The sequence below is a fragment of the Kitasatospora sp. NPDC032757 genome (genome assembly GCF_055579305.1).
Map to the genome: position 1 here is coordinate 1 of NZ_JBVINN010000055.1, position 50,867 is coordinate 50,867.

Genomic DNA, 50,867 nt, shown 5'->3' on the forward strand with positions numbered 1-50,867 from the left:
GGGGGCGGAAGCCTGCGGCTTAAGCTCCCGCTGGCGCGGGAGCAGCGGTGCTGACGCACCGCCAGGTGCGGGGGTGCCGCCTACGGCGTCACCGTGCGTGGCGTGGCCTCGGCTGCGCCTCGGCGGGCGGTGGGTGGTTGGGGGAATTCGCCGATGGCGAATTCGTGGGCGCGGCACGCGCCGTTGGGGTGGGCGTCGGGCGTCGCTGCGCTCCGCCTTTCCGGTGCTTTTTGTCCTGGCCTACGGCCCGTCCAGTCGGTCGGCTTTCCCGCCTTGTTGGGCAGGTGTTTTCACGGCCCTACGGGCCGATTGACTGGCAGGGTTTCCCGGGCTGCGCCCGGGGGTGGGCGTTGACGATGTGACGCAGAATTCGGGTAGAGGCCCATCCCTCCGGGCGGGCGGGGTGCCGGCCGGGGCCTGCGGCCCTCGGCGTTGACGATGTGTCGCGGACTTCCGGTATCAGTCGCAACCCCACCCCCGGGGGCCCTCCCTCGGCCCCGGCCGGTGGCCGGTCAGCCGCCTGGTTGCTGGGCTGGCGGCCCATCCGGCGCCCCCGGAGCGGGGCCTGCGGCCCTCGGAAGCAACCTCCGGGCACCGGCTCCGGCCCGGCCTTCCCGGCCCGGGTGGCGGGCCCTCACGGGCGCCCCGGACGGCGGCCCCTGACGGGCCCTCAACCGCAGACTCCCGGCCGGAATCCGAAGCGAATCCGGCGGCGTTTCCCCGACTTCCGTACAGCCCTATCCTACTGGTTCCCGGACGGGCGCGGGACGCGAACAGGCAACCTCGCGGCAACCGTCCATTCCGGCTCTATCCGGCCGCACTTCTGGCAGGAATGCGAATTACCTTCCACTCACTTTCAAGCGGAAATCAGAACACCTTTCGGGGCGCAGCGGCGAGGAATCGCATTCAGGTATCTCTGAAAGGGGCCTACGGCCCTCCATGCCGACACGGCGACCGCCCTTCCAGACCGCCCAGGAAATCCCGCCCAGCGTCAACCGAGCAATTCCCGGTGCGGCGACACCGAACCGAACACCGGACCCGGACGGCGGCCAGGAGGGCGCAGCGGGGCGCGGCACCGGGCGGCCAGGGCGGGCACGGGCACAGCGGCCGGACGGCCGCTGCGGGCGCAGCGGGACGGCCTGGCGGCCGACCAGAACGGCAGCCAAAGCCCAGCTGCGGAGGCGGAGTACGGCTGCCAAAAGGATCAGGCAGGCGCCGGGTTCGGCAAGCCGGCGAGAGCGGCAGCCTGATCGCCGGTCAGCTCGCCTGCTTCGTCTAGTGCTTCGCCCAGAACGAGTACCTCTGCCCAATGCAGGTCGAGGACGTCCTCGACCTGGTTGCCGAAGTAGAGGTACGTCCAGAGCAGTCTCGCCGGGTCATCGCTCTCAGCTAGCGCCCGGAGACTCGGGACTGCCGCATCGCGGTCGTGCAGGGCACCCATCTCTGCCGCCCACCCTCGGTCTTGGGTCCAGAGGCCGTTGTCCCGGAGCCAGCGCTGCTCGGCTCGCTCCCCGGCGGCCAGCTGCTTGACCAGCGCCGAGTACGCCAGCTCATTGGGGCCCGGGCTCATAGTGCCTTCCAGCTCCAGCCGCGGCCCACAGCCCACGTCCCGGGTGTGCTCGACGATCTCGACGCCCTGGACGTGCATCCCGACGTGAAGAGCGACCACCGTGTGGCCGGCCTCGTGTACGGAGACGGCCCTCCGGTAAGTCGCGTGGTCGAGCCCCGGCACGTGGCCGTGGCAGCACCAGTCCGCGGGCTCAGGGTGCCGCGAGTACGTCTCACGGCCTCCCTTGAGCGTGGTCGGGTAGAAGACCAACCCGCTCTGCCCGTCGGCAGGGGGCGTGCTCACCACGAAGCTCCTCTCTCCCGGCCGCTGAGACCGGGTCATCGTGCGCGGATACGCACAGACCAGCGTCCGGGGCCACACGAGAGTTCCTGTGGGCAGGCCCCGGCGAGGCACGGTGGAAGGGCATGGCCGGCGCCCCAGCCCAGCGGGCAGCAGCACAACACCGGTCCGGACGGCGGCCGCCCGGCGGCGCCCAGCCCGACCCCACCAAACCGAACACCGGCCCCGCCGCCACCCCCGGCCACCGAAATTCCGACCCGAATTCAAACCACCACCGGCAACCAATCCGCCAAAACAACCGGGCGGAATACCCGGCGGAATTCACCCCCGAAAACAGCCCACAACACCCGGCCCACCCCCGAACAGGCCGACCCGACCCCCCGACCCCACCCGCCACCACACATAGTCACCAAACCAGCCGACCACCCACCCCCGCCCATCACCCCCAACAGGTCCAACCAAAGGTCCAGACAACGCGGCATGCGAGGCCAAAACACACCCACCACAACCAACAGGTCACACCCGACGGCCCCCTCGCCGGGTAGAGCTTCGCGTGCAGCACCCGCTCCTCCCACCACGGATCGTCTGGAGTGGAGACCAGCGCGGCCACCAGCTCGCGCTTGGTCGGGACCGGCAGCATCAGCGGGCCCAAGTCCTTTGCGGCGCGGGCCTGTACGCACTCCGGGCACTCCAGCCGGTCCGACCGGGCATTCTCCCGCAGCTCCAGCTTCGAGCCCTCCTTCCCCCCGATCGAGCCCCGGCACGTCCAGCACGGACGCAGCTGCGCGTTGGCCGCGCGGGCGATCTGGGGTGCGTTCTTGATCGACATGCCGAGAGTAGGCGGGCGGGGCGGGAAGAAGAGAACTGCCTTCGGGTTCTGCGGTTCTCCGCGAGGCTGGGGGTCATGGTTCCCGGGATCTTCCGTGTGTCTCCTTTCGCCGGCGAGACGGTCTCCTCGTTCCTTGGGCGGGTCGCCGCCCGCTACGGCCTGGCCGACGCTGCCCTTCTGACGTCCTGGCAGTGGCATGGCCACCGGCCGCGGCACGAGGGCGGTGTGCTGCGGGCGGATGCCGAGGTGCTGCTGGATGGGGCCGGACGGCGGGTGCTGGCCGGGTTGTGCGGGGTCGGCGAGGAGGTGTTGGGGCGTGCGTTGCCGGCGTGGGGGCTGGACGACGAGAAGCTGGCCTCGCGGGCGGGTGGGAGCGGCCCTGGGGCGGTGTGGCGGGTGGGCGGTTCGGTGGTGGGGCCGGTGGCGTTCGGGTGCCGGTCGTGTGCGGCCCGGCGGTCCGGGGAGCCGGTGCGGGTGGTGCGGTACGCGCAGCGGTGGGAGCGGGTGTGTACGCGGCACTGGCGGTGGCTGCTAGACGCGGACGCGGACCAGGCGCTGGAGTCCCTGGACCTGCGTGGCCTGCCAGAGATCTGCGAGGCGCAGCGGCGGTGGGCGGGGGTGGTCCGTCGGGCGGTGCGGGCGGGGGTGGAGCCTGGGGAGGTGTTCTCGGTGGCGTGGGCGGTGGTGTGCCGGTGGTGGGATCTGGCGTTGGAGTGGCCGGACGAGCGGGTGTGGCCGGCTCGGCTGCACGCCCTGGCGGGCGGGGAGGCGGGCGGGGACTTCTGGCGGTGGCGGGCGGTGGCGCGGGACGCGGCCGTCTTCCCGGAGGCGGTGGAGGTCGCAGCCGCGCTGCTGAATCCGGTGATGGCCGATCTGATCTGGCAAGACAGCGGGGCCGGGCGGCCTCGGGCACTGCCGGCGGACGGGGCGTTCTGCCGGCGGCTGGGCGAGCGGGTGGGACGCCCGTGGCTGGGGCCGCTGGCTGCGGTCGACTACGGCGGGCCGCTGATCGCCTGGATGGGCGCGGTGATCCGCCGACGCCGCGGCGTGGCCGTGCCGCCCGGTCACCGGGACGGTCTGTGGTGGGTGCGCCAGGAGCTCCAGCCGCCGGGCATGGCCGCGCAGCTGCGGGCGCTGACGAAAGAAGCCAGGCTGCCGGGGTCAGGGACGGCGTGGCGCTCGGCGGTGGCGCCCGAGCGTCGCATGCTGATCGACAACTTGCTGGACGACGCACAGGAGCAGCTGATCCAGCTGCGCGGGGCGCAGCGGGGCAGCAGTACGGAGGCCGCCGAGCGGCTGCTGATGGGCCTGGGCTACAGCATCACTCGGCTGCAGGAGGCGGTACGGGAGGTCGCGGAGGCGGCGGTGGAGGCCGGAGTGCGGCACGGGGACGTGGCCGCGTGGGCGGGGCTGTCCCCGGGCGCGCTCGCCAAGGTGCTCGGGACTGGAGGAGGGGCTGGGCGGTAGAGGTTTCGGCAGGTTGATGGGGGCGCCTCGCCGCGTCCGGGGCGCAGGTCGGGCCGTGGGGCAGTCGCTGTGTGAGGTGTACCGGGCTTGGGCTCGGTCGGTGGGGTGTGGGCCTGGGTGAGAACGCGGGAGCCCTCTACCGCACCAGGTCACGAGGTGGGGTAGGAACGGCGAAAGCGGTTCGCGTGAGCGTGTGTGGTGGGTTGGCTGAGAACCGTGAGCGATGTGGACGGTGTGGCCGGGGCGAGTGGATCCGCGGGCCCGGTGGATGTGGATGGGCGGGCGGGGTTCGAGGCGGTGTTCCTCGACCCGGTCGGCCGGGAGGTGCGGCAGCGGTGGGAGGACGCCTGTGTGGCGGTGGCGTTCGAGGACCTGGCGCCGGTGTCCGCGTTCCCGGTCGTGCCGGGGCGCAGATGGGGGCCGGGGCTGTGGTGGTCGGCGACCACCGGGCGGCACGTGGTCGCCGGGTCGAACGCGATGCGCGCCCAGCTGATGGTCCTGGACCGCGACCCGTTCGTGGTGGGGCTGGCAGGGCGGCCGGCGCGGCTGGTGTGGCGCGACGGGCGGGGCCGGGTGCGCTCGTGGGTGCCGCAGCTGTTCGCCCGGTACGCGGACGGCACCGCTGTGCTGGCCGACTGCCCCGGTCATCCGGAGGCGGGCGGTGAGCGGGCGCTGAGCGCCGCGCAGGCGGCCCGGGCGGCGTGCGACCTGGTCGGCTGGCGCTATCGGCGGCTGGAGACGCTGGATGCGGTGTTCGCGGCGAACCTGAGGTGGCTGGCCGGCTACCGCCACCCGCGCTTCCGGGGCCGCCCCGAGGTAGCGGACGCGCTGCTGGAGGCATTCGCGCGGCCCAGGCCGCTCCTGGAGGGCGTTCAGGCGGTCGGCACCCCGATGACGGTCCTGCCCGCTGTCTTCCACGCCCTGTGGCACGGCCAGTTGGCGGTCTCTCTCGAACGCCCGTTGCACCAGGGCGTCCTCGTCGGCCCGGGACGCGTACGGACCGAGGCGGGGAGCAGCGGGACAAGGATGGCTGGGGTGGCGGGCGGTTTCGGCGGGGGTGGGCTGTGAGTGCGGGGGCGCAGCGGCGTGGTGGGCGGCCGGTGGTGTCGGTCGGCGGGCAGGTCTGCTTCCGGGGATTGCGCTGGCAGGTCGTCGGCCTGGCCGGCCAGCGGATCCACCTGGTTGCCGAGGGCCGGGACGAAGTCGTGCTCGCCGGGCACCTGTTCGCCGACCCCACGTTCGCCCTCGTCGGCCCCGAGGCCGGCGGGAAGGCGCAGGCGCCGCCGCTGTGGGGCCTGTTCGAGACCGCTCCGGCGGCGGCCAGGGAGCGGGCGCTGGCGTGGCGGCGGCACATCCGCGAGGTGGAGACCGGCCACCCCGACGGGGCGGGCGCGGGCTATGTGGCCAACGAGCGCTACGACCCCGAGCGGTACACGCTGGCGCAGCGGGAGCAGGCCAAGGCCGAGGAGCTCACCGCGCTCGGCTTCGGGCGGATCTCGCGTTCCACGGTGCAGAAGATGCGGCTGGACTACCGCAAGCAGGGCCTGTGGGGGCTGGTCGACCACCGTTCGACCCGCGGGCCCAGCCTCGCGGGGCGCACCGACGAGCGGGTCGTGGCCGCGGTGAAGGAGGCGATCCGGCGCCGGCGTGGCCGCTCCAAGGGAACGGTGAAGGCGCTGTTCCCCGTGGCGGCGCGGATCCTCGTGGAGCGGCACGGAGACGCGGTGGCGATGTGCTCGCAGGCCACCTTCTACCGGCTCGTGGCCCAGATCACCGACCCGCGCGACGGCCTGCACGGGCGCGGCGACGGTGTCCCCGGGCCGCGGGAAGGACGGGCGTTCACCCCGACCGTTGCGCTGCGCCCGGGCGAGCAGGTCCAGGTCGACACCACCCGCCTGGACGTGCTGGCCGTCTTCGAGGACGGGACCCTGGGCCGGCCCGAGCTGACGATCGCTGTCGATGTCGCCACGCGCTCCATCCTGGCCGCCGTCCTGCGCCCTCACAGCACCAAGGCCGTCGACGCCGCCTTGCTGCTGGCCGAAATGGCCGTCCCGCACCCCGCCCGGCCCACCTGGCCCGCGGTGCTGCGCTTCGCCCGCTCCTCCATCCCTCACCGGGAGGAGTTGATGGCAGTCGACGACCGTCTTGAGGGCGCTGCGGCGCGGCCGGTGGTGGTACCGGAGACGATCGTCGTCGACCGCGGGAAGATCTACCTCTCCGAGACGTTCACCGCCGCCTGCCAGAGTCTCGGGGTCAGCGTGCAGCCTGCCCCGCCGCATGCGCCGACAGCGAAGGGATCGTGGAGCGGACGTTCGGGTCGATCAACACGCTGTTCTGCCAGTACCTGCCCGGCTACACCGGCTCCAACGTCACCGAGCGTGGCCGCGATGTCGAACAGCACGCCTGCTACAGCGTCACGCAGCTGCAGGACCTCCTCGACGAATGGCTCGTCCACTGGCACCACCGTCCCCACAACGGCCTGCGCCACCCCGTGCTGCCCAAGGCCAAGCTGACGCCGAACGAGATGTGGGGCGCGCTGACCGCCGTCGCCGGGCACGTCCCGCTCCCGCTATCGGGGCGGGACTACCTCGAACTGCTGCCCGTGCGCTGGCTCACCATCAACGACCACGGCATCCGCCTGGGCCAGCGCACCTACGACCACGACCTCCTCGGCCCCTACCGCGGCCAGCCCTCTCCCGTCGCCGCCCGGGCCGGCCGGTGGGAGGTCCACCACAACCCCCACGACCTGCGCCAGATCTGGGTCCGCCTGCCCGACCGAGACGACCTGGTGGAGATCCCCTGGATCCACCGCGACCACGTCCACCATCCCTTCGACGACCGCACCTGGGCCCACATCCGCACCACCGCCCTTCGCCGCGGCAACCACGACCAGCACGAGGCCGACCTCGCCCAGGCCCTCGACGACCTCCAACGCCGCAGCAGCGCCGGCCACGCCACCCGCACCGAACAAGCCCTCCTCACCCGCGCCATGCCCGCCCGCATCCCCCACCCCACCAGAACCGGCGACGACGCGGCACACCCGGCACAGCCGGGGCGGGAAAACCGCGCGGGCACACCAAGACGGCCAGACGCGGCCGGACGAACCGCGCACCGCCCCCGCGCCGGGGGCGGTGCGGGCACGCGCGGCGCGGACACGGACGGCTGGGAGGACACCGAGAGCCTGGACGCCCTGGACACCGAACCCGACACCGGCGAGTCGAGCGACGACCACGACGAGGACGACGACGGTTGGACCGACGAGTGGAGCGGCGGGCAGCCCAGCAGCCGCTCCCCCGCCCCGCCCTACACCGGCCTCGGCCTGTGGAACGCCCACCAGGAAGCCGAACGATGGTGAACACCGCCCGCAACCACGCCCCCGGGCCCGACAACGGCCGACGTCACCACCACTACCGCCCCGGACCGGCAGCGGCCTCGACAGGCCAGAGGCGGGCGCAGCCGGGCCGTGCCGGAGCGTTGCGCGGCCGTGCCGGGGCCTTGCAGCGCTGCCGACCGCGCCACCGAGCGCTCCCCGCAACCGCCGAGGCCGCCAGAGCTGGGAGCACGGCGCCCGGTCAGAGCCCCCACACCGAGTGCCGGCACGCTCCAGCACCCGCGGGCACCGGAGAAACAGGGCACCAGCGATGAACAACACCCGCACGAACACCGCCGACACCACGACGGAGCCGGCGCAGGAGACGCCGTACGCGGTGGACACCTGGCATGGCTTCCAGACCTTCGCCACCACCCCCGCCCCCGCGCCACCCGCGCCCGGAGAGCCGCAGCGCAGTATCGAGGAGCGCCTGGCCTACCACTCCGCGTTCGTCACCGTCCGCACCCCCGCCATCGACACCCTCGCGCTCACGGTGCGGCGTCTGATGCTGCTCGGACGCCACCAGCGCACCACCGCCCGCCCCAGCCTGATCCTCACCGGCCCCGCCGCCACCGGGAAGACCACCGCGCTCCTCGAGGTCGGCCGCACCTGCCACCTCGCCCACACGCGCCAGCACCCACCCACGCCCGGACAGCAGCCGGTGGTGCCCGTCGCCTACGTCCTCGTCCCCCCAGGGGCGAGCGCCAAGACCCTGACCGCGGGTTTCGCCCGCTACCTCGGCATCCCCGTCACCGCCCGCATGACCCAGGCGCAGCTGATGCAGGCCGTCTGCCACACCTACAACACCGCCGGTGTGCGTCTGGTACTGATCGACGAGATCCACCGCCTCAACCCCCGCACCACCACCGGCGCCGAAGCCGCCGACCTGTTGAAAGACCTCACCGAACGCATCGGCGCGACCTTCGTCTACGCCGGCATCGACGTCACCGGCACAGCGTTGTTCAGCGGGGTCCGCGGTGCTCAACTCGCCGCCCGCGCTTCCCTTGTGGAGACCGGTGCCCTACCCGCCCGCCTCGGCGCCCGCCGCCCGTTCACCGACCTCGTCACCGACCTGGAAGCAGCCCTCGACCTCCAGCGCCACCAGGCAGGCACCCTGCCCCGCCACGCCCCCTACCTCCACCAGCGCACCGCCGGACGCATCGGCAGCCTCGCCCGCCTCATCCGCGAAGCCGCCCTCACCGCGATCCTCGACGGCACCGAACGCATCACCAAAACAACCCTCGACGCGGTGCGCCTGGACCACCAAGCAGAAACCCACCCCCGCCCCCACTCCCGCGGACGGGTCCGATAACAATCCCGGCCGGCTGAGAACCCCTCAAGACCAGTGAGAACACCACCCCGGACAGCCAAGACCCGCCCGCTCGCACCCGACATAAGCCAAGAAAACCCCGAGATCAATAAGAACGGCCCGCCGGCGAACATCCGGACAGCCCCCGAGACACCCATCCTGACCAGGCAAACAGTCCTGACCAGCCACAACCCGAAAACAGCCATTAGCGCACGGTGAAACCCTCAACACCGGCCACCACACTCACAAAACCCACGACATCCCCAGCTCACACCCACCACCTAAGCCCACCAACCCCCACACGCCCGTTCTCACTCCACCAACAACACCCCAGCCCACCCACCACCCCACACCCCAACTACACCCCCCTGAAACCTCATCCAGCTTCGAGCCCTCCTTCCCCCCGATCGAGCCCCGGCACGTCCAGCACGGGCGCAGCGCGGCGTTGGCCGTGCGGGCGGCCTCCAGCCGTTCTTCGGCCTCCTGTTCCAGGCGCTCCTCGCGGTCCTGGTGGCAGGGCCAGCAGCGGCCGCCGGGGCGGCGGGTCCACTCGACCTGTCCCTCGAGGCCGTACTCCCAGGTGCTCTCCTCCTCGGGAACGTCGCCACAGTCGATGCAGACCAGGGAGTCCATCAGCTCCTGGTGGGCCTCGTGCTCCTCGTCCTCGCGGGCGGCCTGGCGCAGGTCGTAGGCGGCCCGGTTGTTCGGGTTCTCCAGCGCCTCGATGAGGGAGTGCCGGCCCGAGCGGCCGAAGCGCCACCACACCGGCCCGAGCGGCCCGTGCTCGGCCAGCAGCTCCAGGGTGGTCGCGACGATGGGCACGGCGTCGTCGTACTCGCGCCACCCGTCGTCGTTGTAGTCGCGGACCTCCCTGCACCACCGGCCGCGCCGGCAGTCGGCGGACAGGTCCGCGACGGCCTGCTGCCGGTTGGCCAGCGCGACCGCTCCGGCGTCGGTGACGACCAGGGCGACGGGTGGGTACCCGGCGCGGGTGTGGCCGGGGTAGGCGCGGCGCCACCAGTGCACCGTCCGGTCGGCCGGCTCCTGGTCGGCGAGGGCCGGGTCGTTGTCGCGGACCTTGGTGCGGAACAGCTCGCGGTAGGCGGTGAACTTCGCGGCGACCCTCTCAGTGGCCATGGTGGAGCGGTCGACCTCCACCATCAGCACCGGCACCCCGATCTCCGGGGCCTGCCACACCCCGTCCGGACGCACCTTGCGCCGCCCGCCCGGCAACGTGAACTCGACCTCGGTCGACCAGGAGCGCACGGTGCCCACCCCGCCCGCGGCCCCGGGCGCGCTGCCGCCCAGGACGAACGCGAGCACGGTCTCGTTGACCGCCATCGCGTGCTGGGCACCGGAGCGTCCGGCGCCCCGGGCCGTGCCTCCCATCTCCGAGCGGACCATCCCGAGCACCGAAGCGGCCGCGTCCAGCCCGGCAGCGCCTTCCAGCCGCCACGTCTTGTGCCGGTCCTTCGTGTTGCCGTCCGAGGCCACCAGGCCGTGCAGCGCGAGATCGCGCAACGCCTGCCGGATCACGGTGTTCGACGCCGCACCGGGGCGCAGCAGACGCTGGAGCTGGTCGGCGGTCGCGACCTTGAAGACGCCGAGCGCACCGAGGACATCGGCCCGCAGCGCGCTGGTCGAACCGTTCGGGTTCGCAGACCCGCGCCGGAACGCGACCCGACCCGGCCGCTGCGGCGCTCCTCAGATCTATCTCAACTTCAGTTTCGATGCTGGCAGTTCGGCACAGAACTCGTCCATGACAGCGTTGGATTGGGGAACTGTCCCTGCGTGGGCGAGTGCAATTTTGACCAGCGGCTCGCTACTTCTGGGCTTCTATATCCTCCTGCGCGACCGTCGGAAGGAGGAGAAGGAGGAAGCCCGAAAACTCGTCTTCAGTGTCCGTCCGTCGGGCGGTGAGCATGTGGTCCTGGTGACCAACGTGTCGGACCGCCCCTTCCTGTCCGTCAGCATGTTCAACGCCGATCAATGGCATACGGACGATCAGGCGGGAGACGATCCAGAGGGGCCGCTCCTGTCCGGCCAGTCTCGGAGGTACGTACACAGCGGGACGGGCTCGAGTGCTCTGGCCGCCCGATTCCAGGATGCAGACGGCCAGAACTGGGTCAAGGTCTTCGACGGTCATCGGTTGGTCCGATCTCCAAGTGACGGGCTGCTCGCACACCATTTCGAGCATCAGTTGACGGCTGAGATCCGTCGGACTGATCAGCTTTCGGCCTCACAACAGCAAATCCGCCGGTGGGACCAGGTGAAGTACCGCCTCTGGAGAAGAGCCGCCGGGCGGAGCTGACCGGCAAGTAGCTCGATCAGGTCGCCGCGCTCGGGCTCAACGGGCGCTGACCCAGCCGGGCCCGGCGCCCTCCGAGAAGCGCTCCAGGCCGTCTCTGCCCGCCTGCACCCGCTGCGTCCGAGGAACAACGGCGGCCGGGTCCGGCGGGGACGGCCTGGCGGCCGAGGAGCGGTCGGCCGTCGCCGAGTTGCTCGCCGCCGTCCCCACCGGCGCGGCCCGCCTCGAGGACCTGGTCGAGCACGGCCCCGCCGCCGCTGTGTGGCACCCGCTCGGTACCGAAGGCCGGCGCCCGTGCGGCTGGACCCAGCTGCAGGCCTGACCAGCGCCGTACCTTGATGCCCCGTCCGGGAGGGCCGGGCATCAAGGTATCCGGAGAGGCCGCCACCAATGCTTTGACCTGCGGTTTTTACCTGGCCGCCAAGGTATGGGGGCCGGTGGGGGGGCGGTCACCAAGGTATCTGGGACGCTCTCCAAGGTGACCATCAAGGTATCGAGGGTGCCTTCCAAGGTGCCCATCAAGGTGTGCACCCGGGCACTGGGGTGACCATCAAGGGATCCGGCCGGGGCCCGGGAGTGGGCATCAAGGTGGCGGGACGCTGGCCGGGGTGACCATCAAGGTGACCCGTCGGCACGGGCACGGCAAGGGTGGTGACCGGTACACGGCGAGGCCGGGCCGGGATCTCCAGCTCGGGGTGGGCGACGACCAGGTGCTCACCGCGTACGTGGTGCGCAGCCCGGCGGCGGCGAGGTGGGATTCGAGCATCAGGGTTGTGGATCTGGCGGGCGTGCCAGCGGATAGGAGGCGTCGGTCACCGCCGGGACCACGCCGGGCAGGCCGGCCGATGCCACGTCCTGCGAACCACCGTCCTGTGCTCTGGGCAACAGCCGCTACTGCCGGAGCCGGGTGTTAGGCAGTGCCAGGGCGGCATACCGTCCGGCCAGCCCGGCCGAGGAACCAGCGGGCCGGCGAACGTATCCACAGGCGGCGTCGGTGATCATTCTCCCGGCGCCGTCGATTCGTCAGTCCTGGGCTGACATTGCGGCGACTTCCATGCGTGTCCTGCCGCCTGAAGGACTGCCGGGCCGACACGCCTGTCGTGGATCGGACGGATGAATCTGCGGCCACGAGCAGAGGTGGGCGACCACGAACGGGTACCGCTGTCGGCAGGATCCGAAAAGAGGGTGAGCCGTGAGGCGTGCGCTGATCGTGGTGGACGTGCAGAAAGACTTCTGTGAGGGCGGCAGCGTTCCCGTGAAGGGCGGCGCCGACCGCGCCACGGCCATCGCCGACCTGGTGCGACGTTCGGCGGGCAGCAGGTACGCGCATGTCGTCGCCACGCGGGACCACCACGTCGACCCGGGCGGCCACTTCTCCGACCGGCCGGACTTCTCCACCTCGTTCCCCGTTCACTGCGTGGTCGGCAGCGAGGGCGGCAACTTCCATCCGAACTTCGCGCCCATCGCGACGGACGGCGCCGTCGACGAGGTGTTCTACAAGGGCGCACACTCGGCCTCGAAGAGTGGCTTCGAGGGCTCGACCCAGGACGGCATGCTGCTGGCCGACTGGCTGCGCGCCCGCGACGTCACCGCGGTGGACGTCGTCGGCATCGCCACCGACCACTGTGTGAAGGCCACCGCGCTGGACGGCGCCCGGGCCGGCTTCACCGTCCGCGTCCTGCTGGACTACACCGCCGGCGTCGCCGCCGACAGCACCCGCACCGCCCTCGACGAGATGCGCCATGCGGGCGTCCACCTGACCGGCCGCCCCGTCGTGCTCTCCTGAGCAATCCTGAGGCCTACACGACAAGCAAGTCGTCGATGCTCGTCCCGGTTCCGGCTGCTCCCATCGCGAGCTCCCAGGCTGCGCGCACCCGTTCGCAGTAATGGCACGCCCACGTCCGGTGGACTACTCCTGACATGGCGCCTTGCCGGGGCGACGCTTGCGTGGCCCCGCTTTTCTTGACCGGTTGGAGGCCGGCCGTGCGGCTTCGTATCGTCGGGCCGGCGGCCGCGCTGGCGTTCGCCCTCACCACCGCAGCGGCCGGCGGACCAGACGTCAGCGAGTAAGGAGAACGCCAGATGGCGAACGAGATCAAGTACGGCGATCAGATCCACCGGGCTGGCAGGGCGGCTACCTCGACACCATCAACAACCACTCCCTGGCAGGTCTGAAGCACTACGTGGCCACTTCGGACACCCCCACCCGTGCCACGGGCACGGGCACGGGCACGGGCACGGGCACGTGGGAGATCCTCTCCGCCTCGGGCAAGGCCGCGGGCCAGCCCGTCCTGAGCGGGGACCTGGTCCACCTGCGCAACCTCTACGCCGGCGACGGTGGCTACCTCGACGCCGTCAACCACGCCACCACCGTGCAGCAGAGCGGCGGCGGCAAGTACGGCGTGGCCACCGCCCAGTCCAAGGACCGCACCCCGGGCAGCGGCCGGTGGCGGATCTTCGCCCAGACCTCCGCACCCACCGACCAGAACGTCCGGGCAGGGGACACAGTGCTCCTGTGGAACACCTACGACGACAACGGCGGCTTCCTGGAGATCAACCAGAACGCCGCGGCGGACACGGCCGGCGACAAGCACGACGTCTGCACCAACGCCTACTTCAACCGCAGTGACAACGTCGCCGACTGGAAGCTCCTCAAGGCATAACCCCGCCCCTGCAGTCCCTGCGCCACGGCCGCGCGGGCGGGAGCCGCGCCCCCGCCCCCGCGGCCTGCATCACCGCTCCGGGGGCGACCGTCCCCGGCCTGGACGACGTCGATGCCCGCGGCCGCGAGCGCGCGGCGACCGTCTCGTCCTACAGCTGCCGGTCGCCGTCGGCCGGGCCGGCGTCCGCACCTTCGGCACCGGGGGTCGGTGGAGTGAGTCCCGGCGGGGTGGTGCTGGTCGCGCATCCGGTACCCCTACACCGCCGCCCGGCCGGCACCGGCGGGCAGGACCGGAAGCGGCCAGGCCGGATCCGGCGCCCAGGGGCGCCACGGGTCGGCGAACGGGCCGGCCCGTTCCTGGAGGAGGCCGAGGGCGCGCTCATGGGCCTGCTCGACCGCTCGGTGGTCGGCGTCGGTGATGAAGCCAAGGCGGCGGCCGTGCGCGTACTCGTCCTCGTCCTTCCACCGCCAGGAGGACGATGAAGCCTGGCAGAAGCTGCTCGATAGCGACCCCGAGTCCACCCTCGCGGTGCTGTCCCAGCATCTGGAGGGCGACAGCGTGGCTGCTCCGGTGGCCGTGTTCGGGAACGAGGCCTCGTTGGTGGTGCTGGTTCCCGACGCGTCCGTGCTCCCCGGCCGGATGCCTGGGGTCACTCCGGCGCGCCCCCGCCCGTCCGGGCCGGTCGTAGGCTGGACGGGAAGACAGCCCGCCTGGTGCGCCAGTCGGAGTCCGGCGGACACGCGCTCAGGTTCGGCGCGGTGCCTGGGCGGGCCCAGGGACCAGCGCACGTGGTCGGTGGCCCCGGGAGACGCCACTTGCTGTCAGTGGATGAGGTGGATAGTGAGCGCCGTATCCGTGGCGTTGACGTTATCGGCGTGGATGTAACCGCGGGCGGTGCGGAAGGACCCCGTGCCTCCGGTGATCGCGAAGTTGATGTCGCCGGGGCCGGCAGCGGTGACGGTGAACCTTCCCTGGAAGGTGATCTGCCCCTGGAGCAGGGACAGGGAGCCCGCGCACTGGAGGTCGAACTCGTCAAGGGGGGCGGTTCGGGTGATTGTGCAGACCTCGCCGAAGTTGCCGACCGGTGCGCTGCCGGAGATGAGATCCCCACTGACGACGATTTCGTCCCCTTGGCTGGGCCCGGACGACTGGTCCACATCGATGTTGCTGATCTGGGTCTGCCTCGCGACCAGCTGCACGAAGTCCTTCGCCCCGGGCTCGGGCGCGGGGCCGGTACTGCTCGAAGCCGACGCCGGGGAAGAGCAGACAAGGAGGGCAGCCAGTCCGGCTGCCGCGCTCAGACTGACATGCTTGAAGTGACTCACGCTGTGTCTCCTGTAGGGCCAAGGAAAGGGTCCACTGACCATGTGTCATGTGGTGTAACCGATTTCCAGGATCAGCCTCAGGTAGATCGCGTGGCCGCGCGACCGGCACCTACCATCCAGGTGAAACGGACAGGAGCGCCGGCCGGGCAGCCTGTCATGCGGTGCCAAGCCGTCAAGTTGGTGGCCGGGTGGAGCGTGGGGCGGTCGAACAGAGCTGATCTTCGTACGCCAGAATCACGGCATGGCGATGGCACGGCACTGGTACTCCTCGGCTCCCGTTGTCGGCCTCCCGCTGCTGGGCGAGCCCGGATTCTGGGCCGCGCACCTGGTCGACCTGTGCGAGGGCGAGTCGCCGGAGACCTTCGGCGTGGACGCCGGTGATGCCGGCGCCATGCTGGAACGCCTGCACGACAAGTCGGCTTGGCCGATGTTCACGGTCCCGCTGGGGGACGGGTTCTCGATCGTCGTGCACTACAACAGCGGCGAGGAGTGCGCGAGCACGGACTACTTCCTGGTCCACCCGGGCAGCCCTGATGCGGTCCTGGCCAGCACGGATCAGGACCGCACGGGTCCGGGGCTGTACTGGCCTGAGCTCACCGCGATCCTCCCCGCCCCGGAGGGAGCGGCCGGGACGCCCTGATACGCCTGGTCCGCGCACTGCCGGACCCCCTGACCGGGCAGATTCGCGTGCTCGGCGTTGACGACTTCGCCCTGCGCAAGGGCCACCACTACGGCACAGTACTGATCGATATCGAGGCCCGCCGCCCGGTCGAGGTGTTACCGGACCGGTCCGCCGACGCCCTGGCCGACTGGCTTACCGAACACCCTGGCGTCGAGGTCGTCTGCCGCGACCGCGCCCGCTACTACGCCGACGGCGCAGACCGCGGCGCCGGCACTGCGACGCAGGTCGCGGACAGGTTTCACCTATGGACGAACCTCGGCGAGGCAGCCGAGCGGCTGGTCACCCGCCTGCGCCCACAGTGGGCTCCGCCCGCACCGGAGAAGATGGCCAAGGGCATGGGGCACAGCCAGATCGTCGCCGAGCTGGGCCTGGACGCGAAGACGACACGGAAGTTCATGCGGGCAACCACCGCCGACGAGCTCGTAGGCGCGGGGCCGACCGGCGGTCGGCAGACCAGTCTGGACGGTCATGCCGCCTACCTGATCGCCCGGTTCAACGAGGGCTGCACCAGCGCCGACCGTCTCCACCGCGAACTCGCCCAGCGCGGCCTGACCGTCAGTGAACGGACCGTCCGTCGCTTCATCCACCGTCTGCGCGACAACGCCAAGCCGAGCACCCGACCGCCGGCCCCCAAGGCCCGCGAAGTCACCAGGCTGATCCTCACCCATCCCGACAACCGCCCCGAGGCCGACCGAGTCCTCCTGAAGGAACTCCGCAACCTCTGCCGCGAGTGGATGACGCCTGCGATCTCATCGCCCGATTCGCGTCAATCCTCCTGAACCGGCGCGGCCAGGAAGAACTCGAACAGTGGACTTCAGACGCCGAAGCCAGCACCCTGCCCGAACTGCGACGCTTCGCCACCGGCCTGCGCAAGGACTGGGACGCGGTCATGGCCGGCCTCACCCTCAGCTACAGCTCCGGCGCGGTCGAAGGTCACGTGAACCGCATCAAGATGCTCAAGCGCCAGATGTTCGGCCGAGCGAAGCTCGACCTCCTCCGGAAGCGTGTCCTTCTCTCGAGATGAGGTGTCAGCGCCGTTCTGTACTCTCCGGAGCTGACTGTCGTAATGGACGAGGAAAGGGATGTCCGTGCAGATCGCCGGGCTCGACCTGTACGTGAACCACCCGGTCATCGCGCTGGGATCCTCAGAGTGGATCCCAGCATCCCTCGCGCTCGGCGGTCGGCCAGCTGCAGCCTGTGAGACCCACTTGGTCGTGCGAGTACAGCCACAAACTTCCCTGGTCAGAGTGCGGATCTTCCATGCCGACGCCGAAAGCGTCACCGGCCCCGGCCTCGGGTTCACCACCGTGTTCGACGGGCCGCTCATGCTGCCCGACGGAAGGCTCGTCGTCGGGGACGTCATGGGGCAAAGCCGATTCGCGACCAGCCTGCTGGGACCAGGCGTCCACCGTGTGCGCGTCGACGTAGACGATGCCGTTGAGCACGCACATGCCGTCGACGTCACCGTCGCGCGGGACTCGTAGGAGGTCGGCCAGCGCACCAAATCACGGAACTCGCGCCAGAGCCAGTCTGCCGTGTCCGCTGACAGGCTTTCCCCAGAGACCGCCTGCGGTACGACGGGTTCGTCGTAGGTCGGAGAAGGGCCCTCGGAAGGACCTGGCCGACCGGGCCGACCAGCTTCACACCAGCAAACAATCGACAAGAACCCCCGTCAGAGTGAACTTGCGACTACACCAGTCCTGCGAGGGAAGTGGCCTCCCAGATAGTCCCCATACGGAAGGAACCAAGCCGTGCCACAGAACGACCCCAGCCAGGCATTGTCCGGGACGAGTCAGACAGAGAACCTCGGATTCCTCAGTAGTCCCCCTACTCGGGCTCTTGTGACCGCCGTCGACGGGGCCAAGGAGGGTGATCCCATCACCAGGGAGTTGAAGGTGCTGGCCAAGGAAGCCATGGTGGTGCTCCGGCAGGTGTCCGGGGAGTAGCCCGCACCCGCGCGTGCCCCGACCGGGCGGCCGGGGCACGCCGTTCAGCGGCCGTGGCTGCCAGGCTGCCTTCGGAGGCCGCCACCACCGCGCAGGCCTGCTTGGCCAGGCGGCCGCGACAGCGGACACCACGGGCGCCCAGAAAGTCGGCTCCGGTGGCCAAGTAGCGGGAAAACTCTGGCCATCTACGGTGCACAGTCACAGTGGGCTTTACCCCGAGTTGTGGACACTTCTGAGAAGCGGATCTTCGGGTCCGTGGAGAGGATGTCCTCATGGGTGCTGCGAGGTACTCGGGGGAGTTCAAGCGGGACGCGGTCGCGCTGGTGGAGTCCAGCGGGCGGCGGATCCCGTCGGTGGCGCGCGAGCTGGGCGTCAACCCCGAATCGCTGCGCCAGTGGGTCCAGCGCTCCCGGGCGGCTGCCGGCGCGTCTGGTACGGGCGATGAGGGCCCGATGACGGCGGCGGAGCGCGAGGAGCTGCGCCGGCTGCGTAAGCAGGTGCGTGAGCTGGAGCTGGAGTCGGGCTCTGGCCGGGGATGCCGGGCGGGGCGGCCGAGTACACGGTCCAGGCTTGCGCGAAGTACGGCAAAGCCCGGTCCGTCTACGTTCCCGAGGACGCCGTCGCGTCCGCCGACCTGTTCTGCCTGCTCGAGCGTCCGGACATCGCCCGCAGGGCGGCCCGGATCCTGGAGCGCAAAGCCCGCGACCTGTTCGTGGTGGGAGAGGTCGATGTCGTCGGCGGCCGGGTGAAGGGCGTCCTGGACGGTGTCATGCGCGAGTTCCAGATGTCGGCCATGGACGCCAAGCTGCGGCGGATCACCGTCTACGAGGGCGAGCTCGGCTTGGAGGCCCTGACCTTGTTCGTCTGCCGCGGCGGTCTGATGCCGGGGGCGGACGCCTGGAAGGGCTACCGCCACCGGGCCTGGACACGCATGACGAACCTCGCCGACCGAACCACGCCACTGCTGCCGGCTCGACGCTGGCGCTGACACGACCTAAGGCACACCTACGCTCTGCGGCTTTTGACCTATCTGGAGAACATCACGGACGGCGAGGAGCCGGACCAGCAGGCGCGCCGCCGGCGGCACCGGTCGTACTTGACCGGACACATCCGGCACAACCCGCTGCTGATCGTCAGCCGAAGACTCGGTCACGCGAATCCAGAAACCACCTACGAGTACCTCCAGTACACGGACGACCTGATCAACGAGTTCGAGGCCGTGGGCGGCCAGGCCCCGACAGAGCGGCCCACCATGAGCGATTCGAGGACGACATGGCAGGGTCCAAGTCTCGCAAGTGGGGCTATGTAGCCGGGCTGGAAGGGACGTTGGCCGCCCGCAACTCCACTGACGTGTGGCCGCATCGGTCGGTGGCCTCCCATCCGAACCTCACATGATCAGACCGGCTCTTCATCACCCTGCCGCCGGGCGGAGGCGCCAGTGGATCCGGGGACGCGATCCCTTCAGCAAGACCGTGCCCTGCCTGGGGGAGCAAGGATCGCGACGTACCGGCGCGCTGAGGCTGGCCACCTGACAGCGTTGGTGCGGCTCGCCCCGTCAGGTGGCCACGGCCATGGCGCTGAGGAGCAGCGCGATCAGCAGCAGTCCCTGAACGGTGGCGGTGACCGGTCGGCGGACCATGGCAGCTGTCGTAGCCGCTGCCATCAGGAACAGGGACAGGCCGCCGCCGATCAGGGTCATGACCTCATGCTGGGTACGACCTTCTTGCTGCCCCATCCAGTTCCAGCTGGCTGCATACCACGCGACCAGGGTGAGAGGGATCTCGATGAGCACTAACTGATCGTTTCAGAATGAGTTGAGCCGCTGGTCTTGTGCTGGTTGATCTTGTTCGGCATGGTGTCCGGGTGCGTGCTGATCTTGTTCCGGACGACCTGTGGGAGCGTGTGGCTCCGTTGCTGCCGCCCGCTCCTGAGCGGCGCCACCGTCACCCCGGACGGCTGCGCGTTCCCGACCGGGCCGCTCTCGCCGGCGTCCTGTACGTGCTGCGGACCGGTGTTGCCTGGCGCGATGTCCCGGCCGAGACAGTGGGCTGCTCCGGGGTGACGGCCTGGCGCCGACTGCGGGACTGGACCGAGGCCGGCGTCTGGCCCCGCCTGCACGCCGCCCTGCTGGCCGAGCTGCGCCGCGCCGACCTGCTGGGTCTGGACGACTGCGCCGTGGACGGATCGCACATACGAGCCCTCAAAGGGGGGCCCACGTCGGCCCCTCGCCGGTCGACCGCGCCCGCCCCGGCTCCAAGCACCACCTGATCGTCGACCGCCACGGAACGCCGCTCGCCGTCACGCTCACCGGCGGCAACCGCCACGACGTCACCCAGCTCCTGCCGCTGCTGGACGCGGTTCCGCCGATCCGGGGACTGCGCGGACGCCCCCGCCGCAAGCCGCGGCGCCTGTACGCCGACCGGGGCTACGACTTCGACAAGTACCGCCGCCTGCTGCGCAAGCGCGGCATCACGCCGTTGATCGCCCGCCGAGGCGTCGCCCACGGCTCTGGGCTCGGCAAGGTGCGTTGGGTCGTCGAGCGCGCCTTCGCCTGGCTGCACCAGTTCAAACGGCTCCGCATCCGGTACGAGCGACGCGCCGACCTCCACCAGGGACTACTTGAACTCGCGTGCTCGATCATCTGCCTGCGGCGTCTTCGAACGGCTGCCCCAAGCCGGCAGTAGACGCCAGGTGCCGCCCTCGGTGTCCGCACCTACAGCAGCAGCGAATTGAAGGACTTGCCCGGATGGTCCAGGCTGTGGCCCCAATGCCGACCTGCCCTCTCAAGGATCTTGAGAACTGTCTCGCGATCCTCGGCGCGCTCCTGCAGCATGAGGGCCGACCGCTCGATGACGATCAGGTAATGGTCAGCGGGCGCCCACCCCATGTCGCGAAGGCAGTCCGAGAGGGCGTTCCAGTTCCAGCCGAAGTAGACCGGAAACCGCAGACGGGCACTCATCTGTTCGAAGAGTCCTTGCTCGTCGCCCATCTCGGCACCATCAAGCCAAGCCACGTAGCTGGTCCCTGACGGCGGCAAGGGGAACGAAGAGCGCCGGGCTCCCTCCTCCAAGATGTGCACCCATGGCGCCTCGCCGGTCCAGTAGCGGTCCACTTTCCCCATCCAAGGCATCCAGATTGCATTTGCCACGATAGCTGGACCGCGACGATCAACCGCATCGCCGAGGCGAGCGTCCCGAGCCCGCCAACGAGAGTGAGGGCCAACTGCACCGCTGCCCCATGAGTCCCGCACCCCCGCCGTCCCTTCCAGCCGGCCACCACGTCATTCTGAAACGATCAGTAAGAGGACGGCGATCACGATGTCGCCTGCACGACTCGGCTTGCGGGGGCCAGTGGCAGTCATGCAGACAGGGTGCCGCCCACTCGGGTACGGCACATGAGTACGGGTACTCAGAGGTCGCTATCCCAACGGGTGGTCCGGGTCATGGGCTTTACCCCCGCCGGTGCGGTGTGGACAGGCGCTGATCGTGCCCCTGCCAGGGAAGGCAGAACAGCGATGAAAGGGGTGGCCCGCGCTCGGGCCGCCCCTTCGCCGTTCCCGCCCGGCCGGAGATCGCGTTGCCGGTCAGGTTGACGGTGGTCTCGGAGCCGTTGAAGAGCAGGATGAACGCCATCACTCCGCCTCGTCCGATGACAACGACGACCACGACCAGGACAACGGGCAGCCGTCCCGGCCGGGCCGGATGGCGTTCCGGCGCGGCGCGGCCTGGCCGAACGGCTCCACCGCCCGGCTGCGCTCGGATGTCCTCGGTGCGCTCGGCGTCCTCAAGGTCGCCACTGTCCATAATGCGGCGGCTACACCGGGCCTCTGCCCGCGGCGGGCCGCCCATGCGAGATGTGGACTCGCGATCTCAAGCGTTCGCTCCAGCCGCGTCAGGCAGCTGTTGAGGCGCGCCGTTCTTCGGGGCTTCGCGAGCGACAGTGCTTCCCAGGCCCAGCGCTTGGCTCGTGATCGACACCATGTCTCATGAGACATGGTGAGCGCGAAGAACAGGTCCACGCCATGTAGCCGAGGTCTTCGAGGGGATCGCCGGGGGCGGCGGTGTCGAAGTCGATGAACGCGACCGGAACGCCGTCGTGCGAGAACACCGTGTTGTTCGGCCCCGGGTCGTGATGGCAGACCACGGGATGCCGGCCGGCCAGGGTGCTGCCGCGCGTCGCCTCGTGGAAGGCGCGGAGCAGGGACCCGGCGGCGCTCACCTGCGGGTCGGTCCAGTGCTGGAAGCGGGCGGGCACTCGACCCGGGAGGTAGCTGAGGATCTGGCGGTCGGCCTCGTCGAACCCGAGATGGCGTGGGGCACCGGTGAAGCCCTGCCGCTGGAGCTCACCGAGCAACTGGGCGACGAACGCTGACGACGCGGTGGCCGGTCGCCGGACGGTGCGGCCGACCCGGACGACGCCGGGAGTGATCCGCCCGCCGGGCAGCGGTACCTCGTTCTCCATGGTGCCCATCTTCTCGTGCCCGGCACCGGCACACGGGAGCGAAGCCGCGGAAACTTCCCTTGTCGCGAGGGGTGTGCTCCGGCAGGCGGTGCGCCACGATGACGCGATGGACGACACCCAGGCGATGGTCGACTTCCTGCGCGACAAGTACCGCGACCGCATCCACACCACCGAGAGCATCCACAGCGCCGTGGTCACCGGCCGCATCCCCGCCCTGGACGGCGACCGGCGCAAGCACGCCGGCCTCACCCTGCAATCCGTCCACGAGGCCCAGTCGATGCTGGAGCTGTTCGAGACCACCATCGTGGCCCACCTCGGCACCGCCGGCCCCATGGGCGCCATCGCCGACCAGCAGCTGCGCATCCTCGCCCGACCGTTCCTACTAGCTACAGCCGACGCGGTTCCCCCAGCCGGCCGCACGGGAATGAGCCGGACATGGACGAGGACCAGGAGCAGGCCGGCCCGGTCGACGCGGCGCGCGCCCGTGAACTCACCGAGCAGCTGCGCACCGCGATCGAGGACGTCCGCGCCGCCGTCCTGGTCCTCGCCCGCCGGGTCCGCGCCGCCCACCAGGCCCGGGTGTGGACCGTGCTCGGGCACCCGTCGTGGCCGGCGTACGCGCTCGCCGAGTTCGACATCGGCCGCTCGACCGCGTACCGGCTGCTCGACCTGGCTGCCGTCGCCGAGGCGATCGAGGACACCGTGCAGCGCGAGCTCGGGGTGTCCCACGCGTGGGACAGCACCGACCTGGTCCTGCCGGTGCGCGCGGTCGTCGACCTCAAGGGCCACACCGCGGAGCTCACCGGCCTGATCGCCGAACGCCTCGCCGACGCCCACCAGGCCGCCGGCGGCGCCGTACTCCCGGCCGGAGCGGTCGCAGGGATCGTCGCCGCAGCCATCGCCGAGGTGCGTGCCCGCCCCGACGTCCCGGCCGCCGAGCTGGAGACCGGCCCAGCCCCGGACGGCATCACCACCGAGGCCTGGCGCCGCCACGTGAGCGCCGGCCGCGACCTGGTCGCCCAGCAACGCGCCGCCCAGCACCGCATCGGCATCCTCGCCCTGGAGACCGTCCCCGCCTACATCGGCGACCGCCAGGCCGTCGAGGTCCTCGCCCGGGTCGCCAACGACATCGGCATCACCACCGAGGAGATCCTCGCCTGCCGCCGCTACGCCATCTCCGGGGACACCGGGCGATGGACGGCTGGTAGCAGCGGCTTCCGGTCGGCGGCTCAGTCCTCGTCAGGGGTACGTATGTCAGTCTTCCGGAAGGGTCACGACGATCTGGCCTTCGTCGTTGACGCCGTGGATGGCGATGCGGCTGCGGTCGAACTTTTCCCAGTCGCAGCGCAGCCGGAAGACCTTGTGCGCAGGGATCGCGGCGACGTCCTCGGTGGCGGTGAAATCGCCTTCGCCGAGCAGGAGCAGGACCGCCTGGCGGGCATCGTGGGGGTCGCCGTCGATGACGCGGGCCAGACGCTGCAGGCTGGTGGTGACCTCCTCAATGCGGCGCCCGTCAGGTTCGAACAGGGCGATGATCTCGAACGAGTCCTCGGAGTAGATGAGGCTCATCCGCAGCTCGCGCTGAATCTGCTCCTCCTCGACGCTCAGCGGCAGGACCTCGCTCGGGAACGGCAGTGGGCTGGCCGGGTGCAGGCGCAGCACTCCGGCGTCGTCCGGGATCTCGTGCAGCACCTTCGCCGCCACCAGCAGGGTGATGACGTCGTCGATGGTCTCCAGCGGCGGCAGGCCGTACTGCGCGGCGTAGCGGGTGACGTCGGCGATCTGGCCGGGCAGGGCCTCTGCGGCTTCGGCGGCCGTTTCTTCGTCGTACTCGTCGCCGGTATCCCAGCAGGAGTGGGTGAGGAGGCCGGTCGGGTTAGCCTTCGTGGCGACGAACGGGCCGAGCTCTTCGCGAGTGAAGGGTGCGCCCTCCATGGCGGCGCCGATGAGCAGCATCATCGTCACCTGGGGACGGATCCGGGACCAGCCTCCCCGGGCGGTACGGCGCAGGTGCTCCCCGCCCATCTCGTCGTCCGTCCAGTCCATCAGCGAGACCGTCTCGGCCATGGCTCCCCCAAGATCGTTGGTATGCCGTTTGGCTGTAGGCTACGCCGCCGCTGGCCCGCTCCCGGACCGCACCGGCTACCCCCGTCTGCGAATACGGGTCCTCATTTGAGGGTCGATCTATGAGAAGGTCGCCAATCGCATTCGATGCGAATACGCGACACTCGGCACCGGCGACGCACCCGCGCTGCTCTGGAGGCCGCTGAACAGGCACGTCAGGCTCGGCGGGGTGCTCTGTTGACGGTAGCGCATCGGCAGTGCCGCGCTCCTGTCCTTCACTCCATCGAGCGACTGAGCTGGGGAAACGCTTCGCCATCGCATCCGATGCGAAAAACTCGCGTCTGATGCGATGAGCGGAGAGTGATGGCACTGCCAGGGAATCCACCGCCGGGAGCGGCGCAACTGCACCTGATCAGCGGGTTGCCGATGCTGCGGCCGGAGGAGCAGGTCTTCGATGCGATGCTGGCCGGCTGGCGCAACCAGCAGCTCGCCCGCAACCTCTCGGTCGGCTACGTCGAGGACCAGGAACGCCGCGTCCGGGCGTTCGCCAACCATGCGAACACCATGCCCTGGGACTGGGCGCCGCAGCACTTGGACGAGTGGTCCGCCGACCTCCGTACGATCCACGGCTGTGTGCGCGGCACCCTGCGGAACTACCAGGGCTCGGTGCGGCAGTTCTGCGACTTCCTCACCGACCCCGCTTACGGCTGGGCAGAGGAGTGCCTGGGCAGGTTCGGCACCCACCCGATCCAGGTGGTCTACGAGTGGAACGCCGCCACCCACCGCGACGAGGCCGAGGGCGAGCCCGAGCGGCGCGCCTTCACCCGGCCCGAACTGGAGGCGTTCTTCGACCACGCCGACGACCAGGTGCTGCGAGTCCGTAGCAACGGCCGCAAGGGCTGGGTCCCGGCCTTCCGCGACGCCACCCTCTTCAAGACCGCCTACGCCTATGGCCTGCGCCGCAACGAGACCCGGATGCTCGACCTCACCGACTTCGGCCGGAACCCCGAAGGCCGCGAGTTCGGCGAGTACGGCACCCTGCTGGTGCGCTATGGCAAGGCGAAGAAGGGTTCCCCACCTAAGCGCCGCAGCGTGCTCACCGTCTGGCGGTGGACCCCGGACATCGTGGACGAGTGGGTCAGCGAGGTCCGGCCCGGCATGCGGCACTGCGGCGGGCCAGCCCTGTGGCCGTCCGAGCGAGGGCAGCGGGTCTGCGTCCAGCGCCTGGACTCCCGTTTCTCCGCCTACCGCGACGCGCTCGGCCTGGATCCGGCGCTGGAGTTTCACTCCTTGCGCAGGTCGTACATCACCCACCTGCTCGAAGACGGCTACGACCCGCTCTTCGTCCAGCAGCAGGTCGGCCACGAGTACGCCTCCACCACCGCGATCTACAGTTGCGTCTCCTCCGACTTCCGCACCCGCACCCTGCGCCGCGCTCTCGACGCCAGCATCGAGGCAGCGCTACTGCCCGCCAGGAGCTCCTGATGGCCCGCCGGATCACCTACCTCTGGCGGCTGCGCGAACTGATGGCCACCCGCGGCATGTTCACCGTCACCGAGCTAATGCCACACCTGGCCGAGCGCGGGATCGCACTGTCCGCGTCACAGGTCCACCGCCTGGTCTCCGGCACGCCCGAGCGGCTGTCCCTCCCCTTGCTGGCCGCGTTCTGCGACATCCTCGACTGCACCCCGGCCGAGCTGATCATCACGTCCGCAGAGAACCTCTCGGCCAAGCGCGCCGTCGGCGAGTCGGCACCGATCGACTTGACCGCCCGCCGGCCCAAGCGCGTCAAGCTCACCGAGAACTGACCCCGATGGTGAAGCCACCGCCCCGCCCGGGGCGAACTTGTAACTGCTCCCGCTGCGGCCGGCGGGCGCCACGGTCGGTCCGATGGTCCGATGGGTCGATCTGCCGCACGTGCTACCGCCACGCGGTCCGCACCTACGGCCACTGCCGAAGCTGCCAAACCGACCGGCTCCTGCCCGGCCGCGACGGCAAGGGCCGGCCCATTTGCCGGGACTGCGCTGGCATCGCCCAGGTATTCACCTGCGCCCGCTGCGGTTTCGAGGGAGACCTGTGGGGCCGGCTCTGCGAGCGGTGCACGCTCGCCGACCGACTCGTCTACCTCCTCGGCGACGCCGAAGGCCGGGTGGCTCCGGATCTTCTGCCCGTCGCCGAAGTGCTGCGCGACACCGACCGTCCGCGCAGTCGGCTGGTCTGGCTCCGCAACCGCGGCGCGACCGAGCTTCTGCAAGCCCTGGCTGCCGGGACGATCCCGCTGTCCCACGAGGGTCTGCAGAAAGCGCCTGGTTGGCGGACAGCCACGCTGCTACGGGATCTGCTGATGGACAGCGGTGTCCTTCCCCGCGTGGACCGACAGATCTTCCTCTACGAGCGATGGCTGTCCGAACAACTCGCGGCCGTCGCGGATCCCGAACACCACCGGCTGCTGCAGCACTTCGCCACCTGGCGCCTGCTCCGCCAGCTTCGCGAGACCGCAGAGAAGCGGCCCCTGGGAACATCGCAGGCGAGCCACGCCCGCCGGCAGTTCAACGAGGCCCGGGACTTCCTCACCTGGCTGGCCAGCCGGGGCCGTAGGCCGGACCGGTGCCGCCAGGAGGACCTGGACGCCTGGCACATCGACTCGAACCACGCCGCAGCATCGTTCCTGCGCTGGTGCACGGACGGCGGCCACATGTCGAAGTTGAGGCACGTGCCGCAGGCCGTCGGCAGCAGGAACGCCTCGCTCGACCACGCCGCGCGGGCAGCGGATCTGCGGCGCGTCCTACAGGACGACGGCCTGCCGCTCCGCACCCGGATCGCGGCGGCCCTCGTCCTGCTCTATGCCCAGCCCGTCACCCGGCTCGTCCGGCTCACCACGGACCACATCTCCGACGACGGCTCCACCCTCACCATCGCCTTCGGCGATCCGCCATCCCTGCTGCCCGAGCCCGTCGCCGACCTCGTCCGGTCGCACCTCAACGCCGAGCGACGGCTGCACCGGGCCAGTCCCCGAAGCGCCCACTGGCTGTTCCCAGGCCGCCAGGCCGGGCAGCCGATGAGCCCGGGCGCTCTCCGCGAACACCTACAGGCGGCCGGGATCTCCCCCAGGTCAGCCCGAGTTACAGCCCTTCGGCACTACCTTCAACACGCGCCGCCGCCGGTCGTCGCCAAGGCCCTCGGCTACACCGAGGCCACCACCGCATACGTCGCCACCGAGGTCGGAGCTCCGTGGAGTCGGTATGCACAAGGCGACCACGCAATCTCGACGGCCGCTCTAGTCAGGCCGACCTATTAATGATCGACGCGTCGGAAAACATCTCGCTAATGCTGGGCCGACGCCGAGCAGCACGCCGACTAGGAGATCTACTGCCAGACTGCGCTTGAGTTTGTTCTTGATCACGATCGGGCGATACTTCGGGATCAAGGTCGAGCTCTGGCGACGCTTCAAGATCGACGGGTATCAGTCGACCGTCTTGTTCAGGGGCACCCTCAGCGTCCCACGGGGGTTTGTCTGCCATATGTATCAACCCTTAGGCCTGGTCCCTGTGCTCCTCTGTGATGAGCGAGGGTCTAGAAAACGTATCGCTAATGCTCGGGCGAGGCTCAGGCTGGGGTTCAAGCGGTTGAGGACTGACCTGCGGTTGCGACTCGTCGCCATGGCTTGGCTCATCTGTCATGATTTCAGTATGCCAAGATCGAAGCCGTAGACAACACGAGTCCTAGGCTTAAGCTCGAGAGACTGATCACCCAATACTTAACCTTCTCCTTATGTCTGGATTCGTTGGCTCGAAAGACATCCACGCGCGTGGAGGCTAGCCTAATTAGCACAAATGCCTTCGATTCCATTGCATACTGATCAACAATCTGCTTGGGCTCAAGATCTTTGTAGGCGGAGACGCGAAATACGCGCAGCCCACTTCCTACGGAGACCGCGTACGCCAGAAAGGCCAATCCGCCGAGCACGGGCTGAAAGTCTCGGGTAGCCCGGAATTGCGCCGCAGTGGCCGCGAAGCCGACGAGGAAGATGGCCTTCGTGTCAACCTTTGCGCTGGAGTCCACCTGCCGAGCTAGCCGCGCTGCCACCTCGGCATTGATTAGGTCCAGGGTGTCGACCTGGCGTTCCACCTCTTCTGGCGTCATGAACGTCATGTTCAGCTCCGATGGAGCGGTCCGCCAGCCGCCTCGCCCCGAGGGGGGCGTTGGTGCACCTCAAGTGACACTGGAGGTAGGCGGGCAGCGGCGGGCACTCGACGGCCATTTCTTACCGATCGATGACGCAGAGTGACGACTGATTGCCGTCCTTGGCGAATACGCGACTCGTCAACATGCGCGCCTACCAGTCAACCGCCGCAGCTCAGAAGCCTGCGGCGGGGCCGCCAGCCAGGTCAGATCTGCCGGTCCGGGTCGGAGAACGTCAGGCCGCCGGGGGCGAGCGGGCGGCGGGCCGGGGCAGGTGCGGCCGCTGTCTCGCCGGGCGGCTGGCGGAAGTCGGCGCCTTGCTCGACCGGCAACAGCCGGCGGCCGCCCGTCTGGGCGGGCACGGGGGCGTCGGTGGCGGGCTCGGAGAAGGCGGGCAGCGAGAGGCTGCGACGGTCGGTCATGTTATGGGGGCCTTTCATTCGTGTCCGTTGTCCGCTGATGCCCGGTGTTGGCGACGGCGCTCGTCGAGGCTGGTGACCCCCTCGATGCTCTGGAGTCTGTCCTCCAAGGCGGCCTTGTCCAGGGTTAGCTGGCGGATCGCCTCGGCATAGATCCTGACCTGCTTGCGCAGGTCGGTGTTCTCGCGCCGGAGCCGGTCCAGGTCGTCCTCGCGCTTGGTGGTGTCCTTCTCGGCGACTGCCGCAGTGCGCCGGGCGGCGAGCTGAGCCTTGAACCACTCGATCAGGTCAGGGTAGTTCCGGTAGAACGTCGCGGGCGTGATGCCGAGCTGCTTCTCGACGTTGCTGACCGTGGCGCGACGGCCGTTGGCCTTGCTCTCGTCGAGTTCGGCCTCCATCGCGCTGCGGACCTGCTCCTCGTTGGGCAGCGGGCGGTTCATGATGCCTCCGACGTGACGTCCTGGCCGGAGTCGGGGGTCTCAGCGAGGAAGTCAGCGATCTCTTGTCGGCGGGCTTGCAGGCGATGGCGGACGAGCGGGGCGAGTTGGTCGCCCCGGACGAGTTCACGCTCGTAGGCCGCCAGGGCGTACGTCACCCTTGCACCTGCAGGGGTCTGCCGACTGCCGCAGCTCGCCGGTACAACCGGACCTCGCCTTTCCTGGACGACCAGCGGCATGTCCCGACTGCACGGGACGGGGAGTGCTGACCTTCGGCCTGGTCACTTCTCTGAACTCTGGTTCGTGCACAGCTGGGGTCAGCTGCGCATAGGTGGTTGTGCCGCTTTGCACCCTGCGCCAGCAGGGGGTGCGCCGTACGCACGAAGGACGCGGCTCGTCCTGTTGGGGGTTGGCCCGCTGTCAGAGGGTGTTGGCAAGATCATCGCCATGAATGACATACGTACCACCCCACCACGGCCGGTCGACATCGCCGCGGTCTTCCCCGCGCTGGCCCCGCTGGCCCGCCCAGCGGTCCGGTTGCACCCGCGTCCGGGCTCTCCCACGGTGCACGACAGCTCGATCGGCGGGCCCCTGCTGTGGCCCGCACAGGAACCCTGGCGGTACTGCCTCATCGGGCACGAAGGCCTCCACCCCCTGGTGCCCGTGGCCCAGTTGTACGCGCGGGACATACCCCTGCTGCAGCCACCCGGGCGGACCGACCTGTTGCAGGTCCTGTGGTGCCCTTCGGAGCACGATCCGGACTCAAGCATTCCGATCGAGTTGTCCTGGAGGACCGCCGCGGACGTCACCGACGTGCTGGCCGCGCCGCCCGAGCCGTTCGACGCGGACGAGGACTTCTACGTGCCTGATCCCTGCGTGCTCGCGCCGGAGCAGGTCACCGAGTACCCCGATTTCCTGGAACTCCCCAAGGAGCTGAAGCAGCAGATCACGGACCCCGCGCCCTGGCGGGCGGCGGGCATCTCGGTCGACGATGCCTACCCGCAGGAGCTCTATAGCCACGCCCTGTCCCACGCCCCCGGCTGGAAGATCGGTGGCTGGGCCCCCTGGGGACTCACCGACCCCGTGCCGCGGTTCTGCGTGGCCTGCGGTACGGCGATGACGCCTCTGCTGACCATCGCCTCGTCCGAATGGCACCGAAACAGCACGAGCTGGATCCCGAACGAGGACCGGGCCCCCGGCGCATCCGACGACAGTTGGTCCAATCCTCCGGACATCACGGTGCTGGACGCCAACCACCTTCAGCTGTACGCCTGCCCGGCGAGCGGAGGCCACCCGCACACCGTCCTGGTCCAGTGAGGAGCTGCGGGAGGCCCGAAACCGGGTGAAGTCCGCACACCTCCGCCCGGCCGGGCTGTCGGGTACATCGCAGCAGTGGGAGTAGCGATCCCCCGCGGCCACGCCTGGCCCGGCTCCACGCTCCGCGGCAGCCGGGCCAGGAACTCACGGTGCAGCTGGCCTACGTCTTGCGTCGGCGGCCGCCGGTGTGGGCGAGGGCGTCGGCGAGCTGGTCGCAGGCTACATCTGGCAGACTTCCTCACCCGCCGGCTCTGGTAGGGGCTTCAAGCGCCGCGACCGATCAATTACTCTTCGTGACTGTCATGCTTGGCCGCTCTCAATATGCAACTCCGCAACACGCGAGCCCACCAGTCAGCCGTCGCAGGTCGGCACTCGCCGGTGATGGCCCGTGAGTGCGCGTCTCGGGTCCGGCGGGCGCCTGTCCGCAGGCTACCGGGCCGCGGTCGGCGGGCTGGGGATTTGTACCCGCCGCAGGACAATCGCGCTACCCGTGGTGGTAGCGATCAGATCTGCCGGTCCGGATCGGAGAAGATGAGGCCGCCGGGCGAGAGGCGGCAGCGGGGCCACGGCCAGGGCGAGGGTGGCGACGGCGGTCACCATCGCTGTCCGGGTCAGGCGGCGCAGGCGGGGCAGGCGCCGCAGGGCGGCGCAGGCCGGGCGGGCGGACGTGGCGGAGGTGTGGGGCATGGCCACCTTTCGGGGGAGGGGAAGGCCGCAGGCACGGCCGAGGCCGGGCGCGTAGCTCTGTTCACGGGAACGGGCAGCACTTCGACGTCGGTTCAGGAGGCAGTAAGCGGTCGCGGCTGGGCCGGAATGCAGGTTCTGACGGCGGCCAGGCCCTCGGCGGCCTCCAGGAAGAGCGGGCCAGCGTGGGGCTGCTCGATGAGGGCCTGGGCGTGGTAGAGCGCGTTCTCCAGGACGGCGGCCGGGGCGCGGATGTGGCGCAGGGCGGCGAAGGCGTCGGCGGCCTGCCCGGCGGGCCGCAGGGCAGGCTGTGGGGCGTCCGGGGCGAGCCGGTGGGGCCGGACGGCGGCGAGGTCCGGGTCGGGGCGGGCGGTGCCTCCCGTCGCGGGGCACCTCTTCAGGGCCGCCGGGGCCGCGGCCTGGCCACCGCTCGCCCTGCTCGTTCTGGCCGCTGTTCCCGCCCCGTCCCGTTCGTCTCGTTCGTCCCGGCCGCAGTCGTCGGCAATGCGGGCCAGTCGGAACGGCGTCGAGGCGGGGCCGCAAATGCCCCGGAAACACATCGGAATGCCCGCCGGCGGCTGGCACAGTCGGCCGCCTTCACCGACTGCGCGTCGATGATCCCCGCGGTCGGCTCCGATCACGGCCCGCTTCCTCGCGGACCCGGTCTCGCAGCCGGTCGTGGAACTCGGTGACCAGGCCGTGGTTGCGCCAGCGCCGGAAGAAGGTCCGCAGACATCGCCCGTTCCGTGTCGCTCATGTCGGACGGATACCTCGGACGCCTGTGCGGCCGGTCACCGGCGTTCCCCAGCCGGTGAGCACTGAGCAACGGCCTCTAGCAACGACAGGCGCGATGCCAACGTCACGGCCCTATGCCATGCTCACGTCCTGTCAGACAACCGTGGGGGGATCTGTGAGCGGAACAACTGCCCGCAGTGCGGCGAGATCGATCAGGTGCGCAGCGTGCCGAGTGTTTACCAGTCGCAGACCAGCCGGTACTCCGGGACGAGCACTGGCTATTCGTCCGGTGTGGCGTACGCGAGCGGGGTCGGTGTGGTGCCGGCCTACGGTCGGTCGACCGTCCACACGTCGGGTGTCTCCGCAACTCTGCTGGCGAGGCAGATTGCTCCGCCGCCCCGACCCCAGCTGGCCAAGGCCGGTCTCGGGGGCGAGATTGCTGGCGCGTTCTTCCTGGCTTTGGTGTTCCTGCTGTTCCTCCTGCCGCCAGTGCTGTCGTCCGACGGACACGGGCTGCGGGGCTTCCTGCTGGCATACGGCCTTCTGGGCGGACCTCCTCTGATCGCGGGGGTGGCCATGGCTGTCAAGCGCTCCAAAGGAGAGGAGCGGCTGCGGCAGGAGTTCGAGGAGTACTCGGCGATCCAGCCGTCGCTGGCCGCGGCCTGGAAAGCCACCTATCTCTGTCAGCGTTGCGACGTCGCCTTCCTGCCCGACGGAGAGTTCGGCATCAGCCCCGCACCGGTCGTGCCGGTGCGCGACCTTCATGGCCTCGTCGCCGTCACCGCCGCTCACCTGCGTGACGAAGCCTGCTGACCCGATCGCCCGCCGGGGCAGACGTGAGGTGTCCTGACGGGATGCGGCTGGCTATCGCGGTGGGCGCTTCGCACGCGCTTCCCTCGCGCTGCGGCGTCAGAACGGCGGCTCCTCGTGCCAGATGCCATACGACGGCGCGGGCGGCCGGGGAGCGTGCTGTCGGAGGACGGCCACGGTCTCGTCGATGCGGCCGAGGTCGATGAGGCGGGGGGCGTCCCTCCCTCGCCCCTTCCAGAGGGCGAGGAGCCCTGCCGACAGGACCGGCGGGATGCGAATTTCGCGGAGCGGGCTCAGAGGCTGTGTCTGCACTCATCGCCAGCGGCACTCCCGGCCTGGGTAGGCCGGGAGTGCCAGGTGTACGGGGTGGGTCAGCCGGTGACGGTCTCGGCGTGCCGGGTGAGCGCGTCCAGGAGCGCGGTCTGCTGCTCGGTCAGCTTGCCCTCGGTGCGGGCCTTGGCCTGCTTGCGCAGCCACGTGCCGGGGCGGAAGGCCGGGTCGTCGCCGAGGCCTGTGCGGTTGGCGGGGCCGTCGAGGGTGCCGCCGGCCTCCAGGTAGGCGAGCAGGCGGCGGTAGGAACGGTTCCAGTCCGGCTCGAGGCGCCACAGCTCGTCCAGCGCGGTCAGCTTGGCCACCTGGTCGGTGGTGAGGTTGTCGGCCTTGCGCTGGCGGCGCATCCACGCGCCCACCGCGTAGTCGTCGAGCTTCGCGGTGGCGGGGATCGCGAGGTGGCCGTGCTGGTGGTGGAAGGCCTTCGCGTAGGCGTAGCCTCGTTCCCAGGCGTTGGCGTTCTTCGACCAGATCATGCCGAGCGCGTCCAGCTCGCTGACGCGGGCGGCGTCGAGCAGGCCCTGGCCGTGGAGGTGGCGCTGGCGGGCGAGCCAGGAGATCAGCTCCGCGTGCTTCGCCGTGTCGGTGGGGTCGAGGTGGCCGTGCTCGATGTGGAACCTGGCTGCGACGGCGTGCATGCGCTGCCACTCGACCGCCCGCGGGTTGAACGCTCGCAGCTTCACCGTCTGGAGAATCTGCGCCGCGTGCTGCTTCGCGTTGATCCGCAGCCACTCGATCGGCGACTCCACCGGCGCCGCCGGCTGCTCGCTCGCCCCGGCCTCGGAGGCCGCCGTGGTCGTGGTGGTGTGCGCGGTGCCCTGCGAGCGGCTGGCGCGCAGTTCGGTGATCCGGCCGACCACCCGGGCGTCGTGCGCGGCGAGGGCGCGCAGGACCCGCCAGATGGTGCGGAAGCTGGAGGCCTCGATTTCGGCGTCGGCCTCGGCCTTCACGGCCTCGCCTGCGTCGTGGACCTCGGCCGGGTCGGCGGTGGCGGTGTCGTCGCCGATCTCCGGTGTCGGCAGGTAGACCGGGATGATGACCCAGGAGACCTTGCCCTGCCGGTAGGACTGGCGCAGCGCCCTCCCGACGGCCTGGACGATGTCGATGACCGAGCTCTTGGGGTCCGCGAAGCAGATGGCGTCCACGGCTCGGACGTCGATTCCTTCCGACAGGAGGCGGGCGTTGCAGAGGATGCCGCACTCCTCGCCGTCTTCGCCGGTGTGGGCCTTGAAGTCGGTGAACGCGGCGCGGCGGTCCTTGAGACGGTCGGTGCCGGCCACGGCCTTCGCCCAGATCCGCTCCGGGCGGTCCGCGTCGGGCAGCAGCTCGGAGGCGTCCAGCAGGCTGCCGGCGAACTCCCGTGCCGCCGACACGCGGGAGTGGAACGTGATGACCCTCCTGAGCCCGAGGTCGGCGACCGCGCGCAGCACCGCGATCTGCAGGGCCAGGCGCAGCAGTTCCTCGTTGCTGCGTTGGGAGCGGAGGTCGGCGACGGCCGGGAGGTTGAGCAGTTCGCGCAGGTCCTCGTCGGTGACGACCGGTACGAGCACGCGGTAGTCGGCGAGGTAGCCGTGCTCGATGCCCTGGCCGAGGGTCCAGGTGAACACGGTTTTGCCGTAGATCTCCTCCGAGTCCATGGAGCAGAGCGCGGGCAGCTTCTCGGTGTCAGCGAGGTCGGCCAGGCCGTCCTTCGCGCGCCGGTCGTCGGCGATCCTGGGGGTGGCGGTGAAGTACAGACGGCGCTTCGCCGCGACCTGGGCGTCGTCGTGGATCGCGGCCCACGCCTTCCCCTCCGCGCCGGCAGTGCGGTGGGCCTCGTCGATGACGACCAGATCCCAGGCCGGAAGGCCGAAGTCGCGGTGCGCCTGGACGATCCGCTCCAGGCTCGCGTAGGTGGCGTACACGGTGACCGGCTCGCCGGGCTTCTCGGCGGCGACCAGGTCGGCGATCCGCGGGGCCTTGGTGGTCACCTGGGCGTGGACGCGGCCGCCGGCCTCCGCGCTCTCCAGCGCCTCCTCCCGCGAACACGCCGCCACCGCCAGCCCTCGGCGGCCGCCCTTCGTGGACCAGGACTCGGCGGTCTGCTCCAGCAGCTCGATCGTCGGCACCAGCACCAGCACCCGGCCCCGCGCGGCCACACGCCGGGCGCAGCCGGCGGCGATCAGCGTCTTGCCCGAGCCGGTCGCCGCGACCACCGTCGCCCGGCCGCCGTCCTTCACCTCGCGCACGGCGGCCGCGACGGCGTCCTTCTGGAACCAGTGCAGCGGCAGCGGATTCGCCACGGCGGTGCCGGACGGCTGTGCCGGGAGCGGCGGTACGGCCTGGGCGCGCAGAGCGGCCGGCACGCCCTGCTCGGCGGTGGCGGTGGTGGTCTCCACGGCGGTGGTTCTCCTTCGTCTGCCGGGTGGTGCGGGGAGGTGGTCGGGTGCCGCCGGTGGTCAGCTGATCAGGACTTCGGAGGTCTGGTGGCCGTCGGGGGTCCAGGTGCGGATCTCCAGGTAGACGATCTCCGCCTCGGGGATGGCGCGGCCCGTCTCGATCAGCCAGGTCAACACGGCATGGACGACGTCGCCGTGCGAGGCGGCCACCCGCCGCGACCATTCCGCAGCGGGGAATCCGCCGGTGGCTGAGGAACCGTAGGTGCGCTCCTCGGTCCCGTCCGCGCGCGGGACCACACCGCGCCGGATGCCCGCCGAGTCCTGCTTCGACCCGGCCGCCAAGGTGAAGAACGTCCCGCGCATGCGCACCGTCAGGGCGACCCGGCCGTCGGCGGCCGCGGCCGCGTGAATGACACCCGCCAAGTGCGCGGCGCCCGACTTGATGGCCTGCTTCCCGGCGCGTCCGGCCATGCTGCCGCCCGGAACACCGATCACGTCCTTGCCCCGCACCCGCGCCTTCTGCCCCGTCTTGGTGCGGCGGCGGGAGGTGTTCGCCTCCGCGATGCCCGACAGTGCCTCCTCGTCTCGCTCGCCTCCGCGCACGGCCCGCACCATCTGGCGCAGGGCCCCGACGAACGCGGCGCCCTTGCCCTTGGTGAAGAACTGGGAGACGAGGGAGGCGTCGCGGCCGAGCATCTTGGCGACCTGGCGCTTGGTGTAGCCCTGGTCGAGCAGCTGCTGGGTCAGGCGCGCGGCCTCGTTCGGCCGGTTCGGGTCGGCGGGGCTCACTGGTCGGCTCCCTTCGCGGCGAGTTCGGCGCGGCCCAGGCCGCGCAGCTTGAGGTACTGCTCCTGGCTGGTCGGGTGCTCGACTGGCCCGGTCAGGTGTCCCTTGAGGAGGTAGTCCCCCGGCTCGCCCCGGTAGGGCCAGGGCTGGCGCTCGGTCAGCGCGATGCCGTCCGTGCCGAAGTACACGACCGAGCCGGGCTTGGCGTGCAGGGCACCGGCGTAGCCGATGACCTCCTTGCCCTGCCGGTACTTCATGTCCAGCAGCGCCGCCCGCGCCCCCGACCACACGTACGCCGCCCACTCCGGGTGCGCGTACGGGTCGCGGGAGAACCCGGCCTGCCGCTGCCAGGTCACCACCTCGCCGTCCTGGCCGAGGATCTCCACCCCCGCCGGGAGCGCTTCGCCGACCGGGGTGGTGCCGGAGACCAGGCGCGGGCGCTGGGCGAACCCGCCCAGGCCGAACAGCAGCACCGAGCGAACGGCACGGGAGGCGAGGTACGCGGCGGTGCGCTGCCGCTCGTCGCCGTGCAGCTTCGAGAGGTTGGTCAGGTCCGCCCAGGCCGCCTTCAGGCGCTTGCCCCACTCGTCCAGCGGCTTGCCGTCCTCGAAGAGCAGGCCGCCGAGGATCTCGATCTTCCACGGCATCAGGTGGTTGGACAGCGCCAGGTGGACCTCCGCGCCGCCCGCCCAAGTGGTGAAAGTGGCGCCGGGCTCGGACGGGTAGATCCAGGCGCGGTCACCGGTCACCGGCGCGGGCAGCAGGCCGACGTGGTTCCACCCCGCCGGGACGGTCACCCGGATGTTCCAGTGCGAGCAGGACATCAGCGCCTTGACCTGCTCCTGCTCTGTCATCGACGCGAACGCCGCGGCGGTGATCCGGCGCGGGGTGCCGACCGGCGACTTCCACAGGTGCTTCGCGTAGGCGAAGGTGCGGTCGTACTCCACCAGGGCGGGCAGCTGCTCCGGGACGCGCGGCGGCACGATCAGCTCGGTCCGGCCCTGCCCGCCCGTCGCGTGCAGCAGACCGCGCAGCTCCGCCGACAGCACCGGGTATCCGCCCGCCCACTTGCCGCTGGTCGGGATGGTGCGCGACCACAGGTCCCGGCCGGTCTGCGACGGCGAGCCCATGAGGACCGCGTCGTCCCAGTGGCGGCGCAGCGCCTGCCACAACAGCGTAAACGCCTGGCGGCAGGTCACGACGTCGGCGCCGTCCGGGTCGAACCACTCCCCCATCGAACGGATCTCCGTGACCGGGCCGTCCGGGGAGGCGGCGGGGGCGTAGCGGCCGACCGGCTGACGCTGGTGCACGAAATGCCCGGCCAGCTTGTCCCGGCCCGAGCCCACTGCGGTGGTCCACCGCTCGCCGGGGGTGTTGAGCCAGGCGGCAACGGCGTCCTTGAGCGTGCTGTAGCGCTCGGCACCGTCGTGCCAGGGGGCACCGGCGGTGATGTAGACCCGCTCCGTACCCGGCGCCGTGGTGAGGACGGCGTCCAGGATCTCCCCGGGCGTGCGGGCGCCGAGGGCGAGCCGCACCACGCGGTCGCGCACCGCGAGGTCACCGGTCGTCGCGTCCAGGAACACCGTGCTGCGGGCCTGCTGGACGAAGTTCGGGCGCTTGGACACCAGGCCCGTCGTCACCGCCTCGAACCGGGCACCGGCCGGGCCCTCGGGGAGGGCGGGCAGCTCACGCGGACCGGCCTCGACCACCGGACGCGCCGGGGCAGCGACCGGAGCGACCGACACCGCCGGAACGACCGGCGCAGCAACAGCGGGCACGGCCGGGGTGGGCCGCTCGACGACGGCCTGGTCCTCGACCTCGACCGGGGCCGGGGCCGGGGCGGCCGGGGCCGGCTGCTCGACGACGGCGGCAGGGCGAGTCAGCACCGGAGCGACCACGCTCACGGGATCGGCGACCGGCTCGGCCACAGGCGCCTGGGCGGGCGCAGCGTCGGCGGCCGCCTGGTCGTCGGCCTTGGAGGCGCGGACGGCGGCCGGGGTCGGGTCCAGCAGCGGCGCGATCCGCACCACGTCACCGACCGACAACCCGGAGGCCTTCGCGATGGCCGGCGCCTGGGCGCCCTCGTACCCCGCCAGCCCGGCAACCCGGCGCGCCCGCTGGGCGGTGAGCTTGTCCAGCTCCTTCTGCGCGGCGGCGACGACCTTCTCGGCGGCCGTGATCTCGGTGCGCAGCTCGCGCAGACCGGCGAGCTCGGCGGTGTACGTCTTACGGTCCATCAGCGGGTCACTCCCCCTCGGTGGTGGTGGTGTCGGTGATGAGGGGGCGGGCCCGGCGGGCGAGGGTGAGCCAGCCGTCGGGGCCCTGCGTGCCGTGGATATCGGCCAGACCCGCCAGTAGGAACGCGTACGCGCCGCGCTTCGGAGCGCGGGGCTGGGCAGTGCCGGCCTCCCACTTCGCGAACGTCTCCCGCCGGGTCTCCAGGGCCGCCGCCACCTCGACCTGGGTCAGGCCCGCGGCCTTGCGCAGCCGCTCCCGCTCAGCAGGCTCCGGCAGGTCCCCGCCGTCCCGGGCCTTGGCCAGCAACGCGTCGACCGCCGCAAAGATCTCAGACATCACATACCTCCATGCGAGAAAGGTAGCACAAAACACCTCATGTAGCGCAACATAGTTAATCGCACATGAGTAGCATCATGACCGCATCAGGTGCGCATTTCCCGCGAGCAGGAATGCTGCCGCCGTTCGGGACCGGTCACCGCGCGGTGACCGGACCGGCGCTTCCCGGCCTACTCGGCCCCGGCCTCCGATCGGGCCCGGCACGACTCGAAGGACGGGGATGGATAGGTCAGCTCCCCCCAAACCGTGCGGGAGCACCCGGACCGTCGGTGCCGGCCGAACCGGGGGCGGGGAGCGGCTGGTAGCAGCCGGGGCTCTGCGTACCCGGCGCGTCGCCTTTCCCGGGGCACGAGGGGACTCAGGGCGCCTCTCGAGCAAGGCCAAGGAGCGCGACTACACCGCTCGCTGGACCGTCTCCAAGGCCCGCTGGAACCAGAGCGCGCGCCCGCGGGTCCGCCGCCACCAGGACCTGGTCCGCTCAGCCCTGTACCAGCGGGGCTGCCCCCTCTACGATCTCGCACGCGTGTTGCCTCCCTCTCGGTGTGCGGCCCGCAGGGAGGGGTGATCGCGGTCGGCGGACGCTGGCAGGCAGAGCCGAGCCGGGATCACCCCTCCCCTCTCGGGCCTGAGCGCGCCGCAGGGTAGTCGATGCAATGATCGGACGTAAGAGGACTACTGATATGGCGTCAGCTCTCTCAGGCCTGCCCGTAGCCTCTGTGTGGTCTTGCCTACCGCGGCCACCGTGGCCACCGCTTTGTGGCTCTGCCGCCACTGCGGTGCCTGCCGAGCCGCATGGGCTCCCCACCCGTAGAGAAGGGGTCCGTTACCTCGGTTCTCGGTGGGGTCTCGGAACGGGCACCGGCGGGACGCACGGCCGTGCAAGCTGGCCCAGACGGTCGGGTACAGCATCAGGAGGGCCGAGTGACCGAGGTGGACAGCTTCAAGAGGCGCGCCAGCGCGCAGTTCCCACCGCTGCTGACGGACCGGTCCACCGGCCGGGGCATCAGTCTGGACCTCCGGAGGACCGGGCACATCATCGTGGTGGGCGAGCCCGGCAGCGGCAGGACCTCCGCGCTTTCGCTCTGCGCCGCCAACACCGTCGCCGGCGGCGCGACGGCGGTGGTCTACTCGGTCAGGGGCGAGGGCCTGAACCACTTCGCGGGTGTGCACCACCTTGTTCTGCATCGGGGGCTGCGCCCGAGCGTTGAGGGGATCACCGACTGCTGGCACGAGATGGGCGCCCGCTACGAGCGGGTCTTCGACGAGGAGCGCGAGCCGGTCCGGACGACCATCGCCGACCTGCGTGTGGTGATCCTGGACGACTTCGACTTGATCCAGGACGCCGCCGATGCCGGCGGCAAGGAAGCCGCCGAGGCCATCTCCCGCGTAGTGGACATCCTGCGGATGGGCCGGGCGGTGAACATGCACCTGGTCGCCTCGGTCCGTCCCGGTATCAAGGGCGTGGTGGTCCCGCTGTTCATCGACACCTTCACGCCCGTGGTCCTGGAGCCGGTGGCCCCGAACACGGCGAGCACGTGGCTGTCGCCCGCGCCGCGCCGTCGCTTCCCCATCATCTACACCGGCTCCGGCAGCCGGGGCCGCAAGCTGGCATCGCCGCAACCCGGCTGGGCACGAATGAAACAGAACGACATGGTCCGAGACGTCCAGGTGCGCCACGTTGCCCCCGCCCAGGCGCGGGCCATGGTCGAAGAGCCGGAGCTGCGGGCCTGAACCACCAGAAGACCTTCGATGTGGGTGCCGACTTGGGGCGGCCGGGCTGTGTACGGGCCCGCTGGGCGGGGCGTTGCCGGGCGGGCGGGGCCTGTTCATCTGGTGGGGTCGCCGGCGCCGGGGGCGGTCCTGTAGCGTGACTCTCACCATATTTGAACGTGTTCAATAGTGGGGGAAGCGTGGAAGCCTTCAGCGTGTGTCGACCCGTCCCGCGGGCGGGACGGGTTCTGGTGGTGCTGGCGGCGCTGTGTGCCGCGCCGGGCGTGCTCTGGGTGGTCCTCGTCGGTGGGACGTTCATCGACGGCGCACTGGTACTCGGTTTCCTGGCCGCCGCCGCACCGCTGTTCGCGCGTGAGGCCGAAGCCTTCCGGACAGCCTGCCTGACGACAGGCTGGGGGCTGCTCGCAGTCTCGGTCGCCGGCTCCCTCTACGGGCTGTTCGTACTGGCGCCGGCGGGCATCGTCCTCCTCGCCGCGGCAAGCCGGGGGCGCCCCGAACCCCGGCGCCTGCCGCTCCTGCTCGGCACCCTGATATCCGCCACGACCCTCGGCTTCGCCGGCTGGGCGATCAGCGTGGTCTGGATCGCTCCGTACTTCCAGAAACCGGACGCGTTCGTCGCCACGGTCCAGGAGACCAGTCCCCTCCTTAAAACCGGCCATCACCCGGAACTCCTCTACGACGGCACGGGCCTCGGCCACGGCGCCACCAGCGTCTCCATGACATCGACCGGCACACCGCCGGGCGACAGACTCCTCGCCGTCTTCGACCCCCACACCCCCGACGCCGACCTCGCCGTCCTGCGCCAGCTGCTCGCCAACCTGCCAGGCGTCACCGACGTCAGACTCTGCCACCCGCCCACCAGGAACTGCCGCTGACCACCAACGCCCACGACGTCCAGGCCCGAACGCCCTGAGCCCAACCTCGCCCGCGGCCCGCAAGCTCCACCTCGCCCACCTGCGGGTGGCCACCTGGTACGCCGAAGCGGGCCAGCAGATCGCGGCGGAGGCCGCCGAACGGGCCGGGCGCACAGGGGCCGGATTCCCAGAACTCGGCGAGGCCGCCGGCATTACCCGCCAAGCCGCCCGCAAGCGCTGGCCCACCACCGCCGGCGCCATCTGGCGCGTCCACTACCTCGGCGGCCCGCCCGGCGCCCGCGAGGTCACCACCGCCTCCGCCCGCAGCCGCGAACAGGCAGTCGGCCGCGCCCAGTACGCGGTCCAGGGAGGACTGGGAAACACCAACGGCGAGATCGCCGCCGCCGTCACCGACTCCACCGGCACGGTCGTCCTCACCTACGTCGCCGATCACGAGCTCTACGACGCCGCCGAGGTCACCCTCCTCGACCACCTCACCACCGTGCCCAAGAAACAGAACTCCGCCGAGCGGCAGGCCTGGACGGAAGGCTGGCGGGCCTTCCTGGCCAAGGAGATCCGCCGCCGCGGCGGCACCCCCTAACCGCGGCAGGCCCCGGACCGTGCCCGCCGGTCAGAGCCCGCCTCCGTGCAGGTCCCGAGCATCCGACGTTGGTGGTCAGTGTCAGCCGCTACGGCGGATGGGATCCGGAGACAGCCGCCACCCGGCAGGGTGGCGGCCGTCTCGCGTTCGTCAGGCGACTCCTGCCGGAACGCAGAGCGAGGGGACAGGCAGCCACCCGTGGCGCCGAAGTGTCACCACACGCCGGCTGCACCAAGCGGAGCAGTAGAGGCGGCGGGCCGACCCGTGCGGGCGGGGCTGCGCGCACACCGGGCAGTGACCTTCCGGGATATCGGGGGCGAGAAGCTCCAGAAGGCGTTCGGCGCGCAGCTCGTCGTCGAGGTCAAGGGGAACCTGGTCGGCCGGGCAGCCGGAGAGGAGTTCGGCGAGGACGGCGCGCAGCTCGGGAAGGTGACGGCGGCGGGCGCCGGTCAGGGCGAGGTATTCGTCGACGGACCAGGTGACGAGGGTGGCGCTGCGGGTGAGGTACAGGGCAAGGGTGTCAATGCGGTAGCGGTCCGGGGTGTCGAGCAGGAGGTAGCCGATCAGCTGCCAGGCGGTGCTCTTGTCGAGGCGTCGGGTGTGACGGGTGCTCTTGAAGTCGATGAGCATGCCGTCGACCAGGAGGTCGGCGTCGGCAGCGATGTCGACGCCGGCGAACATCGGGCCGCCAGTGCAGCACTCGCGGCCGGTCGACTCCCGCAGCCGTGCGAGCGGTCCGTCCGCGGCAGCCAGGAGCTGAGCGGCGACGTCGTCGACCATGTCGGGGTGGGGCAGGTCCAGCAGGCGTTCCAGGCTGAAGGCGGCGGGGTCGTCGGCCGAGGCCAGGAACAGCGGGGTGTAGACGAACCCGATGTCGGTGCGGGCGGCGATCTGGTACCAGGCGGCAGCCAGCAGCAGGCGAGCCAGATGTCGCTCGTCCTCGAAGGAGCGGTCCATCGCCAACGCGCGGTTGTCGAGGTCCAGGGCGTGCACGGTCTCGGTCAGGCGCTCGGCCAGCTGAACGCCGACGTCCCGCAGACGGCCGCTGAGGGCCGGCGTGCCGACGGAGGCGCTCAGCGCGATCCCGGCGCGGGTGGCCTCGTCCAGCGGGGCCACGGCCGTGAACGCCAGGCGCAGCCGCTGGTCGATCGCGGTGCCCACGGTGCCGGCTTCCGTGCCAACGCCCGGTGGCGGGAGGAGGAGGCGATCGGTGGTGTGCTGGGTGCGGAAGTTCTCGCGCAGCGGGCTGGTGCCGGCCGAGAGTTCCCGGTCCAGGAAGCGGCGCAGCGGGGTGCGGGGGCTTCGCAGGCCGGAGGTCAGGCTCATGCCGTCCACCGCCCCGAACGGACTCTGGCCGCGTAGGGCGCAGTGGGTCGGACAGCGGTGGCGGCGGGAACCGGCGCGGTGCGCACGTAGTTCGTCATGGCCCGCACGCTAGGAATGTCCTCTGACAGGTTGTCGGACGATCGGGGCAACGGGCGTCACCCGTCCGGGACGGTTTCACCTGCCCGGCTCAGCACCGTCACCTGGGCGGCGTGGCCGCCTCGGCTGCGGCCCGGTCGCGGGAACCGACCGGACCGCGGTGAAGACCCGCTGGGGCCTGACCGCGGACAGTGGCGAGAAGGAGACCCTGCAGCGGCTCGCCGCCGACTGCCCGAACGACCCCATCACCGTCGAGCTCGCACGCTAGGTCGCCAGGCCAGACGGCCGGGCGCCCCCGCAAGACCCCCGGCGTAGGTCACTCCCCCGCCGACGCGGTGCCCCTCCTCCGCTCGCGCGCGTCAGGGCGTGTCGTCGACCCAGTCCCAGCGGCGAGGGTCCGCCGGGCGCGGCTCGTAGTGGGCGCGGCCGCCGGCGCCGTACCGGCCGATCTCGGTGAGCAGCGCGGCGCCGTCGGCGAGTTGCTCGGCGTCCCAGCCGGTGACGTCCAGGAGCAGGCCGTCGAGGGGGCCGGCGCACAGTTCCCGGTATTCGTGGCCAGGCTGCGGGCCGAAGTCCGCGTCGTGGTCGGCTCCGTAGACCCGGCCCCGCATCAGCGTCTCATCGTCCATGACCGCCAGCATCCCAGCCGCCACTGACAGATCGGCGGGTGATCAGGGCTTGCGGTTGAGGAGGAGAGCGAGGAGCTCTCGGGCTTCGCGCCGGCGGTGAGGGGTGGGGGCGGCGATGGCGGTGAGGGCGAGGACGGTGATGGTGGTGAGGTAGCCGGCGGCCGAGGTGGCCAGGGCGAGCGTGGCGGGGTCGTGGCTGGGCATGGAGGTCTCCCGGGTCTGGTGGTCGGTGAGCCCGGCCCGCGCCGTCGAGGGGCGCGGGCCGGAGCGGGGGTCAGTGGGTGGCCAGTTCCTGGAGCTGGTGGGCGATGTCGCCGGTGGGCAGGCTGAACGGCCCGCACATCTCGTCCTCGCGTTCGGGCAGGCCGCCGATGGCCTCGCGCCGCGCGTGGTCCGGGCTCGGGAGGCCGGCGGTGTCGGGCAGCGGTGGGGCCAGGAGGGGCACCAGGTGCGGGTAGCCGGGCAGGTCCGGCAGGGCGGGCGGCAGGGGCGCCGAGGTGCCGTCGTCCAGGCGGGCGGCCTGGTGGAACCAGTGCTCCGCGTCGCGCAGCTCGCCCATGCGGATGTGGTGGAGGTAGAGGCAGTAGGCGGCGGTGAGGTCTCCGGCGCCGGCGGCGAACTGCCACCACCACTGGGCGTCGCAGGGCTGGCCGGTGAGGTCCAGCAGGCAGCCGAAGACCAGGCCGCCGCGCGGCTCCCACCGGGTCACCAGAGCGTCCAGCCACTCGTAGGCGTCCGACTCGTTGATCACGAGCTTGGCCAGGGCCTTCAGGTCCCGGCCGGCGTCGTCGAGCAGCGGGTCCTTCGGGGACCTCGCCCCGACCGCACCAGCCACGGGCCGCACGCGAACACGAACACGGCAGCACCGAACGAGCTGGCCAGAAAGAGCCCAGGCCGTACGTGCACGCCCGTGCCCGGGGGGCGAGGCCGCCGAGCCCGGCAGAGACGGCCTGGCCGCCTCCTGGCGCTCGCGCACCGCGCCGTGCGCGCCAACTACCACAGCTGGGGCTACCAGCCCGGGACGTCCGGTGACGACTGGCCGGCCTGCCCGCGCCGCCAAGGACTCGGCAGATAGCAACCCCACCAACTCGACTGCCCCACGTGGTGCCGGGAGCGCAGGGACATACTCGGCGTCGGGAAGGTGGCGGCCGTCGACCGGGCACGCCTCAACGCCGGCTGCCCGCAGCGCGGACGTGCGGAGCGGGTGCGCTCCAGCCAGATCATGACCTGGCGCAGCGTGGTGGGGTCAAGGTTGCGAGTGAGGTCGCGGACGGCCTGGTGGTCGGCGTCGGTCAGGGTGTGGGGCCGGCGCGGGCAAGGGCGGTGTAGAGCGGGTCGGCGGCGGGGCCGGCGAGGCGGCGGAGCGCGACGTCGGCGGTCTGCCGGGCCTGGCGGGCGGCATCGCGAGCACGGTCGGCGATGTCCTGGCGGTGGCGCTGGGCGTACTGGGTGCGCTGGAGTCCGAGGTCGTGGTCCGGGTCGTAGGCCTTGAGCATGGTGGTGGCGGCCTCGCCGCGGATGCGCTGCCACTCCTGGAAGACGGCCGCGGCCCGGACGACGGCGATCTCGTCGCCGGCGTCGGCGCGGCGGTCGGCGATCCGCAGTTCGTCCTGGGCGGCGGCCAGGGTCTGGTCGATGGCCTCCAGGGTGAGCCCGGCCGCCCGGCGGCGGCCCCGGGCGCGGATGTCGCCGAGCAGGCCGTGCTCCTGGCCGTCGAGCTCGTCCTCGTCGACGGTCTGGTCGTCGTCGGGGTGCGGGATGCCGGGGGTGTTGGCGGACAGGTCCATGTGCGCCGACGGTTCAGCTCGACGTGAGTGTGCGCCGGTGATCCCCGGTCAGCGGCGGCCGGTGGCCAGGATGACGAGGAACTGGCCGCCGCCCGCCTCGACGTCAGCGGTCACCGGCAGCCCCGGTACCAGTCGGGAGAACCGGTCAACCAGCCAATCCGCCGCCTCCTGGGCGTCCTTCCTGGTCGGACAACGACCCACCATCTCGCGGCCCCCCTTACGCTCCAGCCTCCCGGCAACGGTGATCAGCGGCGCGGGTTCGACCACGTACAGGCGGTCCGGCCAGGCGATGACCACCTTGACCGCGCCCTTGCGGGTATTGCACCCGCGGTGGGCGAGCCGCTCGGCGACCTTGGCCTTCCGGTCAGCGGTCCGGCTGTCGACGCTGGGACCCCGCGGGTCGTTCACCGACTTGCCGGGGTCGACCGCCTCGTCGCACACCCAGCACCGCCAGCCGTCGCGCTCGGCCACATCATCAAGGAGAGTCACCCGAGCAAACTAGCCTGCCCGGCCGCCACTCCGCACACCAGGGCCTCGGCAACCAGGACCGGCGGCCGGAGCAGCAGAGCGAGTGCGGTCACCACCCCGGCGGCCAGGAGCAGCAGGCCCTCACCATCCACCACCACGAGCACCCGGCGGGCCGGAGGACCAGGCACAGCCGGAGCAGCCGGCGGGGACCGGCACCGGCGACCGGGGACCGGCAGCAGCAGCCGGAGCTCGCGCTACCGCCCGGGGTCCGGCGCCCGCCCCCCGAACCACCGCACTCTGCCGGCAGCTCTCCCGGTGAATTCCGAACCGATCTTTCCGGACTGTTCCCCGGCAATCCCCGGCGGATTGGGAGACGGAATCCGAAGAGAAATAGGACCGGCGATCTACGAGGGTCCGTCAATTCGGATGGGCCACCCGGACGGCCCCGGCGCTACCGACGGCCTCGGCGCCCCTCCGGCAGGCCGCACGGCGAACACGAACAGTGACACGAACAAGGGCATCCCTGGAGCACCCGGACGGTCCCGCAGAGCCCGCACAACCCTCGGGCAGTGGTTGAACCAATCCGGGTGCGAGGGCAGGAAACCCCGAAAACACATGGATTCTCACACGCCACCCGAAACAAGGTCACGCCCTCGGGATCGGGCACGACGGGCCGCCCCGGCCCCGCCCGGGTTCCGTCACCACTCCGGCCGTCACAAAACCCCGCCAGCCACCCCACCCAGGCACACACAGCTCCTCCTCCCGGCCCGTCCGCACAGCCCCGCCCAGTGGTCCGTGCACTCACGCGCTGGTGCGGTCCTTGGGCGGGTGGAGCTTGGCGTGCAGCACCCGGCGCCTCCCACCACGGATCGTCCGAAGCGGATACCAGCGCGGGCCCTTGCCGCGGAAGGGCAAGTCGTCATCGTCCGCTCCGGTCAACGGGCGCTGGCCCCGAGGGCAGGTCCCGGTCCTTACGCATCGGCGAGGCCAGCAATAGGCCGCCGCAGAGCACCAGCAGCCCGGTCATGATCCACATCGTGGCCCGGAGCCCGAGCGCCGCGCCGAGCCCGCCGCCCGCGACGGCGCCGAGCGGGATGGTGGCCTGGTTGGCGAACATCGAGGTGGCCACCACCCGGCTGAGCAGCGCGGGCGGGGAGTAGGTCTGGCGAAAGCTCCCGAGGACGACGTTGCAGAGTACTGCCCCGGCCACCATGACGACCGAGCCGAACGCGTACAGGGCCACCCACGGGCCGGGCCCGGCCACCGGGAGCAGCAGGCCGAAGGGCGTGGCGACCAGCAGGGCGAACCGGACGGCGCGCGCCGTGCCGAGGCGTCGGCAGAGCGGTCGGGCCGCAACGGCGCCGAACACTCCGCCCAGCGCGCCGGCGGCCGCCAGGACCCCGACCGCGCCCGGGGCCACGCCCACCTCGCGGACCAGGAAGAGGACGGCGATCGACTGGTAGCCGGTGAGCGCGAAGTTGGCCGACGCCCCGTACAACAGGAAGGAGCGAAGAAAGCGGTCGCGCAGGATGAAGGCGAGGCCCTCGCGGACCTGCGTGCGCAGCGAGCCGGGCACCACCGGCGCAGGCACCGGCTCCCGATCGCCGCGGATCAGCAGCAGGGTGACGGAGGCGACCAGGAAGGTCACCGCGTCGGCGAGCAGCCCGACGGCCGCGCCGCACCACTGCACGGTCAGGCCCGCGACGCCGGGCCCGGCCACTTGGGCGGCCGAGGCGCTGCCCTGGAGCTTGGCGTTGCCCTCGATCAGGTCGTCCCGGTGGACGAGTTCCGGCAAGTATGCCTGGTAGGCGGCACTGAAGAAGACGGCCGCGGTGCCGGTGAGCAGGGCGACCAGCAGCAGTTGGGCCATCGTCAGCACGTCCAGCCACCCGGCCACCGGGACGCTGACAAAGAGCGCCGCCGAGGCGAGGTTGCAGGAGATCATCACCGGCCGCCGGGGTAACCGGCCGACCCAGACGCCGGCCGGGAGGCCGAGCAGCAGCCCGGGCAGCCAGACGGCGCCGCTCAGCAGGCCCACCGCGAGCGGCCCGGCGTCGAGCGAGACCACGGCGACCAGCGGGAGCGCGACGGAGGTGACGCTGCTTCCCAGCCGGCTGATGCTCTCGCCTGCCCAGAGCAGCCGGAAGTCGCGCTGCGCGAGCAGGCCCCACCGCGAGCAGGCGGGCGCGCCGGGCGAGGTGTCGGCCGGGGCGCCGGCCCGGGCGAGGTCGGTCGTCATGGCCGGGCCGGGACGCTGTGGGCGAAGGCGAAGACGGACTCCCGCTCCCGCCCGTCCTCGGGCACCGGCCGCGCGGCCCACCCCTCCAGGACCGCCACCAGGTCGGCCGCCAGCTCCCGGGCCTCCTCGGGAGTCAGCCGCAGCCAGGTCTCGGTGGCGACGGCGCAGCCCTCGCGCCACTCGGGGGCGTAGTCCTGCCGGGTGGCGAACCAGGCGCGCACCAGGCCGGCCTGACGCTCCAGTTGCAGCGAACCGGCGGCGTCGGCGACCGCCTCGGCGACCGGGTCGTCCTCGAAGTCGGCCCGCGCCCAGCGCAGGCTTGCGGAGGTGAGACGCCACCACCGCTCGCGCCGGTCCCGGGCCAGCCCGGGCGCCTCCTCGACCAGGCCTGCCCCGGCCAGCACCTTGAGGTGGTGGCTGACGTTGCCGACCGCCTGGCCGGTGCGCTCTGCGAGCAGGCCGACGGTGGCGGCGCCGTCCACCTTGAGCACGTCGAGCAGGCGGCGCCGGACCGGGTGGGTGAAGGCGGCCAGGACGCGGGAGTCGGAGATCTGCCGGACGTCGCCGCGCGCGGCGGCCGGGGCATCGGGTTCATCGGTCATGCGAGGAGAATATGCACAAGAACTCTTGTACAACAGTAGTTGTATGAAATCTCTTGTTGATCCCCTGGTCGGCCCGGAGCGGCCGGGAGGGCGGCACCGCGGGTGGAGGCGGGCAATGGGCAGGCTGCGGCGCCCTCATACGCTGCGGTTCTTCGCCGGGTAGAGCTTCGCGTGCAACACCCGGGCCTCCCATCACGGATCGTCCGGAGCGGACACCAGCGTGGCCACCAGCTCCCGCTTGGTCGGCGCAGGCAGCACCAACAGACCCAGCCCCTTCGCGGCGCGGGCGTTCACACACCCCGGGCACTCCAGCCGGTCCCGGCCGGCCTCCTCCCGCAGCCCCAGAACCGAACCCTCCTCCCCACCGATCAAACCCCGACACGTCCAACACGGGCGCAGCGCGGCGTTGGCCCTCTCACGCGGCTGTCCGCTATGGGAGAACCGCAGCCACAAGCACCCGAAGCCCGAGCACCACCGAGCCCGCTCCAGCGGTCGCCCCCACCGCCTGCCAGATCACCGAGCGCCTTCGTCGGCGACCGCCCTCACCCATGCCCCGGCACCTCGCGGCAAGCCAAACGGCAATGGTCCGCCCTAGAAAGGCGCCTGCACACACGAACAGACAGACCATGAGAAAGAGCGCACTGCCAAGCGATTCCATGTCCTCATCCCCTGACGCAACAGCAGTTCGCCAGCACGCCGCCTCACCACGTCAGAATACTATCCAACTTTTGAACACGTTCAATACTGGCCCAGGGTGCCAGGCCTCGGCGGTGAGCTGGAGCTGGGGGGCCAGCTCCAACGGGGCCTCGAAGGTGCGGCAGATCATCTCGGCGGCCGCATTGAGGGCCTCGCCCAGGGCTGGGCCGAAGGCGACGTCGGCGACCTGGGGCAGGACGATGGCGTACGTGCCCGTCCGACCAGCTGGCCTGCACGGTGTACGTCATGCCCTTGAGCAGTTGCCAGTCGTTCGCGCTGTACCACTCGACCTGTCCGGGCTGGGGCTTCCTGGCCTTTCCCTCGCGGGAGGAGAGCCACTTCTCGACCGCGGGGATGCCCTCGACCAGGACCGAGTCGTCCTCGAGGTAGTCGAAGCAGTGGAAGCCGCCGTTCTCCTGGTCGACGTGGATGTTCAGGAGCGAGCTGCCCATGATGCCCAGGCTCCAGAGCGCCTCGCCGTCGTTGACGACGGCGAAGTGCCAGCCCGGCCGGCCGTGGAGTAGGTCGCCCAGGTCTCGCCACTCGGCCAGACGGTCGATCCCGCCGCCGTAGCGGTCGCAGACGTTGTCGTAGTCGCCGTTGTCGAACTTCACTCGGACCGAGTTACGGGCGCATGGCCTCAATGCCAGTCCGGGCGGGGGACAGCACTGACCTGTCGTCAGAATCCGTTGCCATAACGGTCATGGAGTCTGTCGATCGAACGGGAGTCTCGATCGGGTGATCGCGGGCCTTGTCCGGCATGAGAGAAGAGCCTGGCGGTATGCGGGGAAAATCCAGGGGAGCGGATGGCCGCGCGCTGCTACGGTCGGGCGCCATGAGCTGGCTTCCCGATGACTTCGTCCACCCCGTCCTGGTACCGCTGCCGGGCGGTGGTCATCACCTGCGGCCGATC

At 71.0% G+C, this 50,867-nt stretch carries 52 protein-coding genes and 2 pseudogenes; 25 read left to right on the forward strand and 29 right to left on the reverse strand.

Annotation, left to right across the window (positions count from 1 at the left end; translation table 11 throughout):
- Positions 1 to 1,204 precede the first annotated feature (1,204 nt).
- Positions 1,205 to 1,891: a hypothetical protein gene (locus tag ACZ5WK_RS36500; RefSeq protein WP_465554252.1), complete on the reverse strand. Its 687-nt coding sequence runs from the start codon at positions 1,889 to 1,891 to the stop codon at positions 1,205 to 1,207.
- A gap of 397 nt (positions 1,892 to 2,288) precedes the next feature.
- Positions 2,289 to 2,678 (reverse strand): hypothetical protein, encoded by a 390-nt coding sequence (locus ACZ5WK_RS36505; protein ID WP_465554254.1) that lies wholly within the window; start codon positions 2,676 to 2,678, stop codon positions 2,289 to 2,291.
- 96 nt (positions 2,679 to 2,774) lie between these two features.
- Between ACZ5WK_RS36505 and ACZ5WK_RS36510 the strand changes: the two genes are divergently transcribed.
- From ACZ5WK_RS36510 to ACZ5WK_RS36530, 5 genes are all read left to right on the forward strand, one after another.
- Complete coding sequence (locus tag ACZ5WK_RS36510) at positions 2,775 to 4,145, forward strand: DNA-binding protein (protein ID WP_465554256.1); 1,371 nt, start codon at positions 2,775 to 2,777, stop codon at positions 4,143 to 4,145.
- Positions 4,146 to 4,370: 225 nt separating this feature from the next.
- Complete coding sequence (locus tag ACZ5WK_RS36515; RefSeq protein ID WP_465554348.1) at positions 4,371 to 5,213, forward strand: TnsA-like heteromeric transposase endonuclease subunit; 843 nt, start codon at positions 4,371 to 4,373, stop codon at positions 5,211 to 5,213.
- Between the two features lie 32 nt (positions 5,214 to 5,245).
- Positions 5,246 to 6,658, forward strand: coding sequence for a hypothetical protein (locus ACZ5WK_RS36520; protein WP_465554258.1), 1,413 nt, complete (start codon positions 5,246 to 5,248; stop codon positions 6,656 to 6,658).
- Positions 6,637 to 7,500, forward strand: a complete 864-nt coding sequence (locus ACZ5WK_RS36525) for a Mu transposase C-terminal domain-containing protein (protein ID WP_465554260.1) — start codon at positions 6,637 to 6,639, stop codon at positions 7,498 to 7,500. The genes ACZ5WK_RS36520 and ACZ5WK_RS36525 overlap by 22 nt, the downstream gene beginning before the upstream one ends.
- Positions 7,501 to 7,852: 352 nt before the next feature.
- Positions 7,853 to 8,827, forward strand: coding sequence for a TniB family NTP-binding protein (locus ACZ5WK_RS36530; RefSeq protein ID WP_465554350.1), 975 nt, complete (start codon positions 7,853 to 7,855; stop codon positions 8,825 to 8,827).
- A gap of 240 nt (positions 8,828 to 9,067) precedes the next feature.
- On the opposite strand, the gene ACZ5WK_RS36535 is transcribed toward ACZ5WK_RS36530, so the two are convergent.
- Complete coding sequence (locus ACZ5WK_RS36535) at positions 9,068 to 10,456, reverse strand: replication-relaxation family protein (protein WP_465554352.1); 1,389 nt, start codon at positions 10,454 to 10,456, stop codon at positions 9,068 to 9,070.
- Between ACZ5WK_RS36535 and ACZ5WK_RS36540 the strand changes: the two genes are divergently transcribed.
- The 3 genes from ACZ5WK_RS36540 (at position 10,362) to ACZ5WK_RS36550 (ending at position 13,795) form a co-directional block, all read left to right on the forward strand.
- Entirely contained in the window at positions 10,362 to 11,135 is a 774-nt protein-coding gene (locus ACZ5WK_RS36540) for a hypothetical protein (protein WP_465554262.1), read from the forward strand. The two genes, ACZ5WK_RS36535 and ACZ5WK_RS36540, sit on opposite strands and share 95 nt — an antisense overlap.
- 1,189 nt (positions 11,136 to 12,324) lie before the next feature.
- Positions 12,325 to 12,918, forward strand: coding sequence for an isochorismatase family protein (locus tag ACZ5WK_RS36545; protein ID WP_465554264.1), 594 nt, complete (start codon positions 12,325 to 12,327; stop codon positions 12,916 to 12,918).
- Positions 12,919 to 13,315: 397 nt separating this feature from the next.
- A complete protein-coding gene (locus tag ACZ5WK_RS36550) occupies positions 13,316 to 13,795 on the forward strand; it encodes a hypothetical protein (RefSeq protein ID WP_465554266.1) in 480 nt (159 codons plus the stop codon).
- Positions 13,796 to 14,049: 254 nt separating this feature from the next.
- Here the strand turns inward: ACZ5WK_RS36550 and ACZ5WK_RS36555 are convergent, their stop codons facing one another.
- Together ACZ5WK_RS36555 and ACZ5WK_RS36560 are read right to left on the reverse strand one after the other, a co-directional pair.
- Positions 14,050 to 14,448: a hypothetical protein gene (locus ACZ5WK_RS36555; RefSeq protein WP_465554268.1), complete on the reverse strand. Its 399-nt coding sequence runs from the start codon at positions 14,446 to 14,448 to the stop codon at positions 14,050 to 14,052.
- Positions 14,449 to 14,616: 168 nt separating this feature from the next.
- The gene (locus ACZ5WK_RS36560; protein ID WP_465554270.1) at positions 14,617 to 15,120 is read right to left on the reverse strand and encodes an allene oxide cyclase barrel-like domain-containing protein; all 504 of its coding nucleotides are present in this window, start codon (positions 15,118 to 15,120) and stop codon (positions 14,617 to 14,619) included.
- Between the two features lie 241 nt (positions 15,121 to 15,361).
- Here ACZ5WK_RS36560 and ACZ5WK_RS36565 point away from each other — a divergent pair, with 241 nt between their 5' ends.
- From ACZ5WK_RS36565 to ACZ5WK_RS36595, 7 genes and pseudogenes are all read left to right on the forward strand, one after another.
- Positions 15,362 to 15,760: a hypothetical protein gene (locus tag ACZ5WK_RS36565; RefSeq protein WP_465554272.1), complete on the forward strand. Its 399-nt coding sequence runs from the start codon at positions 15,362 to 15,364 to the stop codon at positions 15,758 to 15,760.
- A gap of 47 nt (positions 15,761 to 15,807) precedes the next feature.
- Complete coding sequence (locus tag ACZ5WK_RS36570; RefSeq protein WP_465554274.1) at positions 15,808 to 16,581, forward strand: transposase; 774 nt, start codon at positions 15,808 to 15,810, stop codon at positions 16,579 to 16,581.
- Positions 16,533 to 16,826 carry a transposase gene (locus ACZ5WK_RS36575; protein ID WP_465554276.1) on the forward strand — a complete coding sequence of 98 codons (294 nt, stop codon included), beginning with the start codon at positions 16,533 to 16,535 and terminating at the stop codon, positions 16,824 to 16,826. The genes ACZ5WK_RS36570 and ACZ5WK_RS36575 overlap by 49 nt, the downstream gene beginning before the upstream one ends.
- 58 nt (positions 16,827 to 16,884) lie before the next feature.
- Positions 16,885 to 17,286, forward strand: a complete 402-nt coding sequence (locus ACZ5WK_RS36580) for a hypothetical protein (protein WP_465554278.1) — start codon at positions 16,885 to 16,887, stop codon at positions 17,284 to 17,286.
- Positions 17,287 to 18,020: 734 nt separating this feature from the next.
- Positions 18,021 to 18,236: pseudogene (locus ACZ5WK_RS36585) on the forward strand (transposase); the annotation flags it as partial.
- A 47-nt stretch (positions 18,237 to 18,283) separates the two neighbouring features.
- Positions 18,284 to 18,736, forward strand: a complete 453-nt coding sequence (locus tag ACZ5WK_RS36590) for a hypothetical protein (RefSeq protein ID WP_465554354.1) — start codon at positions 18,284 to 18,286, stop codon at positions 18,734 to 18,736.
- 33 nt (positions 18,737 to 18,769) lie between these two features.
- On the forward strand, positions 18,770 to 19,057 hold the full coding sequence (locus ACZ5WK_RS36595; RefSeq protein WP_465554280.1) for a hypothetical protein: 288 nt from the start codon (positions 18,770 to 18,772) through the stop codon (positions 19,055 to 19,057).
- 246 nt (positions 19,058 to 19,303) lie between these two features.
- Here ACZ5WK_RS36595 and ACZ5WK_RS36600 read toward each other — a convergent pair whose 3' ends face one another.
- Positions 19,304 to 19,540 (reverse strand): hypothetical protein, encoded by a 237-nt coding sequence (locus tag ACZ5WK_RS36600; RefSeq protein ID WP_465554282.1) that lies wholly within the window; start codon positions 19,538 to 19,540, stop codon positions 19,304 to 19,306.
- 71 nt (positions 19,541 to 19,611) lie between these two features.
- Between ACZ5WK_RS36600 and ACZ5WK_RS36605 the strand changes: the two genes are divergently transcribed.
- A protein-coding gene (locus tag ACZ5WK_RS36605; protein WP_465554284.1) for an IS5 family transposase occupies positions 19,612 to 20,432 on the forward strand; the annotation gives its coding sequence in 2 pieces (ribosomal slippage) (positions 19,612 to 19,951 and positions 19,951 to 20,432; 822 coding nt in all).
- Between the two features lie 29 nt (positions 20,433 to 20,461).
- Here the strand turns inward: ACZ5WK_RS36605 and ACZ5WK_RS36610 are convergent.
- From ACZ5WK_RS36610 to ACZ5WK_RS36625, 4 genes are all read right to left on the reverse strand, one after another.
- A complete protein-coding gene (locus ACZ5WK_RS36610; protein ID WP_465554286.1) occupies positions 20,462 to 20,869 on the reverse strand; it encodes a barstar family protein in 408 nt (135 codons plus the stop codon).
- Positions 20,870 to 21,197: 328 nt separating this feature from the next.
- Complete coding sequence (locus tag ACZ5WK_RS36615; RefSeq protein WP_465554288.1) at positions 21,198 to 21,380, reverse strand: hypothetical protein; 183 nt, start codon at positions 21,378 to 21,380, stop codon at positions 21,198 to 21,200.
- A 259-nt stretch (positions 21,381 to 21,639) separates the two neighbouring features.
- Complete coding sequence (locus tag ACZ5WK_RS36620; RefSeq protein WP_465554290.1) at positions 21,640 to 23,250, reverse strand: phosphotransferase family protein; 1,611 nt, start codon at positions 23,248 to 23,250, stop codon at positions 21,640 to 21,642.
- A 213-nt stretch (positions 23,251 to 23,463) separates the two neighbouring features.
- Complete coding sequence (locus tag ACZ5WK_RS36625) at positions 23,464 to 24,276, reverse strand: DUF6042 family protein (protein ID WP_465554292.1); 813 nt, start codon at positions 24,274 to 24,276, stop codon at positions 23,464 to 23,466.
- A 360-nt stretch (positions 24,277 to 24,636) separates the two neighbouring features.
- On the opposite strand from ACZ5WK_RS36625, the gene ACZ5WK_RS36630 reads away from it, so the two are divergent.
- The 3 genes from ACZ5WK_RS36630 (at position 24,637) to ACZ5WK_RS36640 (ending at position 27,571) form a co-directional block, all read left to right on the forward strand.
- On the forward strand, positions 24,637 to 25,758 hold the full coding sequence (locus tag ACZ5WK_RS36630) for a tyrosine-type recombinase/integrase (protein ID WP_465554294.1): 1,122 nt from the start codon (positions 24,637 to 24,639) through the stop codon (positions 25,756 to 25,758).
- On the forward strand, positions 25,758 to 26,081 hold the full coding sequence (locus ACZ5WK_RS36635) for a helix-turn-helix domain-containing protein (RefSeq protein WP_465554296.1): 324 nt from the start codon (positions 25,758 to 25,760) through the stop codon (positions 26,079 to 26,081). Before ACZ5WK_RS36630 ends, ACZ5WK_RS36635 begins: the two co-directional genes overlap by 1 nt.
- A gap of 341 nt (positions 26,082 to 26,422) precedes the next feature.
- Positions 26,423 to 27,571, forward strand: coding sequence for a hypothetical protein (locus ACZ5WK_RS36640; RefSeq protein WP_465554298.1), 1,149 nt, complete (start codon positions 26,423 to 26,425; stop codon positions 27,569 to 27,571).
- Positions 27,572 to 27,957: 386 nt separating this feature from the next.
- Here ACZ5WK_RS36640 and ACZ5WK_RS36645 read toward each other — a convergent pair whose 3' ends face one another.
- The 4 genes from ACZ5WK_RS36645 to ACZ5WK_RS36660 form a co-directional block, all read right to left on the reverse strand.
- On the reverse strand, positions 27,958 to 28,425 hold the full coding sequence (locus ACZ5WK_RS36645) for a hypothetical protein (protein ID WP_465554300.1): 468 nt from the start codon (positions 28,423 to 28,425) through the stop codon (positions 27,958 to 27,960).
- Between the two features lie 236 nt (positions 28,426 to 28,661).
- A complete protein-coding gene (locus ACZ5WK_RS36650) occupies positions 28,662 to 28,877 on the reverse strand; it encodes a hypothetical protein (protein WP_465554302.1) in 216 nt (71 codons plus the stop codon).
- Positions 28,878 to 28,891: 14 nt separating this feature from the next.
- A complete protein-coding gene (locus tag ACZ5WK_RS36655; RefSeq protein WP_465554304.1) occupies positions 28,892 to 29,314 on the reverse strand; it encodes a hypothetical protein in 423 nt (140 codons plus the stop codon).
- Positions 29,311 to 29,469, reverse strand: coding sequence for a hypothetical protein (locus ACZ5WK_RS36660; protein WP_465554306.1), 159 nt, complete (start codon positions 29,467 to 29,469; stop codon positions 29,311 to 29,313). The genes ACZ5WK_RS36655 and ACZ5WK_RS36660 overlap by 4 nt, the downstream gene beginning before the upstream one ends.
- Before the next feature lie 289 nt (positions 29,470 to 29,758).
- Here ACZ5WK_RS36660 and ACZ5WK_RS36665 point away from each other — a divergent pair, with 289 nt between their 5' ends.
- The gene (locus ACZ5WK_RS36665) at positions 29,759 to 30,628 is read left to right on the forward strand and encodes a hypothetical protein (protein WP_465554308.1); all 870 of its coding nucleotides are present in this window, start codon (positions 29,759 to 29,761) and stop codon (positions 30,626 to 30,628) included.
- Between the two features lie 779 nt (positions 30,629 to 31,407).
- Here ACZ5WK_RS36665 and ACZ5WK_RS36670 read toward each other — a convergent pair.
- Complete coding sequence (locus ACZ5WK_RS36670) at positions 31,408 to 31,872, reverse strand: hypothetical protein (protein WP_465554310.1); 465 nt, start codon at positions 31,870 to 31,872, stop codon at positions 31,408 to 31,410.
- A gap of 466 nt (positions 31,873 to 32,338) precedes the next feature.
- Between ACZ5WK_RS36670 and ACZ5WK_RS36675 the strand changes: the two genes are divergently transcribed.
- Positions 32,339 to 32,860, forward strand: coding sequence for a hypothetical protein (locus ACZ5WK_RS36675; RefSeq protein ID WP_465554312.1), 522 nt, complete (start codon positions 32,339 to 32,341; stop codon positions 32,858 to 32,860).
- Positions 32,861 to 33,228: 368 nt separating this feature from the next.
- On the opposite strand, the gene ACZ5WK_RS36680 is transcribed toward ACZ5WK_RS36675, so the two are convergent.
- From ACZ5WK_RS36680 to ACZ5WK_RS36695, 4 genes are read right to left on the reverse strand one after another with little or no spacing between them, the layout of a single operon-like run.
- Entirely contained in the window at positions 33,229 to 35,565 is a 2,337-nt protein-coding gene (locus tag ACZ5WK_RS36680; protein WP_465554314.1) for a helicase associated domain-containing protein, read from the reverse strand.
- A gap of 60 nt (positions 35,566 to 35,625) precedes the next feature.
- Positions 35,626 to 36,354, reverse strand: coding sequence for a helix-turn-helix domain containing protein (locus ACZ5WK_RS36685; RefSeq protein ID WP_465554316.1), 729 nt, complete (start codon positions 36,352 to 36,354; stop codon positions 35,626 to 35,628).
- Complete coding sequence (locus ACZ5WK_RS36690; protein WP_465554318.1) at positions 36,351 to 38,588, reverse strand: hypothetical protein; 2,238 nt, start codon at positions 38,586 to 38,588, stop codon at positions 36,351 to 36,353. Before ACZ5WK_RS36690 ends, ACZ5WK_RS36685 begins: the two co-directional genes overlap by 4 nt.
- A 7-nt stretch (positions 38,589 to 38,595) precedes the next feature.
- Entirely contained in the window at positions 38,596 to 38,925 is a 330-nt protein-coding gene (locus tag ACZ5WK_RS36695; protein ID WP_465554320.1) for a helix-turn-helix domain-containing protein, read from the reverse strand.
- A gap of 921 nt (positions 38,926 to 39,846) precedes the next feature.
- On the opposite strand from ACZ5WK_RS36695, the gene ACZ5WK_RS36700 reads away from it, so the two are divergent.
- From ACZ5WK_RS36700 to ACZ5WK_RS36710, 3 genes are all read left to right on the forward strand, one after another.
- Complete coding sequence (locus tag ACZ5WK_RS36700) at positions 39,847 to 40,656, forward strand: hypothetical protein (protein WP_465554322.1); 810 nt, start codon at positions 39,847 to 39,849, stop codon at positions 40,654 to 40,656.
- Between the two features lie 194 nt (positions 40,657 to 40,850).
- The gene (locus ACZ5WK_RS36705) at positions 40,851 to 41,531 is read left to right on the forward strand and encodes a hypothetical protein (protein WP_465554324.1); all 681 of its coding nucleotides are present in this window, start codon (positions 40,851 to 40,853) and stop codon (positions 41,529 to 41,531) included.
- A gap of 85 nt (positions 41,532 to 41,616) precedes the next feature.
- The gene (locus ACZ5WK_RS36710; protein WP_465554326.1) at positions 41,617 to 42,111 is read left to right on the forward strand and encodes a hypothetical protein; all 495 of its coding nucleotides are present in this window, start codon (positions 41,617 to 41,619) and stop codon (positions 42,109 to 42,111) included.
- A gap of 150 nt (positions 42,112 to 42,261) precedes the next feature.
- Here the strand turns inward: ACZ5WK_RS36710 and ACZ5WK_RS36715 are convergent, their stop codons facing one another.
- From ACZ5WK_RS36715 to ACZ5WK_RS36760, 10 genes are all read right to left on the reverse strand, one after another.
- Positions 42,262 to 43,437: a hypothetical protein gene (locus ACZ5WK_RS36715; RefSeq protein WP_465554328.1), complete on the reverse strand. Its 1,176-nt coding sequence runs from the start codon at positions 43,435 to 43,437 to the stop codon at positions 42,262 to 42,264.
- A gap of 455 nt (positions 43,438 to 43,892) precedes the next feature.
- Positions 43,893 to 44,162: a hypothetical protein gene (locus ACZ5WK_RS36720; protein ID WP_465554330.1), complete on the reverse strand. Its 270-nt coding sequence runs from the start codon at positions 44,160 to 44,162 to the stop codon at positions 43,893 to 43,895.
- Positions 44,163 to 44,204: 42 nt separating this feature from the next.
- Entirely contained in the window at positions 44,205 to 44,366 is a 162-nt protein-coding gene (locus ACZ5WK_RS36725) for a hypothetical protein (RefSeq protein ID WP_465554332.1), read from the reverse strand.
- 70 nt (positions 44,367 to 44,436) lie between these two features.
- Positions 44,437 to 44,997 carry a hypothetical protein gene (locus ACZ5WK_RS36730; protein ID WP_465554334.1) on the reverse strand — a complete coding sequence of 187 codons (561 nt, stop codon included), beginning with the start codon at positions 44,995 to 44,997 and terminating at the stop codon, positions 44,437 to 44,439.
- Positions 44,998 to 45,454: 457 nt separating this feature from the next.
- Positions 45,455 to 45,949 carry a hypothetical protein gene (locus ACZ5WK_RS36735; RefSeq protein WP_465554336.1) on the reverse strand — a complete coding sequence of 165 codons (495 nt, stop codon included), beginning with the start codon at positions 45,947 to 45,949 and terminating at the stop codon, positions 45,455 to 45,457.
- Between the two features lie 48 nt (positions 45,950 to 45,997).
- A complete protein-coding gene (locus ACZ5WK_RS36740) occupies positions 45,998 to 46,438 on the reverse strand; it encodes a hypothetical protein (RefSeq protein ID WP_465554338.1) in 441 nt (146 codons plus the stop codon).
- An 898-nt stretch (positions 46,439 to 47,336) separates the two neighbouring features.
- Positions 47,337 to 48,656 carry an MFS transporter gene (locus ACZ5WK_RS36745; RefSeq protein WP_465554340.1) on the reverse strand — a complete coding sequence of 440 codons (1,320 nt, stop codon included), beginning with the start codon at positions 48,654 to 48,656 and terminating at the stop codon, positions 47,337 to 47,339.
- The gene (locus tag ACZ5WK_RS36750) at positions 48,653 to 49,258 is read right to left on the reverse strand and encodes an ArsR/SmtB family transcription factor (protein WP_465554342.1); all 606 of its coding nucleotides are present in this window, start codon (positions 49,256 to 49,258) and stop codon (positions 48,653 to 48,655) included. The genes ACZ5WK_RS36745 and ACZ5WK_RS36750 overlap by 4 nt, the downstream gene beginning before the upstream one ends.
- Positions 49,259 to 49,450: 192 nt before the next feature.
- A complete protein-coding gene (locus ACZ5WK_RS36755; protein ID WP_465554344.1) occupies positions 49,451 to 49,630 on the reverse strand; it encodes a hypothetical protein in 180 nt (59 codons plus the stop codon).
- A 329-nt stretch (positions 49,631 to 49,959) separates the two neighbouring features.
- A complete protein-coding gene (locus ACZ5WK_RS36760; RefSeq protein ID WP_465554346.1) occupies positions 49,960 to 50,568 on the reverse strand; it encodes a hypothetical protein in 609 nt (202 codons plus the stop codon).
- A 167-nt stretch (positions 50,569 to 50,735) separates the two neighbouring features.
- On the opposite strand from ACZ5WK_RS36760, the pseudogene ACZ5WK_RS36765 reads away from it, so the two are divergent.
- Positions 50,736 to 50,867: pseudogene (locus tag ACZ5WK_RS36765) on the forward strand (N-acetyltransferase); the annotation flags it as partial.

Bases quoted from the DNA above. Each gene is read 5' to 3' on its own strand.
- ACZ5WK_RS36625 (WP_465554292.1), bottom strand. From the start codon at position 24,276: ATGGCCGAGACGGTCTCGCTGATGGACTGGACGGACGACGAGATGGGC.
- ACZ5WK_RS36655 (WP_465554304.1), bottom strand. From the start codon at position 29,314: ATGAACCGCCCGCTGCCCAACGAGGAGCAGGTCCGCAGCGCGATGGAG.
- ACZ5WK_RS36750 (WP_465554342.1), bottom strand. From the start codon at position 49,258: ATGACCGATGAACCCGATGCCCCGGCCGCCGCGCGCGGCGACGTCCGG.
- ACZ5WK_RS36725 (WP_465554332.1), bottom strand. From the start codon at position 44,366: ATGCCCAGCCACGACCCCGCCACGCTCGCCCTGGCCACCTCGGCCGCC.
- ACZ5WK_RS36690 (WP_465554318.1), bottom strand. From the start codon at position 38,588: ATGGACCGTAAGACGTACACCGCCGAGCTCGCCGGTCTGCGCGAGCTG.
- ACZ5WK_RS36590 (WP_465554354.1), top strand. From the start codon at position 18,284: ATGCCGGGCGGGGCGGCCGAGTACACGGTCCAGGCTTGCGCGAAGTAC.
- ACZ5WK_RS36695 (WP_465554320.1), bottom strand. From the start codon at position 38,925: ATGTCTGAGATCTTTGCGGCGGTCGACGCGTTGCTGGCCAAGGCCCGG.
- ACZ5WK_RS36645 (WP_465554300.1), bottom strand. From the start codon at position 28,425: ATGACGTTCATGACGCCAGAAGAGGTGGAACGCCAGGTCGACACCCTG.
- ACZ5WK_RS36610 (WP_465554286.1), bottom strand. From the start codon at position 20,869: ATGGGGAAAGTGGACCGCTACTGGACCGGCGAGGCGCCATGGGTGCAC.
- ACZ5WK_RS36565 (WP_465554272.1), top strand. From the start codon at position 15,362: ATGGCGATGGCACGGCACTGGTACTCCTCGGCTCCCGTTGTCGGCCTC.
- ACZ5WK_RS36580 (WP_465554278.1), top strand. From the start codon at position 16,885: ATGTCCGTGCAGATCGCCGGGCTCGACCTGTACGTGAACCACCCGGTC.
- ACZ5WK_RS36745 (WP_465554340.1), bottom strand. From the start codon at position 48,656: ATGACGACCGACCTCGCCCGGGCCGGCGCCCCGGCCGACACCTCGCCC.
- ACZ5WK_RS36635 (WP_465554296.1), top strand. From the start codon at position 25,758: ATGGCCCGCCGGATCACCTACCTCTGGCGGCTGCGCGAACTGATGGCC.
- ACZ5WK_RS36665 (WP_465554308.1), top strand. From the start codon at position 29,759: ATGAATGACATACGTACCACCCCACCACGGCCGGTCGACATCGCCGCG.
- ACZ5WK_RS36670 (WP_465554310.1), bottom strand. From the start codon at position 31,872: ATGTGTTTCCGGGGCATTTGCGGCCCCGCCTCGACGCCGTTCCGACTG.
- ACZ5WK_RS36720 (WP_465554330.1), bottom strand. From the start codon at position 44,162: ATGGACGATGAGACGCTGATGCGGGGCCGGGTCTACGGAGCCGACCAC.
- ACZ5WK_RS36500 (WP_465554252.1), bottom strand. From the start codon at position 1,891: ATGACCCGGTCTCAGCGGCCGGGAGAGAGGAGCTTCGTGGTGAGCACG.
- ACZ5WK_RS36505 (WP_465554254.1), bottom strand. From the start codon at position 2,678: ATGTCGATCAAGAACGCACCCCAGATCGCCCGCGCGGCCAACGCGCAG.
- ACZ5WK_RS36615 (WP_465554288.1), bottom strand. From the start codon at position 21,380: ATGGCGTTCATCCTGCTCTTCAACGGCTCCGAGACCACCGTCAACCTG.
- ACZ5WK_RS36715 (WP_465554328.1), bottom strand. From the start codon at position 43,437: ATGAGCCTGACCTCCGGCCTGCGAAGCCCCCGCACCCCGCTGCGCCGC.
- ACZ5WK_RS36630 (WP_465554294.1), top strand. From the start codon at position 24,637: ATGGCACTGCCAGGGAATCCACCGCCGGGAGCGGCGCAACTGCACCTG.
- ACZ5WK_RS36650 (WP_465554302.1), bottom strand. From the start codon at position 28,877: ATGACCGACCGTCGCAGCCTCTCGCTGCCCGCCTTCTCCGAGCCCGCC.
- ACZ5WK_RS36735 (WP_465554336.1), bottom strand. From the start codon at position 45,949: ATGGACCTGTCCGCCAACACCCCCGGCATCCCGCACCCCGACGACGAC.